The organism is Vagococcus sp. WN80Y, assembly GCF_059621045.1.
Map to the genome: position 1 here is coordinate 1 of NZ_JCAQHY010000150.1, position 57,671 is coordinate 57,671.

Annotated in this window: 52 protein-coding genes, 1 other RNA gene, 1 pseudogene and 1 other annotated feature (1 of these 55 running past the window's edge); of the genes and pseudogenes, 15 read left to right on the forward strand and 39 right to left on the reverse strand. The window is 39.2% G+C overall.

The window, feature by feature from the left end:
• The 4 genes and pseudogenes from AC5KOD_RS10910 to AC5KOD_RS10925 form a co-directional block, all read right to left on the reverse strand.
• Positions 1 to 233: pseudogene (locus AC5KOD_RS10910) on the reverse strand (hypothetical protein); the annotation flags it as partial.
• A 2,088-nt stretch (positions 234 to 2,321) separates the two neighbouring features.
• On the reverse strand, positions 2,322 to 4,091 hold the full coding sequence (gene aspS, locus AC5KOD_RS10915) for an aspartate--tRNA ligase (protein ID WP_496914591.1): 1,770 nt from the start codon (positions 4,089 to 4,091) through the stop codon (positions 2,322 to 2,324).
• A 36-nt stretch (positions 4,092 to 4,127) separates the two neighbouring features.
• Positions 4,128 to 5,420 (reverse strand): histidine--tRNA ligase, encoded by a 1,293-nt coding sequence (gene hisS, locus AC5KOD_RS10920; RefSeq protein WP_496914592.1) that lies wholly within the window; start codon positions 5,418 to 5,420, stop codon positions 4,128 to 4,130.
• 106 nt (positions 5,421 to 5,526) lie between these two features.
• Positions 5,527 to 5,732 (reverse strand) — a binding site (T-box leader).
• A 124-nt stretch (positions 5,733 to 5,856) separates the two neighbouring features.
• On the reverse strand, positions 5,857 to 6,183 hold the full coding sequence (locus AC5KOD_RS10925) for a hypothetical protein (protein WP_496914593.1): 327 nt from the start codon (positions 6,181 to 6,183) through the stop codon (positions 5,857 to 5,859).
• Between the two features lie 621 nt (positions 6,184 to 6,804).
• Between AC5KOD_RS10925 and AC5KOD_RS10930 the strand changes: the two genes are divergently transcribed.
• The gene (locus tag AC5KOD_RS10930; protein WP_496914594.1) at positions 6,805 to 8,094 is read left to right on the forward strand and encodes an N-acetylmuramoyl-L-alanine amidase family protein; all 1,290 of its coding nucleotides are present in this window, start codon (positions 6,805 to 6,807) and stop codon (positions 8,092 to 8,094) included.
• A 69-nt stretch (positions 8,095 to 8,163) separates the two neighbouring features.
• Here AC5KOD_RS10930 and AC5KOD_RS10935 read toward each other — a convergent pair whose 3' ends face one another.
• Positions 8,164 to 10,158 (reverse strand): glycosyltransferase family 2 protein, encoded by a 1,995-nt coding sequence (locus AC5KOD_RS10935; protein WP_496914595.1) that lies wholly within the window; start codon positions 10,156 to 10,158, stop codon positions 8,164 to 8,166.
• Between the two features lie 198 nt (positions 10,159 to 10,356).
• Between AC5KOD_RS10935 and AC5KOD_RS10940 the strand changes: the two genes are divergently transcribed.
• From AC5KOD_RS10940 to AC5KOD_RS10960, 5 genes are read left to right on the forward strand one after another with little or no spacing between them, the layout of a single operon-like run.
• The gene (locus AC5KOD_RS10940; RefSeq protein ID WP_496914596.1) at positions 10,357 to 11,067 is read left to right on the forward strand and encodes a lantibiotic protection ABC transporter ATP-binding protein; all 711 of its coding nucleotides are present in this window, start codon (positions 10,357 to 10,359) and stop codon (positions 11,065 to 11,067) included.
• A complete protein-coding gene (locus AC5KOD_RS10945) occupies positions 11,067 to 11,822 on the forward strand; it encodes a lantibiotic immunity ABC transporter MutE/EpiE family permease subunit (protein ID WP_496914597.1) in 756 nt (251 codons plus the stop codon). Before AC5KOD_RS10940 ends, AC5KOD_RS10945 begins: the two co-directional genes overlap by 1 nt.
• Complete coding sequence (locus tag AC5KOD_RS10950) at positions 11,815 to 12,585, forward strand: ABC-2 family transporter permease (RefSeq protein WP_496914598.1); 771 nt, start codon at positions 11,815 to 11,817, stop codon at positions 12,583 to 12,585. The genes AC5KOD_RS10945 and AC5KOD_RS10950 overlap by 8 nt, the downstream gene beginning before the upstream one ends.
• A 2-nt stretch (positions 12,586 to 12,587) precedes the next feature.
• Positions 12,588 to 13,259: a response regulator transcription factor gene (locus AC5KOD_RS10955; RefSeq protein ID WP_496914599.1), complete on the forward strand. Its 672-nt coding sequence runs from the start codon at positions 12,588 to 12,590 to the stop codon at positions 13,257 to 13,259.
• Entirely contained in the window at positions 13,241 to 14,617 is a 1,377-nt protein-coding gene (locus AC5KOD_RS10960) for a HAMP domain-containing sensor histidine kinase (protein ID WP_496914600.1), read from the forward strand. The genes AC5KOD_RS10955 and AC5KOD_RS10960 overlap by 19 nt, the downstream gene beginning before the upstream one ends.
• Before the next feature lie 478 nt (positions 14,618 to 15,095).
• Here AC5KOD_RS10960 and AC5KOD_RS10965 read toward each other — a convergent pair whose 3' ends face one another.
• Positions 15,096 to 15,971: a helix-turn-helix domain-containing protein gene (locus AC5KOD_RS10965; RefSeq protein ID WP_496914601.1), complete on the reverse strand. Its 876-nt coding sequence runs from the start codon at positions 15,969 to 15,971 to the stop codon at positions 15,096 to 15,098.
• A 134-nt stretch (positions 15,972 to 16,105) separates the two neighbouring features.
• Between AC5KOD_RS10965 and AC5KOD_RS10970 the strand changes: the two genes are divergently transcribed.
• Positions 16,106 to 16,642 carry a DUF3267 domain-containing protein gene (locus AC5KOD_RS10970; protein WP_496914602.1) on the forward strand — a complete coding sequence of 179 codons (537 nt, stop codon included), beginning with the start codon at positions 16,106 to 16,108 and terminating at the stop codon, positions 16,640 to 16,642.
• Positions 16,643 to 16,774: 132 nt separating this feature from the next.
• On the opposite strand, the gene dtd is transcribed toward AC5KOD_RS10970, so the two are convergent.
• The 5 genes from dtd to AC5KOD_RS10995 form a co-directional block, all read right to left on the reverse strand.
• On the reverse strand, positions 16,775 to 17,221 hold the full coding sequence (dtd, locus tag AC5KOD_RS10975; RefSeq protein ID WP_496914603.1) for a D-aminoacyl-tRNA deacylase: 447 nt from the start codon (positions 17,219 to 17,221) through the stop codon (positions 16,775 to 16,777).
• 17 nt (positions 17,222 to 17,238) lie between these two features.
• Complete coding sequence (locus AC5KOD_RS10980; protein WP_496914604.1) at positions 17,239 to 19,455, reverse strand: RelA/SpoT family protein; 2,217 nt, start codon at positions 19,453 to 19,455, stop codon at positions 17,239 to 17,241.
• 305 nt (positions 19,456 to 19,760) lie between these two features.
• Positions 19,761 to 20,522 carry a 16S rRNA (uracil(1498)-N(3))-methyltransferase gene (locus AC5KOD_RS10985; RefSeq protein WP_496914605.1) on the reverse strand — a complete coding sequence of 254 codons (762 nt, stop codon included), beginning with the start codon at positions 20,520 to 20,522 and terminating at the stop codon, positions 19,761 to 19,763.
• A 31-nt stretch (positions 20,523 to 20,553) separates the two neighbouring features.
• Positions 20,554 to 21,504: a 50S ribosomal protein L11 methyltransferase gene (prmA, locus tag AC5KOD_RS10990; protein WP_496914606.1), complete on the reverse strand. Its 951-nt coding sequence runs from the start codon at positions 21,502 to 21,504 to the stop codon at positions 20,554 to 20,556.
• Between the two features lie 15 nt (positions 21,505 to 21,519).
• Complete coding sequence (locus AC5KOD_RS10995; protein ID WP_496914607.1) at positions 21,520 to 22,002, reverse strand: DUF3013 family protein; 483 nt, start codon at positions 22,000 to 22,002, stop codon at positions 21,520 to 21,522.
• A 282-nt stretch (positions 22,003 to 22,284) separates the two neighbouring features.
• Between AC5KOD_RS10995 and AC5KOD_RS11000 the strand changes: the two genes are divergently transcribed.
• The 4 genes from AC5KOD_RS11000 (at position 22,285) to AC5KOD_RS11015 (ending at position 24,702) form a co-directional block, all read left to right on the forward strand.
• The gene (locus tag AC5KOD_RS11000; protein WP_496914608.1) at positions 22,285 to 23,559 is read left to right on the forward strand and encodes a replication-associated recombination protein A; all 1,275 of its coding nucleotides are present in this window, start codon (positions 22,285 to 22,287) and stop codon (positions 23,557 to 23,559) included.
• 66 nt (positions 23,560 to 23,625) lie between these two features.
• Positions 23,626 to 23,814: non-coding RNA, 6S RNA (gene ssrS, locus AC5KOD_RS11005), on the forward strand.
• Positions 23,815 to 23,923: 109 nt separating this feature from the next.
• Entirely contained in the window at positions 23,924 to 24,208 is a 285-nt protein-coding gene (locus AC5KOD_RS11010; RefSeq protein ID WP_496914609.1) for a hypothetical protein, read from the forward strand.
• A 32-nt stretch (positions 24,209 to 24,240) separates the two neighbouring features.
• On the forward strand, positions 24,241 to 24,702 hold the full coding sequence (locus AC5KOD_RS11015) for a universal stress protein (protein WP_496914610.1): 462 nt from the start codon (positions 24,241 to 24,243) through the stop codon (positions 24,700 to 24,702).
• A 122-nt stretch (positions 24,703 to 24,824) separates the two neighbouring features.
• Here AC5KOD_RS11015 and AC5KOD_RS11020 read toward each other — a convergent pair whose 3' ends face one another.
• The 18 genes from AC5KOD_RS11020 to AC5KOD_RS11105 all read right to left on the reverse strand — a co-directional run bounded on the left by AC5KOD_RS11020 (position 24,825) and on the right by AC5KOD_RS11105 (position 42,933).
• Entirely contained in the window at positions 24,825 to 25,229 is a 405-nt protein-coding gene (locus tag AC5KOD_RS11020; protein ID WP_496914611.1) for a cupin domain-containing protein, read from the reverse strand.
• 33 nt (positions 25,230 to 25,262) lie between these two features.
• Entirely contained in the window at positions 25,263 to 26,090 is an 828-nt protein-coding gene (locus AC5KOD_RS11025; protein ID WP_496914612.1) for a phosphoenolpyruvate hydrolase family protein, read from the reverse strand.
• 16 nt (positions 26,091 to 26,106) lie between these two features.
• Entirely contained in the window at positions 26,107 to 27,327 is a 1,221-nt protein-coding gene (locus AC5KOD_RS11030; protein WP_496914613.1) for a Tm-1-like ATP-binding domain-containing protein, read from the reverse strand.
• Between the two features lie 113 nt (positions 27,328 to 27,440).
• Positions 27,441 to 28,634 carry a phosphoenolpyruvate hydrolase family protein gene (locus AC5KOD_RS11035; RefSeq protein WP_496914614.1) on the reverse strand — a complete coding sequence of 398 codons (1,194 nt, stop codon included), beginning with the start codon at positions 28,632 to 28,634 and terminating at the stop codon, positions 27,441 to 27,443.
• Between the two features lie 113 nt (positions 28,635 to 28,747).
• On the reverse strand, positions 28,748 to 29,929 hold the full coding sequence (locus AC5KOD_RS11040; protein ID WP_496914615.1) for an acetate/propionate family kinase: 1,182 nt from the start codon (positions 29,927 to 29,929) through the stop codon (positions 28,748 to 28,750).
• Between the two features lie 22 nt (positions 29,930 to 29,951).
• Positions 29,952 to 30,962: a class I SAM-dependent methyltransferase gene (locus AC5KOD_RS11045; RefSeq protein ID WP_496914616.1), complete on the reverse strand. Its 1,011-nt coding sequence runs from the start codon at positions 30,960 to 30,962 to the stop codon at positions 29,952 to 29,954.
• Between the two features lie 229 nt (positions 30,963 to 31,191).
• Positions 31,192 to 31,848: an amino acid ABC transporter permease gene (locus AC5KOD_RS11050; protein WP_496914642.1), complete on the reverse strand. Its 657-nt coding sequence runs from the start codon at positions 31,846 to 31,848 to the stop codon at positions 31,192 to 31,194.
• An 11-nt stretch (positions 31,849 to 31,859) separates the two neighbouring features.
• Positions 31,860 to 32,708, reverse strand: a complete 849-nt coding sequence (locus AC5KOD_RS11055; RefSeq protein WP_496914617.1) for a transporter substrate-binding domain-containing protein — start codon at positions 32,706 to 32,708, stop codon at positions 31,860 to 31,862.
• 12 nt (positions 32,709 to 32,720) lie between these two features.
• Positions 32,721 to 34,175, reverse strand: coding sequence for an amidase (locus AC5KOD_RS11060; RefSeq protein WP_496914618.1), 1,455 nt, complete (start codon positions 34,173 to 34,175; stop codon positions 32,721 to 32,723).
• A gap of 505 nt (positions 34,176 to 34,680) precedes the next feature.
• On the reverse strand, positions 34,681 to 35,607 hold the full coding sequence (locus AC5KOD_RS11065; protein WP_496914619.1) for an SGNH/GDSL hydrolase family protein: 927 nt from the start codon (positions 35,605 to 35,607) through the stop codon (positions 34,681 to 34,683).
• 13 nt (positions 35,608 to 35,620) lie between these two features.
• On the reverse strand, positions 35,621 to 36,229 hold the full coding sequence (locus tag AC5KOD_RS11070; protein ID WP_496914643.1) for a DUF1054 family protein: 609 nt from the start codon (positions 36,227 to 36,229) through the stop codon (positions 35,621 to 35,623).
• Between the two features lie 10 nt (positions 36,230 to 36,239).
• Positions 36,240 to 36,800 (reverse strand): GNAT family N-acetyltransferase, encoded by a 561-nt coding sequence (locus tag AC5KOD_RS11075; protein ID WP_496914620.1) that lies wholly within the window; start codon positions 36,798 to 36,800, stop codon positions 36,240 to 36,242.
• 160 nt (positions 36,801 to 36,960) lie between these two features.
• Positions 36,961 to 37,923 (reverse strand): siderophore ABC transporter substrate-binding protein, encoded by a 963-nt coding sequence (locus tag AC5KOD_RS11080; protein ID WP_496914621.1) that lies wholly within the window; start codon positions 37,921 to 37,923, stop codon positions 36,961 to 36,963.
• A gap of 71 nt (positions 37,924 to 37,994) precedes the next feature.
• Positions 37,995 to 38,756 (reverse strand): iron ABC transporter ATP-binding protein, encoded by a 762-nt coding sequence (locus AC5KOD_RS11085; protein WP_496914622.1) that lies wholly within the window; start codon positions 38,754 to 38,756, stop codon positions 37,995 to 37,997.
• On the reverse strand, positions 38,753 to 39,721 hold the full coding sequence (gene fitB, locus AC5KOD_RS11090) for an iron chelate uptake ABC transporter family permease subunit FitB (RefSeq protein ID WP_496914623.1): 969 nt from the start codon (positions 39,719 to 39,721) through the stop codon (positions 38,753 to 38,755). The genes AC5KOD_RS11085 and fitB overlap by 4 nt, the downstream gene beginning before the upstream one ends.
• Entirely contained in the window at positions 39,718 to 40,665 is a 948-nt protein-coding gene (locus AC5KOD_RS11095) for an ABC transporter permease (RefSeq protein WP_496914624.1), read from the reverse strand. Before AC5KOD_RS11095 ends, fitB begins: the two co-directional genes overlap by 4 nt.
• 314 nt (positions 40,666 to 40,979) lie before the next feature.
• Positions 40,980 to 42,416, reverse strand: a complete 1,437-nt coding sequence (locus AC5KOD_RS11100) for a hypothetical protein (RefSeq protein WP_496914625.1) — start codon at positions 42,414 to 42,416, stop codon at positions 40,980 to 40,982.
• The gene (locus AC5KOD_RS11105) at positions 42,379 to 42,933 is read right to left on the reverse strand and encodes a sigma-70 family RNA polymerase sigma factor (RefSeq protein ID WP_496914626.1); all 555 of its coding nucleotides are present in this window, start codon (positions 42,931 to 42,933) and stop codon (positions 42,379 to 42,381) included. The genes AC5KOD_RS11100 and AC5KOD_RS11105 overlap by 38 nt, the downstream gene beginning before the upstream one ends.
• Before the next feature lie 256 nt (positions 42,934 to 43,189).
• Between AC5KOD_RS11105 and AC5KOD_RS11110 the strand changes: the two genes are divergently transcribed.
• Both AC5KOD_RS11110 and AC5KOD_RS11115 read left to right on the forward strand, forming a co-directional pair.
• Positions 43,190 to 43,654 carry a YueI family protein gene (locus AC5KOD_RS11110; protein WP_496914627.1) on the forward strand — a complete coding sequence of 155 codons (465 nt, stop codon included), beginning with the start codon at positions 43,190 to 43,192 and terminating at the stop codon, positions 43,652 to 43,654.
• A 12-nt stretch (positions 43,655 to 43,666) separates the two neighbouring features.
• Positions 43,667 to 44,068 carry a hypothetical protein gene (locus tag AC5KOD_RS11115; RefSeq protein WP_496914628.1) on the forward strand — a complete coding sequence of 134 codons (402 nt, stop codon included), beginning with the start codon at positions 43,667 to 43,669 and terminating at the stop codon, positions 44,066 to 44,068.
• 50 nt (positions 44,069 to 44,118) lie between these two features.
• Here the strand turns inward: AC5KOD_RS11115 and dinB are convergent, their stop codons facing one another.
• From dinB to AC5KOD_RS11165, 10 genes are all read right to left on the reverse strand, one after another.
• Positions 44,119 to 45,225 (reverse strand): DNA polymerase IV, encoded by a 1,107-nt coding sequence (gene dinB, locus AC5KOD_RS11120; RefSeq protein ID WP_496914629.1) that lies wholly within the window; start codon positions 45,223 to 45,225, stop codon positions 44,119 to 44,121.
• Between the two features lie 110 nt (positions 45,226 to 45,335).
• Positions 45,336 to 45,989 carry a uridine kinase gene (gene udk / locus AC5KOD_RS11125; protein WP_496914630.1) on the reverse strand — a complete coding sequence of 218 codons (654 nt, stop codon included), beginning with the start codon at positions 45,987 to 45,989 and terminating at the stop codon, positions 45,336 to 45,338.
• 71 nt (positions 45,990 to 46,060) lie between these two features.
• Positions 46,061 to 46,471, reverse strand: coding sequence for a FosX/FosE/FosI family fosfomycin resistance hydrolase (gene fosX / locus AC5KOD_RS11130; RefSeq protein WP_496914631.1), 411 nt, complete (start codon positions 46,469 to 46,471; stop codon positions 46,061 to 46,063).
• Position 46,472: 1 nt separating this feature from the next.
• Positions 46,473 to 47,204, reverse strand: coding sequence for a 16S rRNA pseudouridine(516) synthase (locus AC5KOD_RS11135; RefSeq protein ID WP_496914632.1), 732 nt, complete (start codon positions 47,202 to 47,204; stop codon positions 46,473 to 46,475).
• A gap of 1,065 nt (positions 47,205 to 48,269) precedes the next feature.
• Complete coding sequence (locus AC5KOD_RS11140) at positions 48,270 to 48,704, reverse strand: hypothetical protein (protein WP_496914633.1); 435 nt, start codon at positions 48,702 to 48,704, stop codon at positions 48,270 to 48,272.
• A 122-nt stretch (positions 48,705 to 48,826) separates the two neighbouring features.
• Positions 48,827 to 51,562 carry a cation-translocating P-type ATPase gene (locus AC5KOD_RS11145; protein WP_496914634.1) on the reverse strand — a complete coding sequence of 912 codons (2,736 nt, stop codon included), beginning with the start codon at positions 51,560 to 51,562 and terminating at the stop codon, positions 48,827 to 48,829.
• Positions 51,563 to 51,772: 210 nt separating this feature from the next.
• The gene (locus tag AC5KOD_RS11150) at positions 51,773 to 52,576 is read right to left on the reverse strand and encodes a tRNA 2-thiocytidine biosynthesis TtcA family protein (RefSeq protein ID WP_496914635.1); all 804 of its coding nucleotides are present in this window, start codon (positions 52,574 to 52,576) and stop codon (positions 51,773 to 51,775) included.
• Between the two features lie 3 nt (positions 52,577 to 52,579).
• Entirely contained in the window at positions 52,580 to 54,400 is a 1,821-nt protein-coding gene (locus tag AC5KOD_RS11155; protein ID WP_496914636.1) for an LTA synthase family protein, read from the reverse strand.
• Between the two features lie 107 nt (positions 54,401 to 54,507).
• A complete protein-coding gene (gene nadE, locus AC5KOD_RS11160) occupies positions 54,508 to 55,332 on the reverse strand; it encodes an NAD(+) synthase (protein WP_496914637.1) in 825 nt (274 codons plus the stop codon).
• A gap of 28 nt (positions 55,333 to 55,360) precedes the next feature.
• A complete protein-coding gene (locus AC5KOD_RS11165) occupies positions 55,361 to 56,821 on the reverse strand; it encodes a nicotinate phosphoribosyltransferase (protein WP_496914638.1) in 1,461 nt (486 codons plus the stop codon).
• Between the two features lie 262 nt (positions 56,822 to 57,083).
• Here AC5KOD_RS11165 and AC5KOD_RS11170 point away from each other — a divergent pair, with 262 nt between their 5' ends.
• A complete protein-coding gene (locus tag AC5KOD_RS11170; protein WP_496914639.1) occupies positions 57,084 to 57,401 on the forward strand; it encodes a cupin domain-containing protein in 318 nt (105 codons plus the stop codon).
• Positions 57,402 to 57,428: 27 nt separating this feature from the next.
• On the forward strand, positions 57,429 to 57,671 hold the beginning of the coding sequence (locus tag AC5KOD_RS11175) for a peptide ABC transporter substrate-binding protein (protein WP_496914640.1). Its footprint extends 1,395 nt past the window's final position; 243 of the gene's 1,638 nt are visible here — the first part of the coding sequence; the start codon lies at positions 57,429 to 57,431; its stop codon lies beyond the right edge, outside the window.

A 57,671-nucleotide genomic window follows, 5' to 3' on the forward strand; every position in this document is an offset into this window, starting at 1 on the left:
AACATGGTGCCGACGTGAATTAAAATAAAGGAAATCATAATATCGGATAAGGTTTTGATTCCGGATATCTCTAAGATATCTTTCGGAAAAATCGTCCAAAATCCAACTAAAAAAATAACAGCTACCACTAACATTTGTGGCACACGGCCTTTTGAAAAAGTTGAGATCAGATCGCCGACTAGCATGATCAGTACGACAATCGCTAAGGCAGATCCCATATTGAGGGTTAACATGTGCATCCTCCTCCTAAGTTTGGTAGGGCATATACAACCATCAGCTGATAGTCTCGATTACGTCTTATTAGGCCTAACTGAGGGTGACAATCTATAGCTTGTCATACTCAGTTAAAGAGCTCGTCAGCCCACTTCCCTTTCTCAAACATACAAACCTAGCGCTAACTTGATTGGCATTGTGATATAAATCACGATCCTTTTTTGTATCACGTATATTGTACGACAAACGCACTCCACAAAAAAAGCGATATCAGACGTCATGTCTAATATCGCTTCAATAGTCGCTAAAATGGATAGAATCCAGCCGTAAATAAGCCGCTCGATGGGTCCCCATCTGCCTCTCTTTTATTCGTTACTTAAAAAAGACTAGAAAAACAAGTCAAGGTTACGTATAATGAGAGGTGTTAGCGCTTCGGCGTTAGCCTATTGGTGCTTGATTAGTCAGGTTATGCTGATTGGTCAAGGCTTCATACTAGCTCTGGGGCGCCAACCCCGGAGACAGTAGCCAATGGTTTGTATGTAATTGTCTGGGTCGTTCCTAACGCCCACAGTGTACAATTAAACGAAAACGCTGTCAATACTTTTATTTATTAAATAACATCATTTATAGAACTTTTCTCTTCGTTAACGTCTGCGATTGGAAAGTTTTTTTAATAGAACAAACATATAGTAATGGGAACTATGACAGAAATAACTCTGCTCCGAGCGATCTCGAAGAACCCGAACAATCAGTAATTTCGATTACTCAGGTTCAAAAAAATTGCCGTACCTTCAACATCTAAACGCTTTAGCACTTAGACATTGTTGAGATCAAAGAGCCTTAACTCTTGCAACTTTAGTTGCCTAGAAGTTTAGGACAACGAAGCGTAGTAAGCGAACTTTTGGAAAGCGTTTATCTCGCAATATACATGAAAAAGAAGGGAGAGTGACATCCCCCTTTTTTCCATCCTCACTTAAAAGTGAGGCTCAAAATGCAGCTGTTTTGACGAGTGTTTATATCCGTACCTAAAAGTCTAGCTAATTGACCTATTGTAAAAGACTGTATGAACGATGACTAAGATACTAAAACTTACTTATACAGCGCTTGTCATAGAACCTAAAAAATAACGCGTATCTCATAGATAACAGCTTCCCATATATTTTCGGTATAACAAAAAAAACAACAGAAAATTTATTATTGATATCAGACCGTATTAAGCATCTAACCTTTCATTTAACACTCAAAATACAAATCCTAATGAACTGTGAAAATTAATACAATGAGTTTATTTTTTATCAAGATCAGCTCATCAAAAAGTAACCGTTTAAAATAATGCTCATTACTACCAACTCTCCTGTAATTACGCTAATGAAAACTGTTGGACTCAACCTTATTCTTTCATCCATTCCTGTCAATTACAGATGTTTGAATAAAAACAAGAAGGAACAACTAAAACAAAACCTGCTAACCTTAGACTAGCGGGTGAAGAGAATCGCTATCCTTAATTAATTACAGAAGATTATAGAAAGAGAGTGTTCGTCAAAAGGAAGTTCTTTGTAGCAAGAGTTTAAAAAAGGAAGAACCTAATTGTATGGCTTCCGATTTGGTTATCGACCACTCAGATGCTGTCCATTTTGAATAGCCATGTTGAATCAGAACTTTTTAAAAGGCTGGTACCACAAATCAACCGATATAAAAGAAAACACCTTTTTACGAATGAAATTCTTTTCAATCAATTAGCCTAAAAAGACTCCAGAAATGACATCATCGTTTTGATGAACTCTTTTTCTGGAGTCTTTTTAATTTCTTTAGTCTTAATGGTACTTTTAATCGTTTTTGAGTTAATTAGTCGATTATCTTAACTCTATAAATTAAATATTTTCTTTTCAAAACAATATTACCACACAGATATTATTCAGTTAATTTTTATCAGTATTATCAAAAATAATTGAGCGGTACTTCATCATGCTTCTTTGTATTTTTATCTCATTAATCATTGCTTTTGTCTGTCCACTAAGCGAGAAAAAGAGCTTTTCTCCTTGTATATTCTCTGAAAAGAATATCTTGAAAAGGCCTTCCTATATCGCCAGCCAAACTATCGGCTTTACTTATTCGTCAGAAACCGTCACATCTAAGCTTAACTCAAAGAGCTGAGCAGGTGACACTTTACCTGGTGCTTCATTCATCGGATCAATTGCTCGATTATTTTTAGGGAAGGCAATCACTTCACGAATGTTGTCTTTTTCAGCTAAAAGCATTGCCAAACGATCCAGACCTAAGGCAATTCCGCCGTGTGGTGGGAAGCCGTATTCTAGTGCATCTAGTAAGAAACCAAATTGCTCCTCAGCCTCTTCTTTAGTAAAGCCAAGAACTTCAAACATCTTCTCTTGAACCTCACGCTTGTGAATCCGTGTTGAGCCGCCTCCCAGTTCATAGCCATTTAAAACAACATCATAAGCTTCTGCATAAACCTTTTCTGGTGCTGTGTCCATCAACGGTAGGTCGCTCTCTTTCGGCATCGTAAATGGATGGTGAGCAGAGGTGAAGCGTTTAGCTTCATCGTCATACTCTAATAACGGCCAATCAACTACCCACAAGAAATTGAATTTTGACTCGTCAATCAGCTCTAACTCTTTACCTAAACGACTGCGCAAAGCACCTAATGATGCCGCAACAACCTCTGCTTTATCTGCCGAGAACATGATGATATCGCCAACTTCTGCGCCTGCTTTGGCGATCAGCTCAGCTTCAATATCCGTTAAGAATTTGGCAATTGGGCCTTTAAGTCCGTCTGCTTCAACCTTTAACCACGCCAAACCTTTGGCACCATACTGGCTAATAAACGTGCCAAGATTATCCATATCCTTACGGGAATACTTGTCAGCAGCCCCTTTAGCTACGATAGCTTTCACTTGACCACCAGCTTGTAGAGCCATTTGGAAGACCTTGAATTCAACCTCTTTTACCACGTCAGCTAAATCAATCAGCTCCATACCAAAACGTGTATCAGGCTTGTCATTTCCAAAACGAGCCATGGCATCATCGTAGCTCATGCGTGGAAACGGTGTGGGAATCTCAATTCCGCGAACATCCTTCATAACCTTTGCCAGCATTTTTTCAGTGTAATCTTGAATTTCCTCTGGTGTTAAAAAGGACGTTTCAATGTCAATTTGTGTGAATTCTGGTTGACGGTCACCACGTAAATCTTCGTCACGGAAGCAACGAACGATTTGATAATAACGATCAAAGCCAGCCGCCATCAGCAATTGTTTCGTAATTTGTGGCGATTGTGGCAGTGCATAAAAATGACCGGCTTGAATCCGTGAAGGGACCAAATAATCACGGGCGCCTTCTGGTGTTGATTTATTTAAATAGGGGGTTTCAACATCAATAAATTCATTGTCATCTAAGAAATGACGGACTGACTTTGTCACCTCATGACGAAGACGCATTGTCGCAAGCATCTCCGGACGACGTAAGTCTAGGTAACGGTATTTCAAACGAAGTTCATCATTACTTGGAGTCCCATCTTCAATCCCAAATGGCACTGTTTTTGAGGTATTTAAAATCTCAATCTCTGTTGCCATGATTTCAAATTCACCCGTCTTCATCTTCGGATTGATTGCCTCTGGGTCACGGTTAATCACTTCACCTGTGATTTCAATGACGTACTCAGTCCGACATGTATCAGCAATCTCCCATGCCGCGCGAGATTTTTCAGGGTTAAAAACAACCTGTGCAAACCCTTCTCTATCTCTTAAATCGATAAAAATAACCCCACCGTGATCACGACGTTTGCGAACCCAGCCTTTAAGCGTTACAATCTGGCCTAAGTCTTTTTTAGAAATATCGCCACAATAATTTGTTCTTTTTGCCATTATAAATTCTTCCCTTCACTGATCAATTGTCATTTTTTAAGCCTCTGTTAACTCATCATACACATCAGCAAAACGAGTATAAACATCCATCAATGGCACCTTCTTTTCTTTACCAGTCGCCATTTGCTTAATCGTCACATGTCCTTCTGCCAATTCCGTTTCCCCTAGGGTTAAAACAAGCGTGGCATTTAATTTATTTGCCGATTTGAATTGGGCTTTCGCCTTTCGATTCATGAAATCACGTTCAGCTGAAAAACCAGCTCGGCGAACACTTTGAACTAGTTTTAACGCCTCAAGATTGGTCTTTTCCCCTAAGGCAACCACATAAGCATCAACCTGATTCAATTGCGGAATTTCCACACCTTCTGCTTCAATTGTGATAATCGCACGCTCAATCCCTAAGGCAAAGCCGAAGCCAGGGGTTTCTGGTCCACCTAAATCTGCCACTAGGCCGTCGTACCGACCCCCTGCACAAATAGTTGTAATGGCACCACCAAAGCCTGGCGCATCACTCATAATTTCAAAAATAGTGTGATTGTAATAATCCAAGCCTCGAACCATTCTATGGTCAATTTCAAAGTCTACGTTTAATGCCGTCAGCATCTCTTTAACTTGATTGAAAAACGCCGCTGATTCTTCTCCTAAATAATCTAAAATAGATGGCGCATTTTCGACAATCACCTGATCTTTTTTATCCTTACTATCTAAAACTCGCAAAGGATTATTATGCAAACGGGTTTGCGAATCCGCACTCAATCCATCAAAATGAGGCTCTAAATAATCAATTAACGCTTGACGATAAGCTTGACGGTCTTCTCTTGACCCTAAGGAATTAACCACTAAACGAATGTGCTCTACACCAAGTTGCTCATAAAAATCCATCGCCATCATCATTGTTTCCACGTCTGTCGCAGGATTGTCACTGCCAAATACCTCTACCCCGATTTGGTGGAACTGACGCAAACGTCCTGCTTGCGGACGCTCATAACGAAACATTGGCCCCATGTAATAGGTTTTAAATGGCGTTTGAAATTCAGGTCCAAACAACTTATTTTCAACAAACGACCGAACGACTGGCGCCGTTCCCTCAGGTCGTAGTGTAATGTGACGGTTGGCTTTATCATGAAAATCATACATCTCTTTAGAAACGATGTCCGTCGTATCTCCCACGCTGCGAGAAATCACTTCATAGTGCTCAAAAATCGGTGTGCGAATTTCATGAAATTCGTAATCCTTGAAAAGTAAACGCGCTGTCTCTTCAACAAATTGCCACTTCTCTGATTCTCCCGGTAAAATATCGGCTGTGCCTTTTGGTTTTTGATAAGCCATTGATAAGACCCCTCTCTTTTAATTATGTCATTTGGCCACACTATCTTAACGATAATCAGCCTTGTAAGTCTTTAAAAAACGAAAAAAGTCCTTGTTTAATTAAATAAACAAGGACGAATGTAGACATACGTGGTACCACCTAGATTGAAAGATTGCTCTTTCCACTTTAACGATTAACGCTCGCAACGGAATAGCTTTGCACTATTCATCTCCAGAGTGTCCTTCACTGGTCTCTTTTTAGACTTACTTTCAGCCACGATAAGTCTCTCTGCATTAAAAAGAAAAAGTTACTGTCTCTATCATTGATTTCTTATGTATTATTATCTAACTTACTAGATGAGGCTTAAAATGTCAAGTTTTTCTTAATTGAGACAGAGACAAGACCTATGAATTTATCTACCTTAATCTCTCCTTACTAATAATGTAAGCTGTTGGTTCAACGTTTTTTTGGTTTAGCTACGTCTTCATAGACTTGTAGTAACTGTTGATAGACAGCTTGATTATCTTCTAGTTGAGATTTAATATCTGTGCGTAGTTTTTGAGTCGGTACTTGCCCTTCTTCTTGCGACTCTTGTTGATGAGAAGCAGACTTATCAGCCTTTTGCTGTGCGGTATATCGTATTCTCTCGGCAAAATCGTCTAAATAATGAAAAAAATTCTGTTTTTCTTCCGAAATAGTGGTCAACATTTCTTCTAATTTTTGAGTCTTTTTTAGATAATCCTCATTTATATCGTTCTTTTTTTTATCATAGTCAATTTTCATTAGAACCTCCTTAGTTTTTCCGCTAGCGTTTTATTATTCGTCACTGATTGGATAATTTTGATTGCTTCTTAAATAGCTTTTCTTTGATTCAGAGTGCTTTAGTAATTAGTTATCTTGCTACATACCACTTCATTAAACACCCTATTTACGAACCAAAAGACCTATGAAGTGGCAATTAAATAAACCACGGCCCTTATTTCGAAAAAAGAGTGTTTTTCGATCGATAAGATAGATGAATGTCTTATCACATTTACAATTAACATGGTTTATTAAACATAATGTTAATTTTACCATAATTTATGTAATTAGTGGGACAAATATAATAAAATTTCACCTTACCAATCATAAACGATCCCCCATAATAGTTATTTGGCTCTAACCCAATGACAGTGTTACAACTTGATGTAGTTTTGATAACGAATCACCTTAAGCTAGGTTATCTGACTGAAACTTTGGTATAATAGAAAAAGTATTTGTGCATTACTTGATACTATTGGTCAATTGCTGACATGCTACCAAGCATTGTTTGACTTTAGACTATTAGGAAACTACTACCTAACAAATAAGGATGGGCTTTCTGTCCTATCTCTTTCTAAGACAAGTTAAGTGAGGAAAAATAGTGTGAAAAAGTATTTAGATTTTTATATAAAACATCAGCTTATTATTCTCAATGCGGCGATTATCATTGTGGTCGCTTTGGCATTTATGAGCTTTGGCAAAAATAAAGTTATTACCGTTACCTCAATCGCCATGAATGTGCGAACTGGTCCTGGTATTGACAATGAAATTTCAACTCAGGTTCAACGTGGGGACAAATTGGTCATCTTAAAAGAAAAAAAACAATGGTACCAAGTTCGCTTAAAAAGTCGGCAAACGGGCTGGGTAGCTAGCTGGCTCTTCGACGATAGTCAAGATAGTCCGCCAACCAATCAAATTGCTACTATTAATACTGCTGACACTAAATTACGTGAAAGCCCTAATCTAGATTCAGACGTGGTTAAAACCTTGAAAAAAGGCAAAACCGTCACGATCACCTCAGAGAAAAATGGTTGGTCAAACGTCTCTGTTGGGAAAAAGAAGGGGTGGATTTATTCTAAGCTTCTGACTCTAGGAGCCCCTACTAAGGAAGAAAAAGAAGTGATTGATACAGATCAGCTTTTTGCTCGCGACGATAATGCTAAAGTGAGGGCCTCACCTACAATTGAATCAGGTGTGGTGGCTACCTTAAAAGCTGGCGAAGAACTGACCTTTAAAAAACGTGATGGCCAATGGTATCAAGTTGAAACAAAAACAGGCGCCACAGGTTATGTTGCCAATTGGGTAGTGAGTTTTGAAAAAGTCGGTAAAAATACCAAAAAGGCTAGCTCCATTGCCGAAGCAACGATTGTCCTAGACCCTGGTCATGGAGGTAGTGACGTTGGTGCTCAAAGTAATGACGAAACAATCTCTGAAAAAATCGTCACTCTCGCTACTGCCCATTATGTAGAAGCAGCACTCAAGGAATTAGGGGCCAATGTTATTCTGACTCGAGACGATGATAGCTTAGTTGAATTAGGCGATATTGCGTTAATCAGTAACCGAAAACGAGCTGATGCTTTTATCAGCTTCCACTATGATTCGACAGAAAGAAGCAATGAAGCAACTGGTTTTACTACCTATTATTCTGATGAAAATGATTTGAAACTAGCAGAAACCGTCAACCGCCACCTAGAGAAAGAACTTCCTTTAGATAACCGTGGAATTGACATCGGTGATTACCAAATTCTGAGAGAAAATGAGCGCCCTGCGCTACTACTTGAGCTAGGTTATATGAATAATGACAATGATGCTCATACCTTTAAAACAAAAAAATTCCAAAGACAAGTTGCCTCAGCTGTATCTGAGGCACTTGATGAGTATTTTAGTCAGTAAATAATGAGAGATAATAAAAGGTGAGCCGAAAGTAGGAATTACTTTCGACTCACCTTTTAACTTTCCATGTTACTTTTGCTCTCTAAGCAGGAGACCTTCCATCTTTTTGGCATATTTTTTATTATCAAAGTGTTTTTTCAAGGTTCTTAAGCGATTTGGTAGGTTATCATTGACATTCCCCAAGGAAATCTCTGGGTTTGAAAAAATAAGTAATAACCATTTATAATAATTGTTCTTGCTAATTCGTCTTCGTTTAAATACGAGTAATTGTTCCTCTTTAATCGCTTTTTGTCGCACATATCTCAGGGAAACTGTTTCTAACCCTTCAAAAGAAATCGACCATTTAGTTGTTTTTAGCTCCTCATTAATAGCCTGTAAGCATTCTTGAGAAAGGCTTAAAACAAGTCTTCTTTGACTAATTGCGACAACGGTAACAGGCAATACCTGATCGCCACTCCCCAGCAAACTCCCGTCACTATTCAACTCCATAATTAACGGTAAGCGGGGACGCTCGACTGCAACTAGTATCGTAATCGTCAGAACCATAATATTGTACAAATTCCAATATAAATTAAGCGTAATAACTTCTTGCCACGAATAGTCGTAGACAAAATACTTATACATCGTTGCAGCAATTGCCGCAATATTGAGAGTTAGTAATAATAATTGTGGGACACAATTTCGCCAATCAAAGTAGGATGAATTCGAGCTTACACCCTTAATCGTTACGTGGAACTGCTTATTTTTCTTGGGGCTAATTAACAGCTCTTTAAAAACAGACCAAAAAACTTGCGGCGCGACTGATAATTCATAGATGTAACTCATTAAGGTTGTATGTCGGTTACGAGTAATGGCCTTAAACATTAATTGGCTAGATAAAAACGCCGGCAACCAATAGACAATTAACTCTTCTAAGCTCGTCTGTAAGCTCGTGATGCCAAACAAAATATAGAGTGTTGGTAATATTAAATAAATCAGCTTGTACACACCAGATAACCAATAGAGAACACCGTCCAGATACATCCATTTTTGGACAAACGACAAATTTTTTAACCGTTTCAGTGGGTACTTTTTGATTACCTGAATATTGCCACGTCCCCAACGATCACGTTGTTTCATATAATCAGACAAGGTTTCCGCTGACAAACCAGCGGCTAAGCTTTCGTTAACATAGACACTTTTCCAGCCGTCATTCGCTAATAATAACCCTGTTGCCATGTCTTCTGTTATGACGCCTGTTGTAAATCCACCTATCGACTCCAGCGCTTCTCGGCGAAAAAGAGCATTACTGCCAATATAAATAATAGCATTGAACCGATCCTTCGCCTCCTGTAAACTGCGCATAAAAAAGTCCTGCTCGTTGTTAACCTGATTATCTAAATAAAGATTATGTTGAAAAATGTCCGCATTATAAAAAGTTTGAGGCGATTGCACAAATCCCACTTTCTCATCATCGAAATAAGCCAGCGTTTTGATTAAAAAATCTTGTTTAGGAATCATGTCGGCATCTTGGGTGACCACAATTTCCCCGGTTGTTTGCGTCAACGCATAATTGAGATTTCCAGCCTTGGCATGCTCATTTGAGGGACGAGCGATATAATCAATCCCATGAACTGCAGCGAGTTTTTTAACTGATTCCCGATTACCATCGTCACATAAAATAATTCTAAGTTTCTCTTTCGGATAGTCAATAGCCAATGCACCCACAATAGTCGTAGCCAAAATCGACTCACTTTCATTATAGGTCGCAATTAATAAATCAACAGTTGGATGATAATCCTCTTCCGTCAGATAACGACTCTGTCTTTTATAGGGCGTCCAGAATAAAACCACCAGCGAAATCGCCTGAACAAATCCCATTAATTCAGCTGTATATAAACTCACTCCAGCTACGATACTCGGAATATCTTTCGTTGGAATCGTACTAGTAACTCTCCAAATAAGATACGTTAATTGAAACACAACGTAGCCAACTAACAAGGGCCTCCTAAACCAAATAACCTTTTTCTGTAACAGATACATTAACATTAGAAATGACACACTAATGAGTGCATATACTGCCATTAACTTTCATCCTCTCCAAAAAAATCACTATAATTCTATAAACAATAGTAATAGTATAAGTGATTCCACCAGTTAATACAACCAAATAATCGTAGCGATGATAAATTTAAGCTTTTTCTCATAAATCGCAAAAAAAATCACTTAATTATAGTTTAATTATAATTACTCGTTATTCTTGATTCATAGGAGGAATAACAAATGACAAACATAATTGAAACGAAGAAGCTCTCTAAAAATTTTAAAGATGAACAGGTCTTAACTGATATTTCCATCCATGTCAGAGAACAGTCTGTATACGGACTACTTGGACCTAATGGCGCTGGAAAATCAACCTTACTAAAATTAATTACAGGTGTTCTTAAGCCTTCTAGTGGCGACATTCTAGTGGAGGGCCGCAACTGGCAGCGCAGTGATTTGCAGATGATCGGCTCCATGATTGAAGGGCCAGCGATTTACGACAATCTAACTGCCTATGAAAACTTGGAAGTTCTAGCTCTGCTTTTAAAGCTACCTGAAAAAAGAATTGATGAGGTTTTAGCCATTGTCGGATTATCACAGACTGGTAAAAAAATCGCTAAAAACTTTTCATTGGGAATGAAGCAACGATTAGGAATCGGCATGGCTCTTTTAAACAGTCCGAAGCTGTTGATTCTAGATGAACCAACAAACGGCTTAGATCCAATTGGGATTCAAGAATTGAGAGAATTGATTCGGACCTTTCCTACCAAAGGAATTACGGTAATTCTATCGAGTCATATGTTGTCAGAAGTTCAACACGTTGCAGATGATATCGGGATTATCTCCCAAGGTCAGCTAGGCTTTGAAGGCAAAAACAATCAAAATGAACATGACTTAGAGGAATTATTTATGACGATTGTCCGAAAAACAACGAAAGAGGTGAAAGGTTAATGGCTCTAATCAAAGCTGAATGGCTGAAAGAAAAACGCTCTACAAATAGAAAACTATTTTTAATCATCCCACTAATTTTTATCAGTTTTAGTTTATTAATGACGTTTACAATGGGAACTCAAGCCGATGGTCACAGCTACTTAGTGACAACTGCCTATAACTGGTACCCATTACTTATCTTGCCTTTATTTATCAGCATACTTGCATGCAATAACTTGCTGAAGGAGAAAAAACATAAGAATGACCTTTTTTACCGCACGTTAGATATTTCTACAGGTAAGCTTTACCTCGCCAAACTAGTGATAGTTGCTCTAGAGCTCGGTGCTATTTTATTGATGTCATTTTTAGTGATCTTGGCAATTGGGAAGGGACTCCTTCACGATCCTTTAGATTATCTACGTGTCTTACGAGCGACTGGCTATTTGTTCATCGGAAGCTTGCCACTAATCCCACTTAGCTTTCTTATCTATCAGTTTAGCAATTATTTTGTCGTAATCCTGGTAAACTTTATCTTGAGTGTCATTGGTGCCACGGTCGCAATCGAATCATGGTGGGTTCTTTTCCCTTGGAGCTATAGCTTACGGGCAATGGCTGCGACACTAGGAATCCATCCAAATGGCACACTTCTTGAAGCCAATAGTTATTTATTAGACACACACGCCATTACCTTGGTTTGTGGCCTAGGTATCGGTCTCTTCATCCTTTTCGGAGGTCTTGTTTATATTCTAAAGGAAAGGTGTGAAAAAAATGCTTAAACTACTCTACGCCCATTGGCTAAAAACAAAACGAACCGCTATCAGACCGATGCTCGTTTGTTTGCCCATTCTGTATGGGTTAATCATGTTTGGCTATTTTGCCATTTCTCACACCGAACAGGCAGTTGTTGAGCAAGAATATATGAATTTCTTTCTCTTCTTAGGCTTAGCTATTCAATTCATCTCAAGTGTCGTGATTGTCTTAATTATTCAACTAGATAAAAAAGCTGGAAACTTTGCTAATGAGCTAAAGATCGGGGGTTCTAGAACAAAGATGGTCTGTTCAAAAGCTCTCTTACTTCTCGTGATATTGTTAGGTGTTGAACTGCTAGCAACGATTACTTTCACGAGTATGCAAGTTATCTTCCGCGGAAACTGGCTAACTTTTTCCCAACTAGGTCTCTATCTTTTCTATATCGTCTTGTTAACGATCCCATTCATATTTATTTATATCTGGACGGCCTATCAATTCGATATGACGGGCACTTTGACTGCTGCGATTCTCTTTTTACTTGTGGGAATTCTAATGGGAACGACTAATTTAGGCGGAGAGCTGTGGGTTTTGGTGCCGCCAACTTGGATGCCACGTGCTGTTTTTGGGCTGATTCCCGCACGGACACTGCTAACAGGTACTGCTCCTAAAATGGCGACTGATCTATTGGTGAAACTCATTCCAATGACTCTACTTCTGTCAATTGTGCTCTTATTACTACTAATTTTTTGGTACAATAGATGGGAAGGTAAACGAAATTTGGAGGATTAATGATGGCTTGTATTTTAGTAATTGATGATGACTTAGACTTATTAGAGTTGATTCGCAGAGCTCTGGAAAAAGATCTGTATCAGGTGGTAAGTCGGCATTCTGCAAAAGATGTCAGCTCGAAAGACCTGGCTACCTGTGATTTATTACTTTTAGATGTGATGATGCCCGAGATTGATGGCTTTAGCTTTTTAAGAGAGCATCGACACTTAATCGATGCCCCAGTTTTATTTTTAACAGCTAAAGATTTTGAACAAGATAAATTAGAAGGCTTTGCTTCAGGTGGCGATGATTATATCACAAAGCCTTTTTCAATCAAGGAATTGCGTGCTCGGGTGGCTGCACATCTTAGACGGGAAACCAGAGAAAAACATTCTCGATTGATGGATGGTACAATCGGTTGTGATTTAATTCAAAAAACGTTCTTCGTTGGCGAAAAAGAACTACTTTTGACCGCAAGCGAGTTCAAGCTTTGTCTCTTTTTATTAAAAAACAAAGGACAAGTCTTTTCTAAAGAAGACATCTACATTTCTGTCTACGGGTACGATGCCACTGGCGATAGTCAATCGACTATTACTGAAAGAGTTAAGCAGATTAGGCAAAAATTTAAGCTTTTAGATGTAAATCCAATACAAACAGTTTGGGGGATTGGCTATAAATGGGCAATAGAACATTAAAGAGTGTCCTGACGCAATTCGTTATTTTTGAACTTATTTGGTCTGCTGCGATCATTGTTTTTCTGCTATTATTAGTGACATTCTCCATTACCTATAACTTGACTTATCCCGCAGACTATCCTGAATCAAGCGTTCAGTCTATCAATGAGCAGCTTGCTAATGACACGTTCAACATCAGTGAGCTTCCAAGCTTATATACGGCTCAGTTAGAAGATAAATCAGGGAAGGTTCTGATAAGCACCATTCCCAAAAAGGAGCTTTCTTACGTAAAAAAAGCGAAAGAAGAAGGCCGTGCTCAATCAACAGGCTTTCTCGGGTCAAAAAAATTTGTTTACTTAAAAGGCCACTCTCAAGATATGGTTCTTTCTTATCAAATGATGAGTGATTTTGTTTCACCCACACTGAGAGACTACTTACCAAAAGCCGAGTTATTGTTTTATTGTCTTTCTTTCATTCTGTGGCTCATTGGCTTTATTGTGATTATTGGTTACTTTGCTAAAAAAGTGAATAAAGAACTCATCAAAATCAGCCAAACCAATGATCAAATTAGGCAGATGAACCTTAGCTTTGATGTGCCTGATAGCACTATTTTAGAAATAAATCAGGTGCTAGACTCCTTAAATGTTATGAAAAACGAACTCGCCCGCGCCTTACAGGAACAGTGGTCCGTTCAAAAAAATCAAGAAAACACCTTGCAAGCTCTGACTCATGATATTCGGACGCCCCTTACTTTAATCAGTGGCAACCTTGAATTATTGGAAGAAACTCCTTTGACAGAGGAACAAGTCGAGCTACTTTCTCACCTTGATAAAGGTGTCGGACGACTTAGCCAATATATCGAAGAATTAAAAATGCTCTCTGGACTTGAATCAACAGTAGCTAAACAGGAAGTTATTTCAACTGAGTTGCTTGCAGAATGGATCAGTTTAGCAAAGGGCCTAGCTGCCAAGAAAGCTATCCATATTGTCATAGAAAACCAAGATACATCCTCTTTGCTGATTTCAGCAGGAGAGATAACTAAAGCCTTTCAAAATGTTATTCAAAATGCAGTTGACTACTCCCCTCAACAAAGTACAATCACACTTTCCTTTGAGGAGCATCACTCGGATTATCAATTGATCATTACCGATTCTGGCGAAGGCTTTAGTCCTGAAGCCTTGAAAAATGGCACGGAGCGTTTTTATACGTCTTCTTTCGATCGAGGAAGTGGACATTTTGGCTTAGGACTATCTATTGTGGCCGACATCATGACTAAAAATAACGGACAAGTCGAGTTAATAAATGCCTCTGTGAACGATACAGCCGTTGGTGGGCAAGTCCGACTGCTCTTAAAAAAACAACTAAAAAGCTTAAACTAAGAAAGAATAACTGTTAGTCAATGCCCCTCTCCCTAAGTCAAGCACAATAAGAAAAAGGCTGTGGCAAAAGTCGTTTTGCTCCGAACACTACGGCAACTTTGGTGTCCCTTATTTCTAGGTGCTAAAGTACTAAGAATAATGGTAACTCTTAATACTTTAGCATTTAGAAGTTGTTGAGATCGAAGAGCCTTAACTCTTACAACTTTAGTTGCTTAGAAGTTTAGGACAACGAAGCGTAGTGAAACATAATGAGCAGACCTTTAGAACACGTCTATCACATAATATACGTGAAACAAAAAGAGGGGCGTCACTTATGTCACAGCCCCTTTGATAAATTTCTTGCCATATTTTAGCTCTTTGATGGGTCTTGTATTTGTCGCACCAAAGTCAGACACATTCCTTTCATCTATGGAATTCTACACTAACATCACGGAACAGTTGCTGATCATCTCCTCATAAATTTCTATAACTAAATAACTCAAGATATTCCCTCTTGATTGTAAATTCTAGTTTTAGTTTGAAACAATGTATTAGCAACCAATTCATATCCATTAAGAGAACTAATAAATTCAAGAATTAAATCTGACTGTCCATCATCACTGTCAACTATCTGCTCTTCAATCACTGCCACTAGAAACTCTTGATAGATTCGTAAACCAATCGTTCGTAAAAGATGCGGACTACCTGCATCATATTTTTTTATTAATTCAAGAACCACTATCACTTCTTTATATTCATGATGAAAATAGAAAAAAATCAAAATGTGTAACAATAATTCTATCGGTTGGACCAGAGCATTGGCGGTTCTTGTCATAAGCTGTTGACAATTCTTTACCTGTTGTTTATACACTGCTTTGACATAGGGGACATCAAATAATGAAGTTAAATTTGTAAATAAAAAAAATTCATAAAACCCCCAACCATCAATTGATTTCACATAAGAAACTATTTTATTTTTTTCTTCACTACTTACTGAAGAACTACCATAACCTAAAATTTTCGCCATTATACTTAAGTGATGAAACCTTTCATTTTTTTCATCTTTATATTTTTTATCATATTTTTGACTTAATTTATCAATCAACCATTTATTCCCTTGTTCAAAATAAATACTCAACTCTTGTTCAAACTGTTCCACCTCTGAAAAATAAGGGAACTCCTGCGCATACGAAATTTCTTCAAATGAGATATTAAGACGATTCAGCAATGCTAGAAAATTTGTTAATGAAATATCTGAATTCCCCTTTTCAAACTCAGATAAAAAATGTGTACTCACGATCCCTTTCGCAACTTCTTTCATTGTAAGTCCCTTGTTTTTCCTTAGCCTTCTAAAAGCTTTTCCAAATTCGTGCATAATCCTCCTTCTAAAACATACATATATTTAACATTTTTCACTATTTTCAATAAGAATCACCTATTTACCTAATATTGTATCCTCTTTATTTTTATGTCAATTATAATAAAAATAAACTGAGGAGGACAAGCATCATGACTACTACCACAAAACAACTTAAAGAAATAACATTCACTAACAAATCAGCTAATTTTAGAGGGTTTCTCTACATTTCTCCCCCACTTTTACTATATGTTGTCGTATACAGATATCTCTATTATGGTAAACTTACCTCTATTGGAAATTTTTTCACTATAAAATTTCTATTAATTCTCGTACTTTCACTAGCTATACATGAACTTTTACATGGATTAGGCTGGTGTCTATCAAAACAGTGTAACATAAAAAATATCCATTTTACCTTCCATTGGTTGATTGCTTCTTGCCATTGTGATACCCCTTTGCCAGGTAAAAAATATCTTGTTGGTTTAATTCTACCTTTTCTAATTTTAGGCACAGGCACTGTTATCATTTCCTTCATTGCACCAAGTGTTTTTACAGCCCTTTTAGCTTTAGTAAATCTAGTCGCATGTGGCGGTGATCTTTTATTATTTATCAAAATGATTAGATACAAAAACTACATCATTATGGACCACCCAACTAAAGCTGGTTTTATCGTACTTGATAGTTAGTTTTTTATCACCTTAGCTCCAATTTCATTAACGATGAATTAATAATGTAAAAATAAGTTATATTTCACTACCTGACAGCAAAATAGTTAAAGAGGACCTCCCATTCAACTGACTTGGGAAGTCCTTTTTATCTTAACGCTGATCTGTATCCAACACAATTGTTACCGGCCCATCATTGATTAGACTGACTGCCATATGCGCGCCAAATTGTCCCTCTGACACACTCAAACCAGTCTCACGTAGCTTCTCATTAAAATAAGCATAGAGACGAGTCGCTTCATCTGGCTTAGCTGCTTCAGTAAAGCTCGGCCGATTTCCTTTTTTAGTGTTAGCTAGTAAAGTGAATTGCGAGATAGATAAAATCTCACCTTTGACATCGTGAACCGATAAATTCATCTTGTCATCACTGTCTTCAAAAATCCGCATCTTACTAATCTTATTAGCTAAAAAATCTGCTTCCTTCTCTGTGTCGCCCTCTTTAACGCCCACTAAAAGCATTAAGCCTAAATCAATACTAGAAATTAACTGCTGATCAACACTGACTGATGCTTGACTTACTTTTTGCAACACAACTTTCATCGGTATTGTTCCTTTCTCTAGCCCTTTGTTCGACGAACACTATAGACGTCAGGCACTGATTTTATCTTATCAACAATTCGCTCTAGGTGAGCCAGATTTTGAATCGAAATTGTCAATAAAATCACTGCCATCTTATTCTTACTTGGCTTAGCTTCCACGCCAATCAGATTTTTAGTCGACGCATTGACTACTTGTAAAATATCATTCAACAAACCAGAACGATTATATCCATACACTTCTAGATCGGCACTATATTCTTTGCCACTTTCAGCTGCTGTATCTTCCCACTCAACCTCTATCAAGCGCTGTTGAGCGTCCTCGTTGTGGACAATATTCGGGCAATCAGCTCGGTGAATTGACACCCCTCGCCCCTTAGTTATGTACCCGACAATGTCGTCCCCCGGTAACGGGTTACAACAACGGCTAATGCGGATAAGCAGATTCTCCACTCCTTGAATAACAATGCCACCTTCGTGCCGAACTTTCATCTTTTCTGGTTCTTTTTTGACAGGCTGACTCATCAGCTCTTCTGCTTCTTGCTTTTGGCGCTCTTTTTCTATTTCTCGGCGAGCTTTTTCAGTCAAGCGATTGACCACAATTTGTGCCGTTACCTCACCGAAACCAACTGCCGCATACATATCGTCCTCTGTTTGAAAATTAAAGCGATCAAGCGTCTCAGCTAATGCCGTTTTATTGAGAAAATCCTTTGGTCTGAACTCTTGACTGAGTAGCGTTTTTTCAATCGCGTCTTTCCCTTTATTGACATTCATTTCACGGTCTTGAACCTTGAAGAAACGCTTAATTTTATTGCGCGCTTTTGATGTTGCCACCATATTAACCCAGTCACGACTTGGGCCAAATGAATTGGCCGAGGTCAACACTTCAATAATATCGCCATTCTTCATCTTATAATCTAAAGGAACCATTTTCCCATTAACCTTAGCGCCCGTTGTTTTATTGCCAATCTCTGTATGAATGTTGTAAGCAAAATCTAAGGGCCCAGAGCCTTTTGGCAGCTCTGTCACATCTCCCTTCGGTGTGAAGACATAGACCTTATCACTAAAAATATCGCCTTTGACACTTTCCATAAACTCAGAAGCATCATAGCTTTCATCCTGCAATTCAATAATTTCATGGAACCAACTTAATTGTTTCCCTGTACCATCATCTTGTGTTTTTTCTGTTTTACCTTCTTTATAAGCCCAGTGAGCCGCAACCCCAAATTCCGCAATTTCATGCATCTCATGGGTTCTAATTTGAACTTCTACAGGATTCCCTTTCGGACCGATCACCGTCGTATGCAGCGATTGATACATGTTCGCTTTAGGCATGGCGATATAATCCTTAAATCTCCCTGGCATCGGCTTCCATTTTGTATGAATAGCCCCTAAAACTGCATAACAATCCTTAATCGTGTCGACAACCACTCGAATCGCTAACAGATCATAAATTTCTTCAAATTCTTTTTTCTGATCCTTCATTTTTTGATAGATCGAATAAATATGCTTAGGGCGACCGTATATTTCTGCAAATATATCCAGTTCCTCTGTCGACAACCGAATCTCTTCGACTGTTTCCTCGATATACGCTTCTCGCTCATCTCGTTTCGAATCCATCAGATTAACAATTCGGTAATATTGATTTGGATTTAAGTAACGCAAAGCCGTATCTTCTAGCTCCCACTTAATTCGACTAATCCCTAACCGATGAGCAAGCGGCGCATAGATTTCAATCGTTTCTTGAGCGATGCGACGCTGCTTATCCTCTCGCAAATGACGAAGCGTGCGCATGTTATGCAGCCTATCTGCCAGCTTCACCATAATAACCCGTAAATCCTCAGCCATAGCTAGCAACATCTTACGGTGATTTTCAGCTAACTGCTCAGCATGAGATTTATACTTAATTTTTCCTAATTTAGTCACGCCATCAACGAGCATCGCCACATCTGGGCCAAACTCCTCTTTTAAATCATCTAAAGTGACCTCTGTATCTTCCACCACATCATGCAAAAAACCTGTGGCGACTGTATGTGGGTCCATATGTAATTCAGCTAAAATCCCTGCTACTTGAATCGGATGAACAATATAAGGCTCTCCTGATTGACGCGTTTGCAATGCATGAGCCTCTGTTGCAAAATCACAGGCCTTCTTAACAAAAGCGACATGCTCCGGACTCATATAATTTGACACCATTTTAATCACTGTTGCTCCAGTTAATACCTCATCTTTTGGCATGTGTTCTCTCCTTTATTGTTTCTCTCGACCTGTCATTCTGAATGCTCTTGACGCTAATCTATTCGTTTATACTCATTATTTAGTTAGTTGTTCTGTTTATTTATTGCCGTATGATAGCTATTATACAAATTTTAGACCGTCTTTTCAACAAGCGACCCGTGCTTATTATGTGAGGTAGAGCAAAATACCATGATTTTTTAAAATAAAAAAGCGGCAAATGTCACCTTCAGCTACCTTTCTGTCGCGACTTTCTTAAAAATAATTGATAAAAAATAAGACTAGGATAAACTCCTAGTCCAACTCTACTAACGCCCCAACAATTCATACTGATAGCTAATTGCACTCAACAAATAAAGCGGCGCGGTTTCTGCTCGTAAAATCCGTGGACCTAAACCACAGATTTTTGCACCTAAGGACTCAAAATGAGTCACCTCGTTAGGCGACAATCCCCCTTCAGGACCGATCAAAACTAGCAGCTTCTGTCCCTGAGTCAATTGTTGTAAAAGCTGTACCAAAACAGCTTTTTCCCCAGTCTTAGCCGCTTCTTCATAGGCGACAATCACCTGATCGTACTCACCGAAGCTTTCATACAATTGCTCAGTCTTTTCGAGCATCACAACAGTTGGCTGAACATGACGATGAGATTGTTCCGCTGCCTCTTTCGCAATTTTCTCTAGACGCTCTTGGCGCTTTGCCAGCTTCTTGCCATCCCACTTAACGACTGAGGTTTGGCTTGGAAAACCGACAAAAGCGTGGGCGCCTAATTCAGTCCCCTTTTGAACAACTAGCTCCAACTTGTCTCCTTTAGGGTAGCCACAAGCAATAGTCACTTCAATCGGCAGTTCCTTCGTCTGCTCTTCACGAGCAATTTCCGCTAATAGTACTTTATCTGCTAAAATTTGAGTGACTTCTGCTTTGATCGCCACCTGATCCTGAAAGACGATGTAGCACTGCGCAGACTCCTTCATGCGCATCACATTGACTGCGTGGTGATAGTCCTCACCAATTAAAGACAAGCCTTCATTCACTGCCTCTTGATAGCGTTGCTTCACAAAATACCGCTGCATCCTAATTCTCCTTAGCTAAAAATTAACTGACCTAATCCTCACTAACAGGTTTAGTTAAAATAATGCCAAACCAATCCACTTGTTGTAGGATTTCACTCACTTCAAATCCAATCGCAATTAAGGCGTCTAGTACTTCCGTCTTTTTATCTTCAATAATTCCCGACACGATGAATTTCCCGCCTGGCTTCACTAACCGCCAAGCATCTGGAATCAGTCGTAAAATGATTTCTGCTAAAATATTGGCGACGATCACATCCGCTTGAATCTCGACACCTGCTAGCAAATCATTGGCACTCACCTGAACATCCTTAGCAATTGGATTTAAATCCATGTTCTCCTGAGCAGCTGTGACAGCTACATCATCTAAATCATAAGCATAAATCTGATTAGCCCCTAGATGCTTACTAGCGATACTTAGCACCCCGGAACCTGTTCCTACATCTAAAACAGTCTCGCCGCCTCTTAAGACGATTTCTAACGCATGTAAGCTGACCATTGTTGTCGGATGAGTTCCCGTTCCAAAGGCCATCCCTGGGTCTAATTTCACTATCTTTTCATCGGCAGTTCTCGCCTCATATTCCACCCAATTTGGCACAATGGTCAGATAGCGACTAATTGATACAGGATGGTAATATTTTTTCCAAGCCGTTGCCCAATCTGTTTCGACTACTTCATTGATTTCGACTGTATTCGCACCAATTGCTAAACCAAATTCTGGCAACTGATTTATCTCTTGCTTAATCGTTGGCAAAATTTCTGGTAAAAAAGCTGTCTCAGGGAAATACGCCATCACAATGGCCCCTTCTTTAATATGATCGAAGGTCTCGGCATCAAGCAGCTCACCAAATTTATCGCTCACAAAGTTTTCAACATCTAACGCATCCTCAATTGCCACACCACTCGCGCCCGCTTCCATCATGATATTGGAAACTGCTTCAACCGCTTCACTCGCTGTGGTTACTTTTATTTCCGTCCATTTCATCTTTCTTTACTCCTTTTAGTATTTAGGATACGCCACATACTCATCTGGCCCTTTAGCCACGGCTAATAGTGCATTAAACTCAGCTTGATCCCATTGCAACTCAAAGACATCCAACTCTTCATTTCCTAAGAAATCCATTAGATTACTTTCACCTTCAGTCAAGACTTGCCCTAAATACTTAGCCAACGTAATCAATACTTTCTTTTGAATCCCTTTTTTTCCTTCATAAGGAATCGTCGCTAGATACTCATCCTCATCTGTTATTTCTCCTTTAGCTGGGTCATATAACAACAAGCTATCTTCAAATTCTATGACTTCTTCTTCTGTTTCAATCCCATCTAAATCGGCGATTGCTTCGCTCCCTTGATTTTGTGCATACAAAACAGCAATGACTTCAACTGTATGATTTTTCGTATCCCAATCGATCGCAAAATCATACTCTCCTAAATATTTTTCAAGTTGCTTCTCTAAAAATGTTAACATATGATCTTTTTTCATGGCTAAGTGTCCTTTCTTTGGCACATTCTTCTGCTATTTTATCATACAAGATGAGCATTATAAATGCTACTATATACTTCTCGTAAAATAAGTCTCACCCCAATTTTGTTTCACGTATGTTATATGATAAATGCGCTCCATATACCAACTATTAATCACCACAACCCATTTTTTATCATTAGCATCTCAGCTTTACCGACTAGAATGCTGTAGTCGATAGACCACTTCCCCTTAAAAACAGGCTTTGTGGTATAATTGAGCTATTAATAAAGGAGGGTGACGATGAATAAACCATTAGCTTACCGCATGAGACCTCGCAACTTGGATGAAGTCGTCGGCCAGCGAGATCTCGTTGGCGAAGGGAAAATTATTCGCCGAATGGTTGACGCTAAGATGCTCTCATCAATGATTTTATATGGTCCCCCAGGAACCGGAAAAACCAGCATTGCTAGCGCGATTGCCGGCTCAACTAAATATGCTTTTCGGATGCTTAATGCCGCCACTGATACTAAAAAAGATCTTCAGGTCGTCGCAGAAGAAGCTCGCATGAGCGGAACCGTTATTTTACTATTAGACGAGGTTCATCGCTTAGATAAAACAAAACAGGACTTCCTTTTACCTCACTTAGAAAATGGTCGCATTATTTTAATCGGTGCTACTACAGAAAATCCCTACATTAGTATTAACCCTGCGATTCGCAGTCGGACGCAGATTTTTGAAGTCAAGCCGTTAAGCGAAGAGGACATTGAACAAGCTATTAAGCGAGCCTTAGCCGATAGTGAACGTGGTTTAGGTGAGGAATCAGTCATACTCGATGACAACGCCATGCTTCATTTAACACGAGCAACTAACGGTGATCTGCGAAGTGCGTTAAACGGATTGGAGCTAGCGGTGAAATCGACCCGACCTCAGGAAGATGGCCGTATTCACTTAACGTTGCCAATTATCGAAGAGTGCGTCCAACGAAAAGCCTTAACCCACGACAAAAAAGGCGATGCTCATTACGATGTTATTTCAGCCTTTCAAAAATCAATTCGTGGCAGTGACGTTAATGCTGCCTTGCATTATCTAGGTCGCTTAGTCGAAGCAGGTGATTTATTTATTATTTGCCGCCGACTAATGGTAATTGCTTATGAAGATATCGGCTTAGGCAATCCACCGGCGGCGGCGCGAACTGTCAGCGCCGTTCAAGCTGCGGAAAAATTAGGCTTTCCAGAAGCCCGTATTCCTTTAGCAAATGCCGTCGTTGACTTAGCCCTATCACCAAAATCTAACTCTAGCTATACAGCTTTAGACGCTGCAATAACTGATATTCGTGCCGGTAAAGCAGGTGAAATCCCCGATCATTTGCGGGATAGTCATTACAGCGGCGCCAAGGAATTAAACCGCGGCGTCGAATACCGTTACCCACATGACGCTCCTGGTGCGTGGGTAAATCAGCAGTATTTACCAGATAAAATTAAACACGCTCGCTATTATGAGCCAAAAAACACAGGCAAATATGAACAAGCTTTAGCGCAACAATACGAGCGTCTCACTAAAAATAAGCAAACATAGATGTCCTTTCGTAATGGAAAGCGGTCTGAATTGCTCAATTAATAGTAGTATGCTATTATAAAGGTGGGATATCTGTGATGTTCGAATCACTCCAATCTGTGTTGACCGAACATTTTTAGTATTACTTCGGGATTCAACGAGTTCAAAAGGAAAACAGGCCTTTTCACTTGGTAGTTTGATGGTTGAACAGCGAACCCCACCTGCTTACTGCGGGATCAATACTCCGGCGTGATAACCGGCATCTACGGATACTGCCCATTTTAGTTTAAACTAAAGCAATTTGCGCTAGCAAGTTGCTTTTTATTCTATTAATAAACACGTTTTACTGCTGTTATTTCTGACAGCTACTATAAAGGAGCATCCTATGATTATTAGAATTTTATTGGTTGTTATTATTCTCGTCTTAGCCTTTGTTGCCAGTTATTTGAATAAAAATAACCTTGTATTTAGTAAAGTCTTAGCTGAGGGAACCGAGCAAGAACCAATACAGCTAGCCTTTCAACGCTTTGCCAAAACTTGTTTAGTTCTAGCTATCGTCGGTGTACTTTTTTTCTTTTTAGGCAATCGGCTACTGGCTCTAATCTATATCGGCAGTGTGATGTTAGCCTCAGCTATCTTTAGTATAAAGTTATCAAAATTGATTTCGTAACACTAAAAAATTTATAAAGTGAGGTGCTTTCCATGATTCAACAATACACACATATTTTAGTGGCAGTTGACGGCTCTGATGAATCTGAATTAGCCTTTAAAAAGGCCGTAAACGTCGCTAAACGGAACCAAGCTAAACTCTTTTTAGCTCATATCATTGACACTCGAGCATTCCAATCCATCTCTGCTTTCGACGATGAATTAGCTAGTCAAGCAGCAGAATTAGCCAAACAAACCTTGGCTGATTTAGCCGAACAAGCCAAACAAAGTGGCGTCGAAAATGTCACTGAAATCGTCGAATACGGCGCACCAAAAGGCATTTTAGCGAAGCAATTACCTGACGAACTGGGGATTGACCTCATCATGGTTGGGGCAACTGGATTAAACGCTGTTGAACGCTTATTAATTGGCTCAGTCTCTGAATACATCATCCGACACGCTCACTGTGATGTTTTAGTCGTCCGAACCGATTTAGATAATCAACCGCAAAAATAATTCTAATAGATGATTAGACGAAAAAGCAGGGGCTGTGACATAAATCACGCTCCTGCTTTTTTTCACGTATGTTGTGCGATAAACGCGTTCCACTCTTTACTACGTTAAAACTAACAACCTTTTTATTTATCCTTAGCCAATACAAGTCGACAATTTGGATCTTCTCGCATCTCTTTTTCAGGTCCAGACTCTTGGTAAATTGCCAAAATTTCCATGTCATCTTCGCCATTATTAAGAGTCGAGTGATAGACACTAGCTGGTATGTGAACCAACTCACCTGCAACTACTTCTTTTTCAACTCTTCCTTCTGGCAGTTCCAACATCTGAATTCCCGTTCCTTTGAGGACGTATAAAACCTCTTCGATGCCCTCATGATTGTGGCGCTCATGTCCTTGGCCTGGCTTTAGTGTCACCAAACCAGTCGTCATACATGTCGAACCTGTCACATTAGGTTCTGATAACCACTCTAGTGTTCCCCAAGGAAATTCTTGGGCATCGACATCAGCAATCGTTACAAATCGTTTCATTTTTTTCGCCTCTTTCTCATTTAGTTAGTCCGTTTATTTAATTTGTTTGAATTTTTCGGTTTGTTCCCGAATACCTTTTTCAGCAGCAAAACGCTCAATACTAGAGGCACCAAAGAATCCATCTAACCCCTTCGCCTTTTCAATCACATATTGAGCATCCTCTGGCTCGGCAATTGGTCCCCCATGGCAAATGACCAAAATATCAGGATTGACTGCTCGTCCAGCCTCAATAATCTCATCAATTTTAGCCACACAATCATCTAAGGTCAATGCCGTTTTAGCACCAATTGTCCCCTTCGTAGTTAATCCCATATGCGCTACTAAAATATCTGCGCCCGCTTCTGCCATCTCACGCGCCTGTTCAGCATCAAAAACATAAGGCGTTGTTAATAACCCTAGCTCATGTGCTTGTCTAATCATCTCAACTTCCAAGCCATAACCCATATTTGTTTCTTCCAAGTTTTGACGGAAATTACCATCAATCAACCCAACTGTTGGAAAGTTTTGAACCCCACTAAAGCCTTGATCCTTTAACTGACGTAAATAAACTGACATCACACGGAATGGATCTGTCCCACAAACACCTGCCAACACAGGCGTCGTGTCTACCACTGGTAATACTTCTTGTCCCATCTCAACCACAATTTGATTGGCATCGCCATATGATAGTAAACCGGCCAATGACCCACGGCCTGCCATGCGGTAACGACCAGAATTATAGACAATAAGCATGTCAGCTCCTCCTGCCTCACTACTTTTAGCAGTAATCCCCGTTCCAGCTCCTACACCAACCAAGTATTCTCCCGCTTCTCTCGCTTGTCTAAAATCTGTCATAATTTCTTCTCTAGTTTGTGTGTTCATTGTAATTTCCCTCTTTCTATTTATCTGCTATTAAATCAATCAATTGTTGTGCAGCAAATTTGGCAAAGCTTGGATCATTAATCGCTTCTTCACGCTCTATTAACTTAACTTTATCTTGATCAAGTGTCGTTCGAATCGCTTCAAATAAACATCTATCTTCTTCTGGTCCGTAAAAAAGCTGCCCTTCTACATCAATGGCTGATAACCCCTTCAATGGTAAGATCAGTTCCGTCTTTCCTATAGATTGATTCAATTTTTCCGCAATCTGCTTACCAAACAACTCATTTTCCTCTTTCGTTGTCCGCATCAAGGTCACAGTTGGATTATGCTTATACAGCAAGCGATCATTGAATTCTTTTGGCACTGTCTCAAATGGTCCAAAATTGACCATATCTAAGGCTCCCACAGACACCACTTGCGGCACCCCTGTTAGTGCTGCTGCATCCAGACGAGACTGTCCGGCATTCAGCACACCACCAACAATTTCATCTGCCCATTCTGTCGTAGTTAAATCTAATACACCGTCAATAAAACCTGCAGAAATCAAGGCTTCCATTGTCTTTCCGCCACTCCCCGTCGCATGAAAAACAAGTACTTCGTAGCCTCGATCTTCCAAATACTCACGAGCAGTTGTCACAGCTGGTGTTGTCACACCAAACATCGTTGCGGCAATCAGCGGTTTTTTCTCCATATTGCTCTCTTTGCTTTCAAAACTTAGCATGCCAGCCATTGCAAAGACGGCATTAGTAAAGATTTGGGTAGAAATTGAATTCAAGCCTGAGACATCAACAATTGACGGCATCATGACAATATCACTCGTCCCAACATAAGGTGAAATATCTCCCGCTGCCATTGTCGAAACCATTAGCTTCGGTACACCAATTGGCAGTGCTTGCATTGCTGGGGCAACTAGTGACGTTCCACCCGAGCCGCCAAATGAAATAATACCATCAAACTTCCCTTCAGCAAATAATCTCGGAATCAATTGGCCCATCCCTTTAGCCAGCATTTCTGTCGCATAAGCGCGATCTTGACGAGACACTAGCTCTTCGACTGTCACCCCTCCTGCCAAGGCAACCTCTTGATTGCTAACATCAGGCTCAAAGTACGGAGGATATACCCCTGTATGAATTGTTAATGTTTGAATCCCTACATCATGAAATAACTTCCTGATAAAGACATACTCTTCTCCTTTAGTATCAAAGGTCCCAACTAATGCAACTGTTTTTTCGGACATGATAAAACCCCTTTCTGTCTTGACGAGCTATTGAACACTTCCCTTATACCCCTAATTATAAGAAAAAAACACTAATTGTAAACGTTTTTAATTCGTTTTCACTAGTGTTTATATTAGATCTTTTGTGCTTTATAGTCACTGGGAGACAGCCCCATATACCGTTTAAAAATTTTATTAAATTGGGCATAGTCTGTATAGCCCACTAAATTAGCGATTTCCTTCAATTTTAGTGGCGGATCTACGGTTAATAATTGGACAGCTTGATTCAAGCGATACTTTATTAAATAATCAGTGAAGGTTGAACCCGTTTTCTCCTTAAACAATGTGCTAAGATAACTACTAGAGATATGTGCAACCTTCGCTAAGTCCTCCAGTTGAATATCGCTACTGACATTTTGCTGAATGTATTTTTTTACAAACTCAACATAATCATAGTGCTTTTCAATCCCATCCAACATTTTTGACATTAAGCTACTCTCAACACTTTCTTGAATTTGCTTAAAATGCCTCGTCTTTTCGATCACTGCTTCAGCAGGCGTAATGCGATCAAAAGTAGACCCGCCAATATAACCATCTAATTCCGGTAAATTATTGTAAATATAATGACTATCAACCAGTTCATTGACTGGTCCACCATAAATCATCGTCATCACATTTTGACGAATCCCTCGACTCGCTGCAAAAATAGTCCGAGCTTGATTGATTACCGCTTCTAGTGTGATGACCTTCTTTGCTCCTAGCTTTCCCCCTTTAGTTAACCCGCAATGAAAGCAAATAACGTCTGCTCCTGCACGAGTCATTGCCTTTGCTTGGGTGTCATTAAAAACAAAAGCAAGGGTAAATAAATCCTGACGATGAGCCTCGGCAATTCCTAGCACTTCTTTTTCATATGAGGCTCCCTCTTCTTCCAGAGCTTCAGAAAATTGACCGTCTATTAAACCTACTGTTGGATAATTATTAACGCCTGAAAACCCCGTTTCCTTGATGGAGGCAATAAATGATGGTAAATCAATTAAAGGATCGGTCGCATTTAAGCCAAAGATAATAGGCAAATCTGGCAACAGTGGCAACAGCTCCTTAGAAGCAAACCGTAAGACTTCTTGGTTACTATTTTCAAAGGGAAGAAAACCAGCTAGGGAACTTCTGCCCATAGTTCGGAAACGCCCTGAATTAAGTGCTAGTATAAAATCAGCGCCACCTCTACTTGCTTGACTAGCCATCATTCCCGAACCAGTCGAAACGCCTAAAAGGTGGCGATCATTGCGTAACTCTCGCCGCAGTCGCTTTAAGATATCCTGACGATTCATGCCATCTCTCCCTTTCTTTTCTCTGCTCTTTTTTAGTATAAGCCTCCGTTAGATAAATTTAAAGAAAAAAAATCCCATTTTGATTTTAGATAATCAAAACGGGACTAACTATTTTATTTTAAAGCTTCAACATCACGAGCAATCATCACTTCTTCATCTGTTGGAATTAATAACACTTTCACCTTAGAATCATCCGTTGAAATTACACGTTGATCGCCACGAACATTGTTTTTCTCATCGTCAATTTCACAACCAAACCATGTCATGCCATTGATGATTGATTTACGCATGTTAACATCATTTTCACCAATACCAGCTGTGAAGACAATCGCATCCACACCATTCATCACTGTTACATAGCTACCAATGTATTTGCGAACACGGTCAGCAAATATTTTAAGCGCTAATTGAGCTTCTGGTTTTTCTGAGTTTTCCAAGTCACGCATGTCACTTGAAATTCCTGAAAGACCTGTTAAACCAGATTTTTGATTTAAGATATCGATCATGTCTTTAATATCAGTTAGGCCTAATTTATTCATTAAATAAGGAAGTAATGATGGGTCAATATCACCTGAACGAGTTCCCATTGTCACACCAGCAAGCGGCGTGAAGCCCATAGATGTATCAACAGATTTACCGCCATCAACCGCTGTGATTGAGGCACCATTTCCTAAATGACACGTAATAATTTTTACCTCTTCGATTGGTTTACCCAACATCTCAGCCGCTTTTTCAGATACATAACGGTGGCTAGTTCCGTGAGCGCCATATTTACGTGCTTGATATTTTTCATAGTATTCCATTGGAATGCTGTAAAGGTAGTTAACCTCTGGCATTGTTGTATGGAAAGAAGTATCAAAAACAGCCACATTAACTGTTTTTGGCAATAATTTTTGAATAACACGAACAACTGCCGCTTCAGCAGGGTTGTGTAGTGGCGCAAATTCTGCTAATTCATCAATTAATTTTAATGCTTCGTCATCAATTAGAGCAGACTCTTTAAAGTGCTCACCACCAGCCACGACACGGTGACCAGCTCCTGTAATTTCATCAAATGAACTGATGATGTTAAGTTCAGTCATCTTTTCTAATAGCATGTTAATCGCAAATTCATGATCGTTAATATCTAGAACTTCATTAAATTTTTGGCCCTCACCGTATTTAATTGTGAAGATAGAATCATTTAACCCAATTCGTTCAACGATCCCTGATGCGATGACGTCTTCTTGTGGCATTTCGAATAATTGCCATTTTAAACTTGAACTACCTGCGTTGATTGCAATTGTTTTTGACATTGTTTGACTGAACTCCTTCTAATTAACTTATATTTTTGGCTTTCCACGTACTAAACTGTTTAAAAAATTGTTGAAGCTGTTCGCCGTTTTTAAGTGACGGCACACTTGCTAACAAAACTTCTTTGGCTTGACGACTATTTTCGCCATGATTTTGGATAATAATGATCGACTTTTGTGAGTGTTTGGCTTTAAATAGACTATCTGGTAAGTGTAAAATCCCTTGTAAATAGACTTTTTCTGTTAGCCATTTTTTTAATTCTGCTGCTTGCTCACTCTCTAAAAAGTCTCTGGGAACTAAGAATAGCCCATAACCATTTTCTTTGACATAGGTCATGCTCTGCTCCATCAATAGATGATGAGCATACGAATGACCTTCGCTGGTTCCTGTAACAAATTTTTGAGCTTGGTCATCGTTGGGATAAAAACCAACGGGTAAATCTGCCACTGCCACATCAGCAGGCGTCACTAACAAATGCTGTAAGCTGTCTTGATGGAATAACTGTAGCGGTGTTTCAAACCACTGCGCATTGACTGCCGCAATCGCTAAAAGCGCATCATCCACATCTACCCCAGTCCCACTCACCTCATAGCCTGACTCTCGCAAACTCAGCATGATGGTTTGAATTAAATTTCCCATACCGACAGTTAGATCGTTAATGGCAAGAGCTGTCCGCCCCTCTCCAACTAACGCTTCAACTAGATAAACGAATAAAAAACCTAACGCATCAGGTGTCAATTGATGATTGGGCTGTAAAGGCTCAGCCATCGTTCCCTTCAATAAAAGAAGCTGACTCACCTTTCGCTTTTCTTCACCGCTTAACTCTAGTTGTTGAAACGCACGGTAATTCGCTTCAATCTGGCTCTTTGTTTCCTCATCTGGCACCTGTTCGAGCACTCGTACTTGATACCCATCGTTCATATTTTCACCATTCTCGATATAGGCGTCAATAAACGGAACCTCTAGAGCTGTTTGAAGCAATTTGATCGACGTTTCAAGTAATTGAAAGCCTGTTTCAATTTTATTTTGAGGCATTCTGTCACTTCTTTTCTCTCTTAAATATAACAATTTGCGTACCTCTTTCATTCTATCGAAAAAAGCTCACAGATTCAAGGGTTTTAGCTCTTTTAATCAAGTTTACTTCAAAGTTTGTTAGCGAATTTTTTCACAAAAAATGAAACACTTATTCGGCTTTGTTTTTTTGCTCATTGTAAGGAGAAGAAAAAATCATTTTGCTCCGAGTACTCTCGACACAAAACGATTTTTACATATAATGTTCATAACGTTTTTCTACTTGCTGTTGAATTTGACCAATCACTAAGCAAAGTCCCCAGTAAATAAGAGCTACCAACACATATAAACTCATATAATCAAACTCTCGGCCACCTACAATCTTAGCCTTTTGAAATATTTCTGGAACAGTAATCGTCGCAGCCAGCGCTGTTCCTTTAACTAAATCCATGGCAACATTACCTAATGAAGGAATCGCAATACGAAAGGCCTGAGGTAAGATGATCTTGCTCATAATCTTGATAAATGGCAGTCCCAATGCTCTAGCAGCATCCCATTGCCCGCTATCTACCCCACTAATGGCGCCACGATAAATTTCAGTTAAAAAGGCACTACTTGTTAGTGTAAAGCAGATGATAACAGCTGTCGTCGCACTGAGCTGATAGGGAAGGCCAAAATACAATATAAACAATAAAACTAGGGCTGGAACTCCCCGCAAAAAAGAAATATAGAAACGTAAAATCCCTTGCAATAGACGACTTGGCAACTGCCCTAAAATGGTCAATAAAATCCCTAAAGCATTCCCAAAAATAAAACTAGCTAAACTTAATCCTAAGGTATAGGGCAGTCCTTGCAAAATAAAGGGCAAGGACTCCACCATTAACTTGAAATTAAGCTGAGGAATGTACAACTGTCCCTCCATTAATCAACGCTCACCTTTCGGTCCACTTTAACATCAGGCTCCACTGACACATCTGTCCCAAAAAAAGTTTCTGCTAGTTCTTTCAACTTACCATCTGTTTGCATCTCAACAATAATTTGATCGATTTTTTCCCGCAAAGCCACATCTTTTTTATTGTATAATAAGCCCGAAGTCGACGCGTTGAAATAAACATCCTCCAAAATTTTAACCGGAATGTCTGGCAAAGCTCCAACAGACATTTTTTGTAAATAATAATCATTTAAAATAACATCCGTCCGACCATTCGCAACATCAGTCAAATACTGATCATTGGTCGCATTATCATAGCTAACTAACTCTGCTCCAAATTTTTCTGCAATTTTCATGTAACCTGTCGTAGCTTCTCCTGCTGCTTTTTTGCCTTTCAAGTCCTCTAAAGAGCTAATTCCAGAATTATCACTTTTCCGCACAATCATACTATCAAATGAGTATTTTAACGGCAACGATAACGCAAAATTTTTAGCTCGCGCCTTTGATAAAGACAAATCATTGGCAATTAGATCCGTTGTCCCATTCTTTAGAGAAGCAATGGTCCCATCAATATTGTATTCCTTGAACTCAATATCTAGGCCTAAGCGCTTGGCTATTTCTCGCGACACTTCAACAGAATAGCCCGTCAACTCATTTTTATCATCATAGTACGACGCTGGAAATAAGGTACCAGAAGTCGCTACAACTAATTTATCGGCTTTTTCAACCTTAGCCCAACTGTTATCACCACTTGTTTCTTTAGCTGCTGGTTTCCCACACGCCCCTATTACCAAAATCACTGCTAGTAAACTGACTAACCCACTAAATTTTTTAATCATTTCTCCCCATCCTTACTCTCTATAATAAGCAGGCACAATTAACTGTTGTGCCTCCTCAAATTCTTTTCCTAAGCGAAACAGAATATCTTCTCGACTTTTAGATGCCATTAACTGGCAGCCAATTGGCAAACCATTCGCAGCGACATATGTCGGTAAACTAATGCTTGGCTGTCCCGTTAAATTAGCCAACTGAGTATACGGCGTCACCTCCAAGCTCTTAGCAAACATCTCATAAACCAACTCTTTCAACTCGCTCTGATTAAGAAACTCAGCCTGATCCAATCCTTGGCGAATGCTGTCACTCTGTAAGTCTGTCGCTATACTTGGCGCTGTGTCCGTCGCAGTAGGTGACAGGAACGCATCATAGGACTCAAACAATGTTTCCATCACATAAGCTGCCTGATCCCATAACTGCAGAGACTGAACATAGGCACCTGCTTTAATTTGTTTGCCATACTGATAAATTGCCCATGTCATTGGCTCCATGTCTTCCTTTGTCAACGAGCGCCCTAGAGTCGCTTCAATCTCGGCCATCATCGTCACCGTCTCAGCCCCATTCATCTCATAGTAGCTTTCGATCAATTGCTGTCCATCTACAGGATAAGCCACCTCAACCACATCATGACCTCCCTTCGCCAAAAAGCTCACCGCGGTCTCTAAAGCCATTCGAGCATCTTCTGACACCCTCCCTTTGATTGGTGAATCTAGACAATAGGCAATCCGCAGAGGACGCTCTCGGCTCTCATTAATTAAAGCATAAGCTGGCGCTTGATAAGGTGACGCTTTAGGTGTTCCTCGCAATCCGTAAAATAATTGCTCCGTATCACGCATCGAGACTGTCAAGGCAAAATTAATCGAAGCTCCTTGCCAATCTCGCCAGCCATTCGGCCCCGTTGGCATACTTCCACGCGTTGGCTTCAATCCAATCAAGCCAGAAAAGCTAGCTGGAATTCGAATTGAGCCTCCGCCATCGCTTGCTCCGACAATCGGAAACATCCCACTAGCCAATGCTGTTGCAGCACCTCCACTTGATCCCCCTGCATGATATTCCTGATTCCAAGCGTTTTTGGTGATGCCATATAAATGAGGATCAGTCACATTTTTAAACCCAAATTCGGGGGCATTCGTCCTCCCCAAGGGAATAAATCCCATTCGCTCTAATCCTTTAACAAAATTATCGGTTACTTCTGATTTATGCGTCGAAAAAAGACGAGACGCTGACGTAGCGCCCATACCTTGTTTATTTTGACCTAACATTTTTAACGCAATTGGTACACCAAAAAAAGGGCCCTCTTCTCGCCCTTTTCGCGAGTCTAGCTCAACCAATGCACTTGCCTGATCTAATTCTACAACCGCATTCAATGCTGGATTCAACTCTCTCACACGGTGAGTCGTCTCCTCAATCAACTCTTTTGGTGATAGATGTTTATCGCGAATTGCCTGTGCCCAATAACTAGCGTCCTTCATTACAACTCTAACCCCTTCCTCTAAGCCTCTTCATAACGCCTTACTTTTGAGAGCGTCAATCAAAAAAGTATAGCACTCCCCTTGCAAAAGAACCATTGTCCAATTCGAGAATAAGGAACTGGCCACTAGCTACTTTTCGCTCCTAACAACAAATCCCCACCCAACACACTTTTGAACGCTCGTACCCTAACTTACAGATACAAAATTGTCTTTATACCGAACTTTCCCTCAGAACATAACAAAAAGGGGCTGCGACATAAGTCACTCCCCAGTTTTATTTCACGTATATTGTTCGATAAACCCGTTCCAAAAGTCTGCTCACTACATTTTACTACGCTTCGTTGTCCTAAACTACTTCACTATGTTACGATCACATTAACTTCTATGTGCTAAAGCACTAAGAGTTGCCATGATTCTTAGCAGGTTACTGTTTAGAGATAAGAGGCATCAAAGTTTACGTAGCGCTCGGAGCAAAACAACTTTTGTCACAGCTCTCTCTACTATTCTACTCATCAGCCGCTTCAATCACTTCTACCATCCGCTTACCAATCAAGGCCATGCCGTCACTATTCGGATGCAATTTATCATATAAATACTGATCATGATTCTCTTGTGTAATGCCTGAATTACGCCATAAATCATCTGCTGGCAGGTCATAACTCTTAGCAACTGCCATAATTCCTGAGACCGCCGCTTCCATATTAGCTTGAATCGCTAGATTATCACTTCGTTCAATCGGTGTAAAAACAAAAATTTTGCAGGCCTGATTATTCTGCTTGATATAATCAATAATGCCACGTAAACCACCAAGAGTTGTTTTTATATTAGAATCTGTCGCTTTCCCCAGAGGATAGCCACTACCGCGCCCAACGTCATTAGTCCCACCGAACAATGTCACAACATCGATTGACTTAAAATCAACCTTATCAGTGACAATCTTGTCATAAATAGAGGCATGTAGACTGCTCACAATCTTCTTATCATACAGCGCATAAGTTGCCCCACTATAGCCATAATTAACAACTGTCGCTCCCTGCTCACGAAAAGCCTCTTGATACCCAATCACTTTCCCAACATTAGAAACCGTCTTACCATCTAATTCCGTAATTGAATCACCAATCACAGCGACTTTTTTGCCCTCTAAAAACGGGCGCTTGCTCACCTCTATCGCCTTCACCTGTTCACTGACTAGCCTCTGCCCGTCCTTGGTTAATTCTTTTACAACCGTCAAAAGCCCCTGTGATTGCGCTTCTTTCGCTGGTGAAGGAAGAACTATCACCACTCCTATAGCCAAAACAGTCGTTGCCATCAGTAACCCTCCACGAATCAGGACCGGGCGTTTCACCTTACGACTAAAGAAAAGAATCAGAATATCTATCAAACGTACCGCAATCAACACCACTATTATTTTTTCCAAACTCATTACTGTCATTCCTCCAACTACCTTAACTTAATTGACGAGCTAGCTGGTATGAAGGCGCTAATCGTTTATAAGTTTCTAACATATACTCGCGAGCAGCTTTTGGTGACTTTAGTAGTGGGTCACCTTTTATAAGCACTCGACCAATCTGAAATTCACCTTTTTTCACATCACGCCAACGCGTCAATCCTGCAACTAAGTCAGCTTCCTTTAACGGCTGATAATTATTAACGGTGTGATCCAGGTTAATCATAAACTCTTCTGTTAACTCTTCAAACAACTCAGGATGCTCAATAAACACCTGTGCCATGGCTTTTTCATTCTGTGGATTATCAATAAAAGACAACCACATCACAATATAATTTTCGTTAATTCCCAAAGTAAAATGAGGATACTTTTTATAACCACGCTTGTCTCCGCCCATCGCACTCCAAGTAAAATCAGGCGCATTAGCGGTTCGACGACGATGCTGAGCAATATGAACAATCAATTCTTCCCCTAAAAGAGGCGCCAATTCCTTAACAAAATAATCATCTAGCTCTTGAAAAACAGGTTGAATTCTGTCACGAATAACAGTCATCCGTTCATCCAATCCCGCCACCTTAAACGCATCAAATTCTTTTTTTCGAAACATTTTTACCATCTTATTTCTCCTGCCCTTTACGGTACTCCTTCTTAGTGATGCCATAGATAACGTTCGTTACGACGTCTCCTTTAAAGATAGCACACTCTTTTAAGACCCCTTCTTTTTCCATTCCTAGCTTTTCCATCACTCGACCTGATGCTGGGTTAAGACTATTATGAATCGCTGTGACGCGATTTAGTTTCAACTTTTCAAAAGCTAGCCAAATTAATTTTTCACCTGCTTCTGTCGTATATCCCTGTCCCCAATAGGCCCTATTTAGCGTATATCCCATCTCCGCCGCACAATTTGACTCGTCGACGCGCAAATCAATCGTCCCGATCAGTCGTTGATTCTCCTTCAAACAGATTCCATATTTCCCCAATGGGCTACTCAAAAAATAAATCGCCAAATTTTCCCGTGTATCCTCCAAGGAAGCATGTGTCTCAAAAACAAATCGAATTGTTTCCTCATCAGATGCATAGTCATACATGTCCTCTGCATCAGCCAAGGTAACCGGACGTAATAATAATCGCTCTGTTTCTAATACAGTTGTTTCTGCCAAAACCAATTGATAACTCATCAGCTCGCCCCCCTTTCTAACCTATTAGTCAAATTAGTATCTTCTATAATAACATAATTCAACTAAAAGAAAAAAGCCTAGGACAAGAAAAGAGGGGAAATCAAAAGCAATAAATACTTTTGACTCCCCCTCTTAAACTGAATAAACAGCCTTATTCTGCTTAATTAAATGCCGCTTGAACATCCTTCAGCATCAATTCAGTACATTCAATCCCACCACCTGATAAATACCACACATCAGCTGTCAACGGAATAATCTTGTTATTTTTCCCAGCATTAGTTTGCGCAACTAACTCATTTTTTGCCACATCGTTGTTGGCATCATCGCCACCGATAGCCTTCGTACGATCAATCACAAAAATAACATCTGGATTTTTTTCTAGCACGTATTCAAATGAAGCAGACTGACCATGTGTAGAAGCATCAATTTCAGTATCAACCGGCTCAAAACCAAAGGTATCATGAATAATACCAAAACGAGAACCTTCGCCGTAAGCAGATAGTTGCCCTTCATTAACTAAGGTCACCAATGTTTTTAGCTTGCTAGCCTCAGCCTTTTCCTTAACCTCAGCGATTTCTTTTTCCAGCTGAGCAATCTTTTCTTTGGCAGCCTCTTCTTCACCAAAAACGGTCGCAAGGGTTTCGATATTCGTTTTAGTTGAATTCCATGTATCCGTGCTATCAACAGATAAATAAAGTGTTGGTGCAATAGCTGATAAATCCTTTTTGAAGTCTTCTTGGCGCCCAGAAATGATGATCAAATCAGGTTGCAATTCATTAATTTTTTCCAAATCAGGTTCCTTGATCCCACCAGCAGATTCAACCTCAGCAAATTGATCTAGGTACGCTGGCAAATTCTTTGTCGGCACACCTACAACTGCATCACCTTTGCCTAAGCTATTGATCGTATCTAGTGAGCCCATGTCAAAAACGACCACTTTTTTCGGATTAACAGGTACTTCAACCTCTCCATCAGAATCCTTAACCGTTAATACCGTTGCCTTCTCTACCTTACTTGACGATGCCGCTGTTTGTTCCTTATCAGCTTTTGTTGAGTTGCCACAACCAGCCAATACCAACATCCCTATTGCCAAAACACCCAAAATCTTAACACTTTTTTTCATTCCTATTTCCCACTTTCTATTCCTAGCCAGCCACAATTAACTGACCCTTTTTTTAATTTTTATTCCCAATATTATTCATTGAAGTACAAACAGAATCGCTTGCCTTCCATCACACACACTCGAATATTCATTTCATACAGACTATCTAAAACGTCTTTTTGAATGACTTCGTCAGTTAATCCCCGACGGAAAATTTTTCCTGCCTTCATTGCCACAATCTCATCCGCATAGCTGGCAGCAAAATTAATGTCATGTAAAACAATCACAACGGTCTTACCATGTTCATCAACTAAGCGTCGCAGAGTTTTCATCATTTGTACCGCATAATTCATATCCAAATTATTCAACGGCTCATCCAATAAAATATAATCCGTATCCTGAGCAAACACCATTGCAATATACGCTCTCTGAAGCTGACCACCTGACAAAGTATCAATCGGCTCATGCTGTAGCTCTACTAAGCCGAGATAGCTCAGCGCTTCATCTATTTTAGCCTGATCTACCGCCCCTAAGCGCCCCTTACTGTAAGGGAAACGACCAAACGCCACTAGTTCACGAACCGTAATTTTCAAGCTAACTGAATTAGCTTGCTTAAGAATCGACAGTTTTTTTGCCAACTCATTTTGCTTCCAAGACTTAACTTCACCGCCATCTAGATAGATTTCTCCGGCATCCTTATCAACAAGCCGACTCATCATTGAAAGCAGCGTGCTTTTCCCCGCCCCGTTAGGCCCGATAAAGGCGGTCAATTTGCCTTCTGTAATCGGTAAATCAACTTCGACTACTACTGGCTTTTTCCCATAATTCTTGGAGACCTTATCTAGTTCCATCATGACTCATTCTTCCTTTCAGCAAGTATTTTCCCAACAAAATAAACACCACCGATAAATTCGATAACCACACTCATAGTTGTGTTCCATTTGAAAACTTGTTCCACAAAAAACTGACCGACAATCAACAACAGAATGCCTAAAAGACTACTGGCAATAAATAACGTCCGATGCCTAAAGGTTCCCATAAATTGATAGGTTAAATTGGCAACGATAAATCCCAAAAAGGTTACTGGTCCAACCAGAGCTGTCGAAAGGGCGACTAATAAACTAATAGCCAACAACAATCGAATTTGAAACTTACCAACATCAATGCCTAAATTCATTGCCTTCTCTTTTCCCAAATGCAGCACATCTAACTTATGAGCGGCTTGCCATAAATAAAGAATCGCAACAGCCATTAAAACTCCAGCTAGCTGTAAGAGCGAGACATCGACATTTCCAAAACTGGCAAACAACTTCCCTTGGAGCTTATCGTACTCATTAGGATCTAATAGCACTTGTAAAAAGGTACTAGCACTACTAAAGAAGGTTCCTAGAACCATGCCAATCATCAACAATAAATATAAATTCTGATCGCCCTTCTTCAGTAAGAAGAAAAAGAGGACAGTGCTTAACCCAACCATTAATAGTACATTGAAGCCAAACAAGGCATAATGACTTTGAAATAGCTGTCCTGTCCAACCGACAAAGAAAAATAACAAGGTCTGAATCAGGATGTAAAGAGAGTCGAAGCCCAAAATACTAGGCGTTAAAAAGTGATTATGAGTCACCGTTTGAAACGTAATCGTTGAAAAACTTGTGGCAATACCAACAAATACAAATGCCAGTAACTTCTTGCCACGTAAACGTAAAGCAAACTCCCAATTTCCATATGTATTAAAGGTAAGAAACAGCCATGTAAAAATAACAACTGCCACCGCTAAAACCAGTAGTCTCACCCAACGTTTGTGCCACACTCTTGTCATTTTTTTGCCCCCCTTAATAGCAGAACAATAAAAATCACACTGCCAACTACGCCCACAATCAGACTGACTGGCACCTCATATGGCTGAATAACGACGCGAGAAATGATGTCACAGATAACTAAGAATATACTCCCCGCACTCGCAGCTACCCACAGAGTTTGCTTCATTTGATCGCCATAAAAAAGAGACACAATATTGGGAATCACCACTCCTAAAAATGGCAGGCCACCAATTGTCACCAAAATAATACTACTCGCCAAAGAAACGATTGCTAAACCGAACATCTGAACCACTTGATAATTCACGCCAAGACCTGTTGCTAAATCCTTGCCCATCCCCGCGATTGTAAAATGATAAGCAAAAAGATAAGCTAAAATCAACAACGGTACCGTCACATAAATTAACTCATAGCCTCCGCGAGTAATAGTAGCAAAATTCCCCTGTAGCCAAGAAGACATGTTCTGAACAAGTTGCAACTGATAAGCGAAGAACGTCACCACTGACCCGACAATATTCCCAAACATCAAACCAATCAACGGCACCATCACTTGATTTTTTTGTGGCAAACGTTGAATCAATTGAATAAATAGCATCGTTCCTAAAAAAGCAAAAACAAAAGCCACAAATGAACGACTGATAGTTGAACCATTAGGGAAAAAAACCATCGCAATTAAAATACCTAAACGAGCACTATCCATCGTACCTGCTGTTGTAGGCGAAACAAATTTATTTTGAGTCAAGTGCTGCATGATTAAACCGCAAACACTACTAGTTGCCCCTGCAATAATTAAGCTAACTGTCCGCGGCACTCGCGTACTCCATAACACTAATTTTTGAGTATCAGTTAACGTAAACACATCACTTATTGAGATACTTTGAACGCCAATAAATAGCGAGCTGAGTGCCACAATTATCAAAATAATAAGAAGCATTCCTTTTTTCAACAATGTAACACCCCTTTTAATTGAGAATGATTTTCACTCTCAATAATCAGTGTAATTAATTTCACAAAAAAAAGCAAGTCATTCTTGATGATTTCCTTACTTTTACTTAGATATTTTACTTTTTATGCAAAATAGCTGATCATACGCTCCTCGTACCCCCGCTTTCCACTTGTTGTTTACTCATTGCCACAGCAAAAAGCCATCTTTCGACGGCTTTTTGGTGTGATCCTTCACACTTTTATTATTAATTAGACTTAGACCGTCGTTTTACCGAAATAATACAAACTCATCTATTTTTATAGGTTTATAAGAATCTATTGGCGAATATCTACCCACCAACGATTACTCGCACCTAAATCATCCACTAACTCTTCATTCATACCACCCATTCCGTGAACTTCAATAAACATTTGATCTAATTCGTCTTCATCCACCATATACCCAACATGAACCTGACGCTTCTCATGTGGCTGAATCGCTGGCATACGATAAAAGCTCTTATCCTCACCATGACTATCTAGATAATCAACTTCTCCTGTATAAACCCCTGGTTCAGTGAAATTAGTCGAATTCAATCGCCACTGCCCTTGCTCTTTTTCAAGAATGGTTAATCGATCTTGTAAATAATACTCCTCTATCGTTTGATCCGTTAGATTTTCAATCGTAACCGTCAAATAAACCAATTTAGGTTGAACTATTTTTTTCTCAATCACTTCATCAACAGTTGATTTACCATCACCTGCTGCATAACGAATTCGCTCATAAGGTAAAAGCTTGCCATCCTTATCAATCATCTGGCCCTCAGTTAAGATGTCACGTGTCATTGAATTCGTATTGCTTGATGCCAAATCTGTAAAGGTGTCTTTAATTTCAACCTTATTGACTGTATAGTTGATGTCTCCTGGGCTCAACTCAGCCATGCCACCTAGCTTTAATGTGTCGCCAATTTGGTAAAGCTGCGAACTATCTTCTGACAATCCCACTTCTTTAATCTCTTGAGTAGCATCACCCCTGTTATCTAAATACTCGTCATAATCCATATAGTGTGTCGCTTGATCCTTCGTTGTTTCTTCTAAGGATATATTGGCGAATACTTTTTCCATATCCGCTTCTGGTACATCATCGCCAATAAAGGTTTCGAGCATATACCCTTCTTCTTCAAACATAAGAAAAGCATGCCGATTAAACATTTCCTTTCTCCCAGTATCCACACCTGACGCCATGATAATTTTATTACTACCATAAGTCTTTTCTTGATAATCCTTCACACCTAAACTAGAAAAATCAGCCTTTTTATCGATTTTCCAAAGAATAAAAGAGAAGCCACCTTTAGAAGCACTGTCAGTATAAGAATACTTATCACTTTCGCCATCTTTCACCATGTTTTCAGGTAAATAAGCTAATTTTAATTTATAGGAGTGATTTTTTTTCGCTGCCTCACCGTTTCCTTTGACAGACATTTTTAACTCATAGTTGTCTTTCTGTACAACCACTTCATACAATTTTTTTGCAGCAAAGGCTGTCGTTGGCAGACCAATTAATACCCCTGCTGCAATTGCTATTAATCGTTTTTTATATCGTTTACGAGGAGCTTCCTGTTCTAGCTTATCCACACTATCAAGGAAGGCCTGTTTCTTTTGTTGATACTCTTCTGAAAATACATGCTGGTCTTCCACCTGATTAAAATCCTCCAAAGCAATTCTTTCTGCCACTTTAGCTAATTCCTGTGAATGTTTCTCTGATAATGTCATCGTCCATTCCTCCAATCAATGAAATAATTTTCTTTTTTGCTCGTTCATATTGCTTACGTACATTGACTTCACTTAAGTCTGTCAATTCTGCGACTTCCTTCGTGCTAAACCCATAAAAAACTCGGTACATAAACACCTGTTGATATGACTCTGGCAGAACCTTTAGTAACGTCTCAATCTGTTCCTCAGAAATTAATCCCCTCATCTTTGACGCCACATTGTCTTCAGTCATCACCTGACGTTTTTGATAATTCGACAAAAAATCAAGTTGCTTTTTATTTTTACGGTAATAATCAATCGCGTTATTTTTCGCAACTCGCAAAAGATAACGCTGCTGCTCACTGGCCTCTAATCCTGATAAGTGGTCTAATTTTTGATAAAGTAGTAAAAAGGTCTCTTGGGTAACGTCTTCCGCCTGCTCGACACTTCTTAACACATTGTATGCCACTCTGTAAACCTGTTGTTCATAGAGTGTATACAGCTCTTCAAGTTGAAATTGCTTTGTTTTCTTGTTCATCAGTGCCCTCCTTTCATCTCTACTCTATATAACGAATCTCCTCTTAACTTTGTGACACTTTATTTCCTTTTCTTTTAAAAATAACACATTTCAATCGTTCCTCGTATGATTTTTTCCATTGGATTCCTCCTTCTTGCCTCTTACCCTATCTAACGAAATTAACGAAATTTTTGTGACACATTCATTCAAAAGCCTACTAGTGCCTCAATTATGTTATAATGAGCACAAGAATAGAGCTAAACGAAAGGGGATGTTTATGAGTAAAAAAGAGGTTCAAGACTATCTAGAAAAAGGGTTGTATGGCTCCCCACAAATTAAACCTGACGAAAAGCGTAAGTATTTAGGGACCTTTCGAGAACGGATCTATCTGTCTATGACGATTGCTGAAATGGACAATCCTCGCAACCTGACTTATTTTAAAGAAGAGCTTGCAACACATCCAAATCACCAAGTTTTAATCAATGCAGCAGTGGCTTCGACTGTTCAAAATTCATATATGATTGCCACTCAAAAAGCTAATGGAAGTTTTAAAATTGTCGATACCGAGAATCAATCGGAACCAGACGCTATCGGCCTTGTTTATGCAGCAGAAACAGCTGTTAATATTGAACCAATCAGCGTCACTGAGAAATACGGACAAACAGAACAAGCGCCACCCTCACCTAACCAGCTAACAGATACATCTAAAAAAACAACTTGGTTAGGCAAACTATTTAAATAAGGAGAGACTTACATGACCTATCCTATCGATCAGCTAATCTTGAAAAAAGAATTGAGCCACGCTTTGAGCGCCCACACTCAATTACTCCGTAACGTCGAGTACATTGACCCAGAACAAATGGCCGCCTTTACTTTTATGATGCGCAGCTTTGGTTTTATTTTTGAACGAGTGCCAGCTATTTTATTAGACGATGACAGCGAAGAAACCTATTTCGGAATCTTTCAATACTACAATCTCTTAGCTGAATTGAAACACAACCTAATGATGACTTTTCCATATGCCCACCTTCAAACTAAAACGTTCAGCGAAATCCTTGCACCTTTTCCCACTCAATACGAAAAAGAAGTCAATCAATGGTGGGAAGAAAAAACAGGGCTAGTTGTAGAAAATACTAAGCAAACCATTACCATGTAATCACTAAAAAGACGTGTTCGGCAAATTTTCTTAGCCGCTAACACGTCTTTTTAAATGGGTAATATGATATTTTCATAAGTTAAAGGATCTAAGTTGGTCACTGTAATTCCCAACAAGCGAATGCCCTTTTCCAGCTCAGACAATTCTTCCCAAATCAGATTCGCTTGAAAAAAAATATCCTCTGCTTGATTCACATATTCTGGCAAGGTTCGTCGTCTTGTAAGCGTCTCATAATCCGTATTTCGAACCTTTAACACAACTGTTTTTCCATGTTTTTGATGTTTTTTCAATGAACGAGCCACACTCTCAGAAAGTTCCCGCAGCTGACTAATGACCTGTTCTTCCGAAATCAATGGCTTCCCAAAAGTATTTTCACGACCAATTGACTTGCGCACTCGATTCGGCTCTACAGGCGAATCATGAATCCCTCTAACTTTCCGATAAAGCGAATAACCCATTTTACCAAACTCTTGAATCAGCCCCATTTCACTTTGCTGATACAGATCATCACCAGTAAAAATCCCTAATTCATGCATCCGCGGAACAGTCTTCTTCCCCACTCCGTGAAATTTTTCAATTGGCAAGCTACGTAAAAACTCTTCCGCATCTTCTGGTAAAATAACCGTCAAGCCACGAGGTTTTTGAAAATCCGAAGCCAACTTCGCAATGAATTTATTGTAACTCACCCCAGCCGAACACGTCAGTTGAAGCTCTCGCCAAATGTCTAATTGAATCAATCGCGCAATGCGAATTGCGCTTTTTCCCGCTATTTTGTTCTCTGTCACATCAAGATACGCCTCATCAGACGCTACTGGTTCAATCACGTCTGTATACCGATGAAAAATCTCGTGGATCTGAGCTGATATTTCTAAATAATGAGCCATATTCCCTTGAATAAAATTAGCCTCTGGACAAAGTTCATAAGCCTTTTGGGCACTCATCGCCGAATGAATACCGAACTTTCTCGCTTCATAATTTGCTGTCGTTACAACCCCTTTTCCACCTGTATCCCGTGGATGGCGAGCAATGACTAACGGTTTACCAACTAATTCTGGGTGATCTCGTTCTTCAACTGAGGCATAAAAAGCATCCATATCTAAATGAATTATTTTTCGTGACGTGTCCTTTTTTAGTGGAAATCTCATTTCTGTCGCCATTTGCTCACCCCTATTTCTTCTCTTCATTATACTCGAACAAGCGTTCTTTTGGCAAATTCAGTCACTCAAAAAAGCCTGCTAACAGACTATTAGCAGGTTCTTTTAACTATTTATTTTATATCTAGGATACTCGCAATTTTCGTTGTCATCAAATCAATCGCGACTTGATTTTCGCCGCCTTCTGGAATAATAATATCCGCATACTTCTTAGTCGGCTCAATAAACTGATGAAACATCGGCTTAACTACCGTTAAATATTGCTCTATAACCGAATCCAGCGTTCGGCCACGCTCTTCCATATCCCGTTTAATACGACGAATAATTCGAATGTCATCTTCTGTATCCACATACAGCTTGATATCCATTAAATCCCGCAAACGCTCATCTTCCAATATCAAAATGCCTTCAATAATAATGACTTCCTTCGGTTCTTGATGCACCACTTGTTTGCTACGAGTATGGGCTTCATAATCATAGACAGGCTTATCAATCGCCTTAAAGTTAATTAAATCCGTTAATTGTTGAATCAATAAATCTGTATCAAAAGCAAAAGGATGGTCATAGTTAGTGTTCAGGCGTTCCTCAAAGCTCAGTTCATCTTGATTCTTATAGTAAGAATCTTGCTCAAATAATAAAATCGAGTGGTCCTTAAACTCATTCAAAATTGCCTTACTGACACTTGTTTTACCACTACCAGACCCACCAGTTACGCCAATAACAATTGGCTTCCGCGTGATTTCCATTTTGCTTAATACCTCTTTCATCGTATGATTTCCTTTATCTATACTAATCTATATTCGACTAGGATTCAATCTTTTATTACTTAAATACTCATTTATTTTTTCCCTTGCCGATACCGAGCTAATCGCTCTTCTAACGTCCCCGTATGAAGTTCAAATAAATGATGGTCATAATCATAAAAATATAAAGACTCGCCCTCACCAGCCACTCGACTTCGCTGCTCCTTAATAGTCAATCCCAACGCTTGAATTTTTTTCAAATACATTGGCAACTCTTCTTTCCCAACCTTGAAAGCAATATGATTGTAAGTCGGCTCGCTCAAGGAATCCCCCTCCATAATAGCGATCCATAACTCACCAATGAGAAAAAAACGTTCCCGAGAGACTGAAAAAGTTTCTTCACCGCTATCATAAACCCGCTTTGCTTCAAATATCTCCTCAAAAAACTGACTAGCTTTAGCCAGATCGGCCACAATAAAAGTCATATGACTTATCCCTTCAATCACTTCAACTACTCCTCTCATTAAAATAGTCTTGTAAATTTGCTAACTCCGCTACTGTTAATTTTCGGTAGTCACCGGGCTTTAATCGCTCATCTAATACTAGATTGCCCATAGATAAACGCTTTAAGTAGACAACTTTTTTTCCGACAGCTAAAAACATCTTTTTCACTTGATGAAATTTTCCCTCCGTAATATCTAGCAATACCCGACTCTCAGTCTCACTCGCTGATATAATGATCAAATCAGCTGGTTGGCATTTGATACCACCGTGAAAAATAATACCTCTTTGAAATCTCTCAACATCATCTGACGTCACCCGCTCGTTGACAACTACTTCATAGCGTTTAACTACTTTCTTAAGGGGTCTCAATAATTGATGAGCCAATTTACCATTATCCGTTAATAATAACAAGCCCTCAGTATCTCGGTCTAAGCGCCCGACTGGAAATATGCCTAAGCTTCTGTCCTCATCTGCGATCAATTCAATCACAGTTTGATGCTGTTGATCACGAACCGCACTCACTACACCTTGTGGCTTATTAAGCATGTAATACACATGGGCACGACCAGTTATTACCTGATTTCTGAGCTTAATTTCCTGTAGTGCAGGATCAACATTATATCCTCCAGCGACAATAACCTCGTCGTCCACGCTCACTTGACGACTCACCAATAAACGCTTAACTTCTTTACGAGATCCTACAGCAGCAGCTTCTAATACTTTATCAAGACGCATCTTTTTGCTCCTGTCTAAAAAGTTCTGCTTATAGTTTACCTTAAATTTTTAGCTGATGCAAAAAGTCATCAGTCTATCTATACTTTACCTGTTCCTCCTCTCCTAACTGTAATGATCAATTTAATGCAAATGACATTAATCATTTCACTATTAGCTTCGATTCAAAATAATTACAACAGCAACATTTTGGACAACAAAAAAGCCTCTTGATTTATCTCATCAAGACGGTATCTAAATTGCTTATTAATTTTTTCCCCATGTTACGCGTCACGTGACACTACTCATTTTTTCTATTTGGTTGTTTTAATGATGGTTCTCAGTTTAATCCGCTCAAACTCACCCTTCAGACTCCCAACTCTCATCACTTACAACCATTCCTTTGTCACATGCCGCGTGACACTACTCGATTTTTCTATTTGGTTGTTTTAATGATGATTCTCAGTTTAATTGGCTCAAACTCAGCTTTTAGGCTCCCAACTTTCATCACTTACACCCATTTCTTTGTCACATGTCGTGTGACACTACTCCATTTTTTTATTTGGTTATTTTAGTGATGATTCTTACTTTAATCCGCTAACCTTAGCACATAGACTCGCAACCTTCATCACTTACGATCATTTCTTTGTCACATGCTGCGTGACACTACTCGATTTTTATCATTTAAAATTAAGCAGTCATCTTTAAATATAACTAAACTATGATAGTCCGCACTAGATTAACTGATCCAATTAAACTACCTGTTGGTAATATATATAAGAATTTCCCACAATTCCCTCATTGACTCTTATAATTCTACTTATTCCAGTGTAGCACAGTTTCACCACCTGTTGTATACGATTTCATTTTTATTTTTTTACACTTGTTTAAAAAAATAAATAATCACTTTTCCTATATTTAACAAAGAACCTAAAAACCGTCTACCTGCATGGTAAACGGTAAAAAAGGAGTATATTTTACTCAGAAGAGTAAAATCAAAAAATAAAAAGATTGTTGTTGAATATATGTTCATTTTACCACTGTTTTAATTAATTGTCTAACTAATTTTTCTATTACAGTCAAACAGGATTATTTCATCAACAAACTAGTCATTCGCTGAATACAAAACGCAATCGTATCTGTCGTTTCATCTTGTTTACGTTCAGCAGCATCAAATAATTCTTGATTAACACTGCCATTTTCTGGACTAATCGCATCGACCATCTCTTGACATCCCGCCACATAATCCGTATATGATTTTTCTAATTTTTTATGAATACCGATTACTTTTGCTGGTGCCTTAAGCCCTTTAATCGTATCTAACAAACCTTGATAGCTTGCAGTTCCTTTTTCAAAGTTATCATGAACTTCTGTCAATTTATCAGACGATAGCGTCTCAACTTTATTAGCATCCAACGCTGTTCTCACTTCTTCAAAATATGGATTCATGGTTTCGCCAATGGCTTCCGTCTCTTTAACAATATCATTTATTTTTTGAATGTAAAATCCTAAATTTGCTTTCACGTAATTTTGTCCCTCTTTCTTTTAATCATCTGTTTCTATTTTACACTGTTTGGCGGTAGAATAAAAGCTTTGCTCAACAAAAAACGCCCCTAGCCGCAACTAGAGACGTTTTTAACACCTAATTAAGCATCTTGCAATGTTTTTCTTTGGAAGAATTTCACAATTTCCACAATTGGAATAATTGACAGTGATGAACCAAAGACAATCGCCCATTGATAAGCATCCAAGTGAGCTACACTAAACAAGTCATTAAAACCAGGAATAACAATTGTACTTGCTAACAAAATAAATGACAACAAGACAGCATAGTTAAAGACTTTATTTCTAAAAGCTCCTACTTTAAAGAGTGACTGATGAATTGATTTAACATTAAAGGCATGGAACAATTGAATCAACCCTAATGTAGCAAAAGACATCGTCAAAGCATCTGCATGTTGCATATCATAAATCGCTTGATCCAAGCCAATATTATTCGCCATAGCAGTTGCTTCTTGTGCTGCTGTCAACGCGATATGAGCAGGCCATTGAATCGCTGCCCAGTAAACACCTAGCGTAATTCCTGCTTCTAAAATCCCTTGATAAATCACACTACTCATGACTCCACCAGAGAAGAAGTTAGAATTGCGGCCACGAGGTTTATGAGTCATCACATCTTTTTCAGCCGGTTCAAGTCCAAGCGCAATCGCAGGGAACGTATCTGTTACGACGTTAATCCATAATAAATGGACAGGTAATAATGTATCCCAACCAATTAAAGTTGCAATAAAGAGCGTCAAAACTTCCCCTAAGTTGGCTGCTAATAAATATTGAATTGTTTTTTGAATATTTGAGAAGACCTTACGTCCCTCTTCTACTGCCACGATAATCGTTGAGAAGTTATCATCTGCAAGAACCATATCACTCGCACCTTTAGACACCTCTGTCCCAGTAATCCCCATACCGATACCAATATCAGCTGTTTTAAGAGCAGGGGCATCATTAACTCCATCCCCTGTCATGGCAACTACCTTACCTTCAGTTTGCCAAGCTTTAACAATTCTCACTTTATGCTCAGGAGAAACCCGGGCATAAACAGAATAGTTAACCACTTTTTTAGCAAACTCTTCATCAGACATCTCATTTAACTCTGCACCAGTAATCACTGCTTCATGCTGTCCTTCTGCTAAAATTCCCAAACGAACCGCAATAGCTTCAGCTGTATCACGGTGATCCCCAGTAATCATAACTGGACGAATTCCTGCTTCTTTAGCCACACGAACAGCTTCAGCCGCTTCTTTCCGCTCGGGGTCAATCATCCCAACCAAACCAGAGAAGACCAACTCTTTCTCTAAATCAGCTGACTCAACACTAGTTGGTTTAGTCTCAACAATTTTGTATGCCATCGCTAATACACGCAGTGCTTGTTTAGCCAGACCTGTATTGTTTTCTAACACTAATTGACGCTCAGCATCATCCATCGGTTTAAGTTCACCGTTAACATCATAAGACACACAACGTTTTAATAATTCATCTGGTGCTCCTTTAGTTGCAACCAAGAAACGACCATCAGCCAACTCATGAACTGTCGACATTAACTTACGATCTGAATCAAATGGCGCTTCCGCCACGCGAGGCTCAGCAACTAATTTTTCACGTACATCGTAAGCCTTATTTAAGCCAAATTGAACGAGAGCTGTCTCAGTTGGATCACCAATCAAGCTGCCTTCTTTTGAAAATTTAGTATCATTACAATAATTCATGACTTTCAATGTCATATTATCAGCCGCAATATCATCTGCTGCTGAATGTAATTGGTTGTTAGTAAAAACTGCTTCAACTGTCATTTTATTGACTGTTAATGTCCCAGTTTTATCCGAACAAATAATATCCGTGCTACCTAACGTTTCAACTGCTGGCAACTTACGTACTAAGGCATTTCGTTTTGCCATTTTTTGTGTGCCAATCGCTAACACGATCGTCACGATAGCAGGTAATCCCTCAGGAATTGCTGCAACAGCCAACGAAACAGATGTTAATAACATATCAATCCATGTTGTATTGCCTTTTAGCATCCCAACACCAAACATAATCACACAGATTCCTAAAATAGCAATTGTAAGAGTCTTACCTAATGAGTTTAAGTTTTCTTTTAACGGCGTATTTGTTTCATCTGCTTGAGATAACATGTGGGCAATTTTACCTACCTCAGTATTCATCCCTGTTCCGACAACTACCCCAAGACCACGACCATAAGTCACATTACTGTTCATATAGGCCATGTTCAAGCGATCGCCAATTCCTGTTTCAGCATCACTAATTACTGCGATGTCCTTTTCAACAGGAACAGACTCACCCGTCAAAGCTGCTTCTTCAATTTTCATCGAATTAGCTTCAATCAAACGTAAATCTGCTGGAATCACATCACCTGCTTCAAGCATGATAATATCACCAGGCACTAATTCGGTACTTTTAATCGTAATCGCATTGCCATCACGAACCGCATTAGCATTTGGTGTCGCCATACTTTTCAGTGCATCAATAGCCTGTTCTGCTTTCGCTTCTTGTACAACACCAAAAATAGCCATAATCAACACTACAACAATAATCATAATTGCTTCGACACGATCGCCTGTAAAGAATGAAATTAACGCAGCTGCTAACAAAATCATAATCATAAAATCTTTAAATTGATCGATGAACTTAGACAACATTGTCTTTTTCTTACCTTCATCTAATTGGTTAGCACCATATTCTTCTAACCTCTTTGCAGCTTCTCCATTAGAGAGCCCTTCTTTTGACGTCTGCATTTTTTCAAGTACTTCAGCTTCAGACTGAGTATAAAATGCTTCTTTCAGTTGTTGTTTTTTCTCTTCCGACATTTCCATCCTCCTATTTTTTTATTTGCGTACACAGAATACAAAAAGAGACCTGTGTATGCGCAAATAAGAGCATACATAAGTCTCACTAATTAAGACAACACCAGAAAGGATTTCCCTTCAGTGCTGGTGATGTTGTCACGGCTAAGCCGCCAGTTACTCCCTTATGAGCAATTTCATTTTTAATTATACACGATTTTTAACAGGTTGCAATTATTTCCATTGCTCATTAGCAATTGAAACCCTTATCATCTCTAACTTTTTTTCTGACTTCTCTAAATCAAACTGCCAAAAAGCCGTTTCATTCCCTTGTTCCATGCCTTGAACAAATCGTTGCCGAATATTAGGGTAGCTCACTGCTAGATGTGACACAACATTTTTAATCTCTTCCCGCTTCGTCTTTTTATCAACCGGACAAGGATTAAAAATAACAGGCAACGACTCCCGAGCGACAAATTTCTTTATACTCGTTTCCTCCAAATAAAGTAACGGACGAATCAAGGTAATATCAACCTTACTCAAATAAGTCACTGGCTCAAAACTAGCTAACTTACCATGAAAAAAGAAATTCATAAAATAAGTTTCTATCGCATCATCCACATGATGACCAAGAGCAATCTTTTGGCAGCCTAGCTCTTTAGCTGACTTATTTAAAATTCCGCGTCTTAATTTAGCACACAACGAACAAGGCGACTTCTCTTGGCGAATATCAAACACAACTGTTGCAATATTTGTCGGAACAATAGTCAATTCATACCCCAAATCTGTAATAAGCTGCTGCAAAGGACTAATATCCATCCCCATATCCATGTCTAATGTAATTGGGACTAGTTCAAATTCAAAGCCTAAACGCTTCTCCTTAGCTATCCTATCCAATAAATAAAACAGGGTAGTGCTGTCCTTCCCGCCACTCAAACCGACTGCTACTCGATCTCCCGGTTCAATCATGTGGTGATTAAGAATCGCTCGTCGAACCGGATTATAATACTCCTGATTATCTCTCTTTTTAAATCCCATAGACTACTCCTTAAAAAAATCTTCTTGAAGACTATACTGTTTCCCCGCCACAATGTCATATTGAATCAGTCGATAATCCTCATATAGCTTCTGATCTTTACGACTTAACTCTAAGGTTTTTTGCCACTGATTATTTTGGTAATAATAATTTTTCTCAAATGCTGGCAGCACTTCCTCAAGCTTCGACAATAGCTGATAGAAACCAGTTGTTGGCAAGCCACCCAGCTCCACTAATTTAGGTCCAAAATAGATGGGGCTCAAATTATTAGATGAAGCAGCCTTGTTAAATTTGTCTTGACTGTCCCAGATTAAATACTCAGTCAGATGCATGTCAACATCCGTGTTATTCTCTTGTAAATCATCCGAATAGATACTCGGCAAATGATCGCCCCAAAAAACAACTAACGTTCGCTGAGGTAATTTCTTCAGCTCTGCCAAAAAGCTTGCCAAAGCCTCGCTTGTGTATTCAATATCTGTCAGATAGCTATCCATCGTTTGTGGATTATCGACTCCGCTAATCTGATAACCAGAAGCCTTATACTTATCTTTATATGGCATATGGGTTTGCATTGTTACCAAATGAATAAACTGAGGCTCTTTTTTGTCAAGTAAATCTAAAACTTCTTGAAAAGCTGATTGATCCGATATATATGGATTTTTCTCTAATTTTTCCTGATGTGTCATTGTTGACTCATCTAAAAAACGATCAAACCCCAAAACATTATAAACATCTTTTCGCTTATACATGGACGTATTATAAGGATGAATCGCAGTCGCCTCATATCCCCACGATTTTGTGAGAGACACTAAGGAAGGCAATTTCGTTAAGTTAGGGACAAGCATTGTATAGGGAGTCGTTAGTTGACTATTAAAAACCTCCATCGAAAAACCTGTTAAAGCTTCAAATTCAATATTAGCTGTCCCACCACCATAGTTTTGCGACAACATTTGACCACTATAAGCATCACTGGCCACTTCATTATAAGATTTTAGCGGATTAGCAGTTGTTTTAAGCCCCTTTAATCGTAGCGGATCAGAAAAACTTTCTGACATAATATAGACAATATTTGGCTGGTCGGCTTCCTCAATTTCAGATTCTTTTTGATAGCTTGCAACAACTTCTTTTACTTTTTTCTCAGAATAGTCAGCTGGCTTTGCCATTGGCTCTACATGTAAATTATATAAAAAGCCGCCCATAAATCCTGTATTATAGTAATTCATTTTCTGACTATAAGGAATCCAAAGTGCTGTTTTATCATATTCCTTACGCAACAAATTAGTTGGCTGATTAAACTGACCGATATAAAATAACCCTAAAGCTGTCACTGCCAAACAACTGACACGTAGTAATTGTTTCTTACGAGATAAAAATAAACTGCGATAAAAAGCATAACATAAACAGCCCAAAGCAATTCCAATTGCCAATAAGCAAATCACAAACGACCCTGTCCCAATCATCTCTTTCATCAGAGTCAATTCCGTCACCATCTTCAGATCGTCAGGATAAATCGGCTCCACACGATGAGTCATTTTTTGATAATTAGCAAATCCCAATAGACCAATTGTCACTGCATAAAAAAGTAATCCTACTGACCAAGAACCAATGAGCCCTATCAGAAATAACAAAAAAACCAGTAAAACTAAGCAGCCTAAAATGAATTTTTCTGTATGCCAGCTAAAAGCAAATTTTGTCGCCAAATCCCAACTTAAATTATTTTGAGTTAATTGAAGATAATAATTACTCGCAAAAACTAGTAAGATGGTTAGGATAACTTGTAGTCCTCGTCTAATTTTTGGCCAATGCTGCTTGATTTTTTCTTTCACGTCTTTCTTCCCCTTACTTCCTTATAAACATGATCCTAAGCAAAGAGAAAAGCTGACAGCACTGGAGATCTATCAGCCCTTCTCTTATTCAGTTACTCTACAGTCATTTAACGCCAAAATTCATCATAAATCGTAATAGGCAAATGACGTTTATGGGCAGTTTTTTTCCACCAATTTTCAATCGCTTGAGCTGCTTCTAAACTGACTGAACGCCCCTCTAGATAATCATCAATTTTATCATAAGTGACACCTAGTGCTACTTCATCTGCCAACATCGGCTTATCATCTTCCAAATCAGCAGTCGGAACTTTTAAATATAACGCTGGATCAGCTCCTAGCTCTTTAAGTAACGCTCGTCCCTGACGCTTATTTAATCGCCATATTGGCAAAATATCTGCACCACCATCACCAAACTTAGTGAAAAATCCGGTCACACTTTCAGCAGCATGGTCTGTTCCCAAAACAGCGCCCTGACGATCTCCCGCTACGGCATATTGAACAATCATCCGCTGACGAGCCTTGATATTTCCCTTATTAAAATCTGTCAATGTCGTGCCAACCTCAACTAGTGAGGCCATCGTAGCGTCAACTGCTGCTTTAATATTTATCCGTAACTCAACATCTGCTTGAATAAACGCAAGAGCTCTTTTAGCATCTTCCTCATCGGCCTGATTGCCATAAGGCAGACGAATACCAATAAATTGATACTCAGAATTGCCCGTTTCTGCTCGCAACTCACTCATCGCCAGTTGTCCTAACCGCCCAGCTAAGGTCGAATCTTGACCACCGCTAATCCCTAAAACTAAGGTTTTTAAGAAGGGATGCTTCAGCATATAAGCTTTCAAAAAATCAATACTCTTACGAATTTCTACTTGTGGATCAATTTCTGGCAACACTTTTAATGTCTCGATAATTTCTGCTTGTAGTGACATAACCATCCGCCCTTCCACTATCTTTATACTAAAGCTCTTTTACTTTTCTACGTATTTCATCGATAATCGCCATCTTATTATCATAAGCAGCTTGTGATAAATCAACTGGATATAGTTGTGGATTCAAATCACGTTTATATTCTTCCCATAGATTATCATGATTTTGATTCGCAATTTTTTTAATATCTTCCAAAGGAGGTAACTCATAAATCAATTGCCCATCCAAATAAATATCTTGTAAAATTGGCCTTGCCTCAAAATTAACTACCGTCTTATTAATATAGGTATGAACTGGGTGGAACATAAACAGCTCATCTAGCTCATTTGGATTTTCATGCCACAGGGCAATATAATCCCCTTCGGATTTTTGATTATCCTTTTGCGTAATTCGCCATACTTGTTTTTTCCCTGGCGTAGATACTTTTTCAGCATTATTTGACAGTTTTATCGTATCAACCATCTCACCATTATCATTCTCAATCGATACTAATTTATATACCGCCCCTAAAGCCGGTTGATCAAATGCCGTAATCAACTTGGTTCCTACACCCCAAACATCAATTTTCGCATGCTGCATCTTCAAATTCAAAATCGTTGCTTCATCTAAATCATTGGATGCATAAACTTTTGCGTCTGGATAGCCCGCTTCATCTAACTGTTTGCGAACTTTTTTCGAGATATAGGCCATATCACCACTATCGATTCTAACACCTAAAAACTTAATCTTATCGCCCATCTCATTAGCAACTTTAATAGCATTCGGCACACCAGATTTAAGTGTATCGTATGTATCCACTAAAAAGACGCACTCTTTGTGTGTTTCAGCATAGGCCTTAAATGCCTTGTAATCATCAATATAAGACTGAACAAGAGAATGGGCATGGGTTCCACTTGTAGGGATACCAAAAATTTTCCCCGCACGAACATTACTAGTTGCATCACAGCCACCAATATAAGCCGCCCGAGTTCCCCAAATAGCTGCATCCATCTCCTGCGCACGACGTGAACCAAACTCCATCAGTAGTTCATCACCAACCACCGATTTAATCCGAGCCGCCTTAGTCGCAATTAGTGTCTGATAATTAACGATATTCAACAAGGCCGTTTCAACTAATTGACATTGAGCCAGCGGTCCTTCGATTTGAACAATCGGCTCATTATTGTAAACTAATTCACCTTCGACAGCTGAGCGTACTGTGCACTCAAACTTAAAGTCGGCTAAATAATCGATAAAAGCTTCAGGATACCCTTCCACGTCTCGTAGATAAACTAAATCTGATTCTGTAAAAGTTAAATGCTCAAAATAATCAACCAAACGTTCCAAACCAGCAAAAACAGCATAACCATTTTTAAACGGCATTGATCTAAAATAGCATTCAAAAACGGCATGGCGATCTGCTCGACCAAGCTCCCAATATGTTTTCATCATATTAATTTGATATAAATCCGTGTGTAACATCAGGCTGTCATCTGGATATTTATAGTTCATTTCTATACTCCATTCTTCGTATTTACTACTAAAATTACGATTTTCAGTATCTTTTTAATCATCTCTTGCTACTTTACACCACACACTTCACACAATTCTTATTTATAATTGTATCATTAATATGAAAATCTTAGTAGCAATTAATGGGAAAAATAATGAAACTACCAAACTTAATAGTCAGAAAATTCCGACAAAAGCTATACTTATCTCTCATTTTATGGTAAGATTCAAGTCATATATTTTTTTCAAGGAGGACACCTTAATGGAAATTAAACCTACATTAGATCAAGCTATGACTTATTTTTTTGACGCAGATAATCAGCCCAATAAACGAGTTCAAATGGGCGTTATCAAATTACAACCTGGTGATCGCAGCCCAGCAGAAGGCTACGCTTGCCACGAACAAGATGAGTACTCCTATGTTATATCTGGTGCCGCTCACACTATTTTAGAAGATGGGACCGACTTATTAGGCTCACCAGGAGACGCTCAATTAATCGTAGCAAATGAAAAACATATTAATTACAATGATAGCGATGAAGAAGCCGTCGTTGTTTGGATGTTAGTCGAGCGAGACTAACCATCTCATACAAAAGGAGAGAAAAAAATGAAGAAGTTAATTAAAATTAGTTTACTTATGGTAATCGGGACTACCATACTCAGCTCATGCGGTTCTAAATCAGCGGATACAACACAAAAAAATGACAAAGCAGCAACACTCAACTTAATGTCAGCAACAGAACTAACCACCTTGGATACATCGGTGATGCTAGATTTCCCTGATGCCATCGTTCAAACCGCAGCCTTTGAAGGGCTCTATGGCTTAGACAAAGAAGATGCCATCATCCCA

Coding starts and splice junctions, on each gene's coding strand:
- AC5KOD_RS10950 (WP_496914598.1), top strand. CDS start 11,815: ATGCTTAAACTACTCTACGCCCATTGGCTAAAAACAAAACGAACCGCT.
- AC5KOD_RS10965 (WP_496914601.1), bottom strand. CDS start 15,971: ATGCACGAATTTGGAAAAGCTTTTAGAAGGCTAAGGAAAAACAAGGGA.
- dtd (WP_496914603.1), bottom strand. CDS start 17,221: ATGAAAGTTGTGTTGCAAAAAGTAAGTCAAGCATCAGTCAGTGTTGAT.
- prmA (WP_496914606.1), bottom strand. CDS start 21,504: ATGAAATGGACGGAAATAAAAGTAACCACAGCGAGTGAAGCGGTTGAA.
- AC5KOD_RS11115 (WP_496914628.1), top strand. CDS start 43,667: ATGACCTATCCTATCGATCAGCTAATCTTGAAAAAAGAATTGAGCCAC.
- AC5KOD_RS11020 (WP_496914611.1), bottom strand. CDS start 25,229: ATGAAACGATTTGTAACGATTGCTGATGTCGATGCCCAAGAATTTCCT.
- AC5KOD_RS11010 (WP_496914609.1), top strand. CDS start 23,924: ATGATTATTAGAATTTTATTGGTTGTTATTATTCTCGTCTTAGCCTTT.
- AC5KOD_RS11025 (WP_496914612.1), bottom strand. CDS start 26,090: ATGAACACACAAACTAGAGAAGAAATTATGACAGATTTTAGACAAGCG.
- AC5KOD_RS11135 (WP_496914632.1), bottom strand. CDS start 47,204: ATGCGTCTTGATAAAGTATTAGAAGCTGCTGCTGTAGGATCTCGTAAA.
- AC5KOD_RS10940 (WP_496914596.1), top strand. CDS start 10,357: ATGACAAACATAATTGAAACGAAGAAGCTCTCTAAAAATTTTAAAGAT.
- AC5KOD_RS11000 (WP_496914608.1), top strand. CDS start 22,285: ATGAATAAACCATTAGCTTACCGCATGAGACCTCGCAACTTGGATGAA.
- AC5KOD_RS10925 (WP_496914593.1), bottom strand. CDS start 6,183: ATGAAAATTGACTATGATAAAAAAAAGAACGATATAAATGAGGATTAT.
- AC5KOD_RS11075 (WP_496914620.1), bottom strand. CDS start 36,800: ATGAGTTATCAATTGGTTTTGGCAGAAACAACTGTATTAGAAACAGAG.
- dinB (WP_496914629.1), bottom strand. CDS start 45,225: ATGGCGACAGAAATGAGATTTCCACTAAAAAAGGACACGTCACGAAAA.
- hisS (WP_496914592.1), bottom strand. CDS start 5,420: ATGGCTTATCAAAAACCAAAAGGCACAGCCGATATTTTACCGGGAGAA.
- AC5KOD_RS11065 (WP_496914619.1), bottom strand. CDS start 35,607: ATGACAGTAATGAGTTTGGAAAAAATAATAGTGGTGTTGATTGCGGTA.
- AC5KOD_RS10970 (WP_496914602.1), top strand. CDS start 16,106: ATGACTACTACCACAAAACAACTTAAAGAAATAACATTCACTAACAAA.
- AC5KOD_RS11045 (WP_496914616.1), bottom strand. CDS start 30,962: ATGCCTCAAAATAAAATTGAAACAGGCTTTCAATTACTTGAAACGTCG.
- AC5KOD_RS11165 (WP_496914638.1), bottom strand. CDS start 56,821: ATGAACTATAAATATCCAGATGACAGCCTGATGTTACACACGGATTTA.
- nadE (WP_496914637.1), bottom strand. CDS start 55,332: ATGTCACTACAAGCAGAAATTATCGAGACATTAAAAGTGTTGCCAGAA.
- AC5KOD_RS11100 (WP_496914625.1), bottom strand. CDS start 42,416: ATGACATTATCAGAGAAACATTCACAGGAATTAGCTAAAGTGGCAGAA.
- AC5KOD_RS11145 (WP_496914634.1), bottom strand. CDS start 51,562: ATGTCGGAAGAGAAAAAACAACAACTGAAAGAAGCATTTTATACTCAG.
- AC5KOD_RS11035 (WP_496914614.1), bottom strand. CDS start 28,634: ATGAATCGTCAGGATATCTTAAAGCGACTGCGGCGAGAGTTACGCAAT.
- AC5KOD_RS11105 (WP_496914626.1), bottom strand. CDS start 42,933: ATGAACAAGAAAACAAAGCAATTTCAACTTGAAGAGCTGTATACACTC.
- AC5KOD_RS10960 (WP_496914600.1), top strand. CDS start 13,241: ATGGGCAATAGAACATTAAAGAGTGTCCTGACGCAATTCGTTATTTTT.
- AC5KOD_RS11040 (WP_496914615.1), bottom strand. CDS start 29,929: ATGTCAAAAACAATTGCAATCAACGCAGGTAGTTCAAGTTTAAAATGG.
- AC5KOD_RS11070 (WP_496914643.1), bottom strand. CDS start 36,229: ATGTTTCGAAAAAAAGAATTTGATGCGTTTAAGGTGGCGGGATTGGAT.
- aspS (WP_496914591.1), bottom strand. CDS start 4,091: ATGGCAAAAAGAACAAATTATTGTGGCGATATTTCTAAAAAAGACTTA.
- AC5KOD_RS11150 (WP_496914635.1), bottom strand. CDS start 52,576: ATGGGATTTAAAAAGAGAGATAATCAGGAGTATTATAATCCGGTTCGA.
- AC5KOD_RS11085 (WP_496914622.1), bottom strand. CDS start 38,756: ATGATGGAACTAGATAAGGTCTCCAAGAATTATGGGAAAAAGCCAGTA.
- AC5KOD_RS10980 (WP_496914604.1), bottom strand. CDS start 19,455: ATGCCAAAAGATGAGGTATTAACTGGAGCAACAGTGATTAAAATGGTG.
- AC5KOD_RS11030 (WP_496914613.1), bottom strand. CDS start 27,327: ATGTCCGAAAAAACAGTTGCATTAGTTGGGACCTTTGATACTAAAGGA.
- AC5KOD_RS10995 (WP_496914607.1), bottom strand. CDS start 22,002: ATGAAAAAAGATCATATGTTAACATTTTTAGAGAAGCAACTTGAAAAA.
- fitB (WP_496914623.1), bottom strand. CDS start 39,721: ATGACAAGAGTGTGGCACAAACGTTGGGTGAGACTACTGGTTTTAGCG.
- AC5KOD_RS11055 (WP_496914617.1), bottom strand. CDS start 32,708: ATGATTAAAAAATTTAGTGGGTTAGTCAGTTTACTAGCAGTGATTTTG.
- AC5KOD_RS11110 (WP_496914627.1), top strand. CDS start 43,190: ATGAGTAAAAAAGAGGTTCAAGACTATCTAGAAAAAGGGTTGTATGGC.
- AC5KOD_RS11060 (WP_496914618.1), bottom strand. CDS start 34,175: ATGAAGGACGCTAGTTATTGGGCACAGGCAATTCGCGATAAACATCTA.
- AC5KOD_RS10955 (WP_496914599.1), top strand. CDS start 12,588: ATGGCTTGTATTTTAGTAATTGATGATGACTTAGACTTATTAGAGTTG.
- AC5KOD_RS11015 (WP_496914610.1), top strand. CDS start 24,241: ATGATTCAACAATACACACATATTTTAGTGGCAGTTGACGGCTCTGAT.
- AC5KOD_RS10985 (WP_496914605.1), bottom strand. CDS start 20,522: ATGCAGCGGTATTTTGTGAAGCAACGCTATCAAGAGGCAGTGAATGAA.
- AC5KOD_RS10945 (WP_496914597.1), top strand. CDS start 11,067: ATGGCTCTAATCAAAGCTGAATGGCTGAAAGAAAAACGCTCTACAAAT.
- AC5KOD_RS10935 (WP_496914595.1), bottom strand. CDS start 10,158: ATGGCAGTATATGCACTCATTAGTGTGTCATTTCTAATGTTAATGTAT.
- udk (WP_496914630.1), bottom strand. CDS start 45,989: ATGAAAGAGGTATTAAGCAAAATGGAAATCACGCGGAAGCCAATTGTT.
- AC5KOD_RS11080 (WP_496914621.1), bottom strand. CDS start 37,923: ATGAAAAAAAGTGTTAAGATTTTGGGTGTTTTGGCAATAGGGATGTTG.
- AC5KOD_RS11170 (WP_496914639.1), top strand. CDS start 57,084: ATGGAAATTAAACCTACATTAGATCAAGCTATGACTTATTTTTTTGAC.